Here is a 44375-nt window from a genome sequence, read left to right on the forward strand (position 1 = left end):
GCCCCACCAGGACGCGCCGGCCTGCTGGGCGAGCCCGGCGAACCAGCCCGGGTCGTTGGAGGAGAAGGTGCCGAGGTACTGCTTCGGGTTCGCCTGGTGGATCTTGCGGGCCGCCGCGGCGTAGTCGTCCCAGGTGGCCGGCGCCTTGAGGCCGAGCTTGTCGAAGACGTCGGAGCGGTAGAAGAACATCATCGGGCCGGAGTCCTGCGGCACGCCGTACACCGACTCGGACCCGAGCGTGACCGCGTTCCACACTGAGTCGGGGAACTTGGCCTTCAGGCCGCCGGCCTCCTTCGCGATGTCCGCGAGGGCGTTCGCCGAGACCAGCGTGGGCAGCTTCTGATATTCGGCCTGCATCACGTCCGGTGCGCCGCTGCCCGCCTTGATCGCGGTGAGCAGCTTGGTGACCGCCGGGTCGCCGCCGTCCTGCTTGTTGACCGTCACGTGGATGTCGGGGTGCGCGGCGTTCCAGCCCTCGACGACCTTGTCCATGTTGGGCGCCCAGCTCCAGTAGGTCAGCTCGACCTTCTCGCCGGGTTTCGCGGCCTGGTCGTCGCTGTCGCCGCCGTTGCTGCAGCTCGCTATCAGAAGCGCCGCGGCAAGCAGCACGAGAGTCTTCTTCATCGAAAGCTCCTCGATCGATGGGGGTCGAACAGGGCCTGTGACCGGTTACAGTGAGCCTCGCCATCGTGAATGTCAAGGGATTGCTTCCATGCGGTTAAAGGGCGGTATCGTGCGTGCCTGGTGGGCTGTGACCGGTTACAGTCCTCGTTCATCCATCGAGGAGCGCCCGTGACCGCACTCGTCGTCCGGCATCAACCCTGGACGTCGGAGCCGCGCCGCCCACCGATGAGCAACGAGGTGGACGCGCGGCCCGGTCTGTCGCTGACCAGCCGCTACCTGACGCGCGACGGGCACCCGGTCATCCCGGTCTCCGGCGAGATCCACTACAGCCGGGTGCCACGCCATCGCTGGGTCTCCCGGCTGCGGCAGATGCGCTCCGGCGGGGTCACGGTCATTTCCGCGTACGCCTTCTGGCTGCACCACGTCCCGGAACGTGGCCGGCCGCGCTTCGACGGGAATCGCGACGTGGGCGCGTTTCTGGACGCGTGTGCGGCCGAAGGGTTCGACGTGGTGCTGCGCATCGGTCCGTGGTGTCACGGCGAGACCCGCAATGGCGGCTTCCCGGATTGGGTTCAGGATTCCCCGGTACGCCACCGGACCGATGACCCGGCCTATCTGGCACTCGTCTCGGAATGGTTTTCGCAGCTCGCCGCGCAGGTTGCCGGGCGGTCGTTAGCAGGGCTGCAATTGGAGAACGAGCTCTACGATCAGCCGGGGCATCTGCTGACGTTGAAGCGGCTCGCCCGGGCGGCGGGATTATCGGCTCCACTGTGGACGGCGACGGCCTGGGGCGGGGCCGAGCTTCCGGCGGAGGAAGTGTTTCCGCTTTACGGCGGGTACGGCGACGGATTCTGGGTCGACGCGGACGCGCCCTGGGATCCGACGTTCCGCGAGCATTATTTCTTCTCGCACGTCTGGGACGACCCGGGCATCGGAGCCGATCTGCGGCGGTCGAATCCGGCGCGGCCGGCCCGGTCGCCGTCGCCGCTCTTTCCGCCCGCCACCTGCGAACTCGGCGGCGGCATGGCGACCGCGTACCACCGGCGACCGCGGCCTTCGGCGCTCGACGTGGCGGCCATCGCGCACGGCAAAATCGGCAACGGGTCGGCCTGGCAGGGCTATTACATGTACGCCGGGGGCACGAACCCGCCGGGCACGCAGGAATCGCACGCCTCCGGCTATCCGAACGACATGACACCGCTCGGCTATGACTTCCACGCCCCGATCGGGGAGGCCGGACTGCTGAGCGGGTCGCACGCGCTGTTACGTCAGCAGCATGCGTTCCTGGCCGCTTTCGGTCCGGCGCTGGCCGAGATGCCGTCGAGCCTGCCCGACCTACGCCCGTCCGGTGTGGAGGATGTCCGGACGCTGCGCTATGCGTTACGCAGCAATGGCGACAGCGGATTCCTGTTCATCTCCTGGCATCAGCCACACGTCCCGCTGCCGGACTATGCAGAAGCCCAATTTGCCGTACGCCTCGACGACCGTTCCGTCGTTCTGCCCGCCTCGCCGATGACGATTCCGGCGGGGACGCTCGCGCGGTGGCCGCTGGGGTGGGACGCGGGAGGCGTGCGCCTCGACTGGGTGACCGCGTCGGCGTTGACGGTGCTGCCGGGCGCCCGCACGACGCTGGTGTGCGTGGAGTCGGCGGGGATCCCGGTGTCGTATTCGGTCGGCGGGGTGGTGCACGAGGTCGAGGCGTCGACGGTCCCGGTGCGGGTGTCGGCGGACGCGGATCTGCTGGTCCTGCCGGCGTCGGTGGCGGATGCGGTGTGGGTCGACGTGGACCGCAGGCGGCTCTTTCTGTCGGCCGACGAGCTGACGTGGGACCCGGACGGGGTGGTGACGGCCCGGACGTCGTCGGCATATCCGGAGGTGCGGGTCTACGCCGCCGGCGGGTTCGTCGAGGTCCCGATGCGCCGCGCGGCCCCCTCGCTGGGGGCGGTCGCGGACGGGCGCGCCACCCTCGTGCGTCGTGCGGGTGGGGCGGTGCCGGTGGCGTACGGGAAATTTGACGGGCGGCAGTCGGCGCCCTCCGCGGCCGTCTTCGAGGAGCTCGCGGCGGTTTTCTCGCTCTCGCTGCCGCGGCTGCCCGACGATCTGGACGGATTTATCCGGATATCGTGGGCGGGGGATGTCGCGCAGCTGCGGGTCGACGGGCGCACGGTGACCGACCGGTTCTGGGATGGCTCGGACTGGGTGGTCAGCCTGCGCGACGCCGGCTACGCGCCCGGCTCGTCGCTCACGCTGCACGTGCTGCCGCTGGCCGCCGGCTCTCCGGTGTGGCTGCCCGAGGACGCCCGCGACCGCCTCCTCGGCAGCCTCGGCGAGCTCCTCGCCGTCGACGCGATCGAGCTGCTGGGTCTCGCCTCGTGGCCGGAGGCATAGCCCCCCACCTGCCGGGCGACCCGCAAGACGTTATCGGTGCGGCCGAGTTCAGCGGCGTGAGTCCGGCCTCAGTCTTTGTACCTGCCGGGCACGAATTTGTACTGTTCCGATCGTGGCGAGGCCGACGAAATTTGATCCGGATCTGACGGCTCGCTGCGTCTCGGGAGTGTGATCGGCGCCCCTTTCCTCCGCCCTTGTTCCGCCTCCTCCGGGCCCCGGGTCGGTCTCAATTCTGTACTCCCCGTTCCAGAAAGGTTCTGCCCCCATGCCTCTCGCGCTTCTGGCTCTCGCGATAGGAGCTTTCGGGATCGGGACGACCGAGTTCGTGGTCACGGGCCTGCTGCCCGACGTATCGCAGGACCTCGGCGTCTCCATTCCCACGGGCGGACTGCTCGTCACCGGATACGCGCTCGGCGTGATGTTCGGTGCGCCGCTGATGACCGTGCTCGGCACCAAGGTCTCCCGTAAACGGATGCTGACGCTGCTGATGGGCATCTTCATCGTCGGCAACCTGGTCTCCGCGTTCGCGCCGTCGTTCGCCGTGCTGCTGATCGGGCGGGTGGTCACCTCGCTCGCCCACGGCGCCTTCTTCGGCATCGGCTCGGTGGTCGCGGCCGACCTGGTCGCGCCGAACAAGAAGGCCGGCGCCATCGCGATGATGTTCACCGGTCTCACCGCCGCGAACATCGTCGGTGTCCCGCTGGGCACGCTGGTCGGACAGTCCGCGGGCTGGCGGGTGACCTTCGGCATCATCGCCGCGATCGGCGTCGTCGGCCTCGCGGGCGTCGCCCGGCTCGTGCCCGAGGTGTCCCGCCCGGCGAACGTGCACCTGCGGCACGAGGTGGCCGCCTTCAAGAACGCGCAGGTCCTGCTGGCCATGGGGATGACCGTGTTCGGGTTCGGCGGCGTGTTCGCGGCGATCACCTACATCGCGCCGATGATGACCCACGTCGCCGGCTACTCGGCGGGGTCGGTCACCTGGCTGCTGGTCCTGCTCGGCGCCGGGATGGTCGTCGGCAACCTGCTCGGCGGCAAGTTCGCCGACCGCGCGCTGATGCCGATGCTGTTCACCTCGCTGGGCGCCCTCGTCATCGTCCTGGCCCTGTTCACCGTCACCGCCCACCACAAGGCCGAGGCGGCGGTGACCATCGTCCTGATCGGAGCGCTCGGCTTCGCCACCGTCCCGCCCCTGCAGAAACAGGTCCTCGATCGGGCGCACTCGGCCCCGACGCTGGCCTCGGCGGTGAACGTCGGCGCCTTCAACCTGGGCAACGCCCTTGCCGCGTGGCTCGGCGGGCTCACCATCTCGGCCGGACTCGGCTACACCGCCCCGAGCTGGGTCGGCGCCATCATGGCCGGGATCGCCGTGCTGCTCGCCGTGGCGTCCGCGGTGCTGGAACGCGCCAAACGGTCGCCGGGTGCCGCCGCGATCCCGCCGGCGGTCGCCGTCAGCGCCGACTGAGCACTCTTTCGCGACCCGCCACGTGCGGCACTCTTTCGCGACCCGCCACGTGCGGCACTCTTTCGCGACCCGCCACGTGCGGCACTCTTTCGCGATTCGCCACGTGCAGCACTCTTTCGCGACCCGCCCCGTCACCACGCACCGACCAAGGAGAACCATCGTGAGCACCATCGCCGTCGCGCCCTTGAGCACCGCGGAAGCCGAGTCCCTCATCGCCGGGGCGACCCGTGCCGCCGCGGCCGCCGAGGTCCCGGTCAGCGTCGCCGTCCTGGACGTCAGCGGCCAGCTGCTGGCGTTCCGGCGCGACGACCAGGCCCGGCTGATCTCGGGGGAGACCAGCCGGGCCAAGGCCTACACGTCACTGCAGCTGAACGCGCCGACCGCCGACCTCGCCGAGGCGGTGCAGCCGGGGGGTCCGCTGCACTCGCTGCCCACCGCGCTGGACCGGCCGTTGCTGTTCGTCGGCGGCGGCCTGCCTGTGCACCGCGACGGCCAGCTCATCGGCGCGATCGGGGTCGGCGGCGGCACCCCGGACCAGGATCATTCCTTCGCCACCGCGGCGATCGCGGCGCGCGGATGAGGGTGCGCGGCTGAGAGGCGCGCGGTTGCGGGAGACGCGGTTCAACGGCGTGCTCCGAAGCCGCGCGCCGAAGCCGCGCCTCTAGGCGGCGAGGGCTTGCAGGCGCCGCAACCGGTCGGCCGTGTCGGAGCCGGGGGCGGCGCTCTGGAACGTGAAGTGCTGGCAGGGCTCGCCCGCGACCTCGAAGCTCTCGCCGACCAGCGTCAGCCGGCCGACCCGCGGATGGTTGTACTCGTGCACGCCGTACGCCCAGGCGCCGACCGGGTGCGCGGCCCACATGCGTACGAAATCGGGGCTCTTGATGCTCAGCTCACCGACCAGCTCGGCCAGCCGCGGGTCGTCCGGGTCGGTGACCGTCGCCACGCGCAGGGTCGCGGCATAGTTGCGGGCCTCGGCCTCCCAGTCGACGAACAGGTCGCGGACGTCCGGCTCAAGGAACATGCGCAGCACCAAGTTGACCGGCCGGCCGGACGGCAGCCCGAACAGCGCGTAGGCGAGCCGGTTGCCGGCCAGCAGATCCATGTAGCGCCCGGCGATCAGGGCCACCTTGTCGGTGGTGTCCTCGGCCAGCGCGACCAGCGAGTCGCGCACCGTCTCCGGCTCGGTGCGCCGGACCAGTGGCGTCGGCCAGGCCAGGCGGGCCAGATGCCGCCGGTCGGTCTCGTCCAGGCGCAGCGCGCCGGCGATCGCCTCCAGGACCGCGTCCGAGGCCTGCCGGCTCTCGCCCTGCTCCAGCCGGGTGTAGGTCTTCACGCTCACCCCGGCGAGCTGCGCCACCTCCTCGCGGCGCAGGCCGGGCACCCGGCGTTCCTTGCCGTACGTGGTCACGCCGGTCTCCTGCGGGGTCAGCGCGGCCCGTCGTGCGCGTAGAAAGTCCGCTAAGTCGTTCTTGTGCTGTTCCGACACGGAGCCATTGTGTCTCGTGATCACCGGCCCTGCCAGCCCACGCCGCGGGTACCCAGACCGGGGGAGTGGCAGGTCGATTCGCCCGGCGACAGTCTCGGTGCGTACTTCCCTTGAGCACTTGTCCCGAGAGGCGAACTGATGTCAAACGTTGTTGTCTTCGGCTACTCCGGCTTCGGCGGCGGACATATCACCGAGGAGCTGCTGGCGCGCGGCCACCGCGTGACCGGGGTTGCCCGGACGGCCACCACCGACGCCCGGCCGAACCTCACCACGCACGCGGGTTCGGTGCACGACGCCGCCTTCGTCGAGCGGATCACCCAGGACGCGGATGTGATCGTCGTCGCGCTGCCCGGGGCGCCGGACGGGCAGCCGGAGCTGGCGAGCGCGCTGCCCGCCCTGCTCGAGGCGGCCGCCCGCGCGGGTGCCCGGCTCGGCGTGGTCGGCGGCGGCGCGACCCTGCTGGCCTACGAAGGCGGCCCGGTCGTCCGCGACCTGCCCACGTTCCCGCCCGAGTACACCACCGAGGCGGACGCGCACCTGCGTGCCCTGGAGCTGCTGCGCGGCTACGACGGGGTCGCCGACTGGTTCTACTTCGCTCCGCCGGTGGGGTACGGGCCGTGGAACGCGGGGACGCGCACCGGGAACTACCGGCTCGGCGAGGAAGTGCTGATCAAGGTGCCGGGGACGGCGCGCGAGGGGTTCGACTCGAGCATCTCCGGCCCCGACTTCGCGGCCGGGTTCGCCGACGAGATCGACAACCCGAAGCACCACCGGGGTCAGCTGACGATCGGGTACTAGACGAGCGCTGCCGCCGCCCTGATGGGGCAAGCTGAGACCGCCGCGGCCGCCCGGTCGCGCGGCGGTCTCGGTGGCGGGGCGGGCGTCCTCGCTCCGTGTAACTGCCCAGCTGGTTCCGCCGGCCCGTGGTCCCCGTGCGAGGCGGCGTCGCCAGGCCCGGCCAGGTCCCAGCTCCCCACAGTGGGCGCCCCACCCGGGTGTGGGGAGTCGCGACGGCGGGGAGGCTGTGGTTCCCCACGCCGCGCCAGCCTCACCCGCGTGTGGGGAGTCGCGACGGCGGGGAGGCTGTGGTTCCCCACACCGCGGCCACCCACAGCCGGTGTGGGCACCTGTAACGGCCGGAACATCCCAGCTCCCCACAGCGACGGCCCTCTGGTCCGCCACGGAAGGCCAACGCCTCGGAGGGTGAGCGGCGCGAGAACCAGCTGAACAGTTCCGCTCTGTGTAACTGTTCAGCTGGTTCCGTCGGCCGGGAGCCCCCGTGCGAGGCGACGCCGCCAGGCCCGGGCAGGTCCCAGCTCCCCACAGTGGCCGCCCCACCCGGGCGTGGGGAGTCGCGACGCCGAGGAGGTGGCGGTTGCCCACACCACAGCCACCCCCACCCCCACCCCCGTGTGGGCAGTCGCGACGCCGGGAAGGTGGCGGTTGCCCACACTGCAGCCGCCCCCATCCAGGTGTGGGCAGTCGCGACGCCGAGGAGGTGGCGGTTGCCCACACCGCAGCCGCCCCCATCCAGGTGTGGGCAGTCGCGACGCCGAGGAGGTGGCGGTTGCCCACACCGCAGCCGCCCCCACCCAGGTGTGGGCACCCGCCACGACCGGAAGGTCCCGGCTCCCCACAGCGACGGTCCGCGCAGGTCCGCCGCGCAAGGTCAACTCATCGGAGCGTGAGCGGCGCGAGAACCAGCTGAACAGTTCCGCTCTGTGGGACATCGCGGTCACATCGTGGGCTTTTCGTGAACCTTGGAGAGTTGCGCCCACATACGAGCCATAACTCTCCAAGGTTCGCATCTGGACGGGAAAGCCAGCGGTGCGAAAGCTGCATTGCCGGACAAAAAGCTGCTCCACAATGGACGCGAATCTCACATCGCGGACGGCGGGTCCAGAACGTGGTCGCCGGTCTCAGTATGCGGCCGCGAGTCCCACGACATGGAAGCGCGGCGGGTCACTCGCTGAGCCCAGCGGCGCGGCGGCGCAGCCGGGCCACCCTGATAACCCGAAATATCGGATATGTCCGGCGAGGGTGGGCGCGGCGGTCAGTTGCTCGTCGAGGTCGACGTCGAGGTCGAGGTCGAGGTCGAGGTCGAGGTCGCGGGCGCGGGCGCTGCACGGCCTGGGCCGCGCCATATTGGAGATCTGCTGGTTCGGTGCGGCGCCGAGGCCATCGCGCATCGGCCGGACGGCAAACTACTCCGTGCGGGATGAGGCCGGAGCGCGCGCCAGGCTGTCCACTGGGAGATCACGACCCATCCCCCGGAAGGGCACTCGCATGTTCGACGACAACGGTTCGTTCCTGCTGGCGCTGTTCGAGTTCTTCGTGTTCGTCGCCTGGTTCATGTGCCTGTTCTGGGTCTTCGGCGACCTGTTCCGGAGCAAGGACATCGGCGGGGTGGCCAAGACACTCTGGACACTGTTCCTGATCATCCTGCCGATCCTGGGCATGCTGGTCTACCTGATCGCCCGCGGCGGCGGCATGGCCGAACGCGCGCTCGCCGCCCAGACCGACGCGCGGCGGCGGCAGGAGGCGTACATCAAGTCGGTGGCGCAGCCGAGCGGCGGCACCCCCACCGACGAGATCGCGTCCGCCAAGGAGCTGCTCGACTCCGGCGCCATCACGACCGCCGAGTTCGAGCAGCTCAAGGGCAAGGCCCTGGCCCATACGGCCTGAGCAGGTCAGTGGGCCTTGCCGAGCGCCACCGTGCTCTGCGTCCCGAACGCCGTGAAGAACCGGTCCCGGAACTCGTCCATCCGCCACAGCGGAGCGTCCGGGGCCGGCTTCAGGCCGTCCTGCCAGCTCCAGCCGGCGATCCGGTCCAGCACCCGCTTGTCGTGCGCGATGATCGTCACCGGCACGTCGTGGCTGGCGCCGTTGCCGCTGACCAGGGACACCGGCTGGTGGTCGCCGAACATGACCAGCACCAGGTTCGGATCGCCGTACGTGGTGGCCCAGGTGATGAAGTTGTCCACCGAGTAGGCGATGGACTTGGCGTACGCGGCCTGGGTCGCCGTGGCGTCCTGCCACAGGGTGCCGCGCGACGGGCCCTGCTTGGCCATCGGGCCGTAGACCGACCCGTCCCCGACGGCGGCCCAGTCCACGGTCTGCGGCAGCGGCGTCCACGGCTCGTGGCTGGAGGTGAACGTCAGCTCGGCCATCAGCGGGCCGGTCCGCTTGGCGTACACGTTCTGCTGGAATTGGCTCAGCAAATACTGGTCGGGCATCCGGGACCAGCCGAACCGCGGCCCCCGATAGGCGAGGTTCCGTGAGTCGTAGACGGTGTCGTACTTGTAGAAGCTCGCCTCCGGCCAGGCCGTGGTGTTGCCCGGTTCCATGCCGACGGTGTGCCAGCCCGCGTCGTGGAACGTGCTGGTCAAGGTGATCCGGTCGCCCGCGGTGACCTGGCGGTACCGCGGCTGGCTGTCGATCCACAGTCCGGTCTGGAACGTCGAATGCCCGAGCCAGCTGCCCCCGCCGTACGTGGACGAGGTCAGGAACCCGCTTTTGGCCGAGAACCCGGCGGCGGCCAGTTTCGCCTCGTCGGCTTTCAGCATCGGGGTGACGATCGCGGACATGCCCGGGTCCTCGAGCGACGATCGGCCGTAGCTCTCCACCACGCCGAGGATCACGTCCTTGCCCTTCAGGCCGGCGACCCGGTCGGCGGGCGCCACGCTGCGGAACGGGTCGTTGCGCGAGGCCTCGGCGAACTGCCGCTGGTCGCGGATCGCGGCGGGCACCTGCTTGGCGGTGGACTTCGCCAGCGCGGCCGCGGAGTCCGAGGCGACCGGGTTGTTCGGGAACAGGCTGACCCCGCTGAGCGCCAGCGCCAGCCACACCGCGCTCAGTGCCACCAGGGCCCGCCGGGTGGGTTGCGCGTGCCGGGCGGTGACGGTGGCGAGGCGTACGGCGGCAAGGGTTGCCAGACTCAGCACCGCCAGGGCCAGCAGGATCGCACCGGCGACCGCGAGATTCGCCTTGGTCTTGCCGTCGGTCTCGGTGAACGCGTTGTAGCCGTCCTTGAACAGGGTCACGTCCAGGACCGGGTTGAAGCGGCGGCCCAGCACCAGCAGGAAGCCCATGTTGGCGACCTTGAGGACCGCGATCACGCCGAAGCCGAACCCGAACAGCGCGGCCACCGGCTTACGCCAGCGACCGGGCAGGGCCAGGACCACCGCGCCGGCCACGATCAATTCCATCGGGACCCGCAGGTACGCCCCGGGGACCCACGCGCCGGTCTTGTGTCTCACCACGGTGTCCGGCACCACGAGCGCCAGGTAGAGCAGCACGAGCGACGCCACGGTCACGATCGTCCCGAGGACGGGGCGCAAGGTCATCGACTTCATCGGCAAGGCGGGTTTCCTTCGTTTCCGGTGGCGTGCCACGGAGAGATACGAAGCTGAACCGCGCAAGGTTCAGAAGGGCGAATACTTGGATCACCTTGTTGATTGCTTGGAGTCGCAAGTAATAAAGTCCTGCCCACCGCGTGCAGGGACGGAGACCCCCATGGCTTTGCTCGACGAGACCCGCTGGCACGACCTCATCCACGTCGACGGCGCCTGGCGCGCCGGGAGCGGCCCCGCCACCGACGTCATCGAGCCCGCCACGGGTGGCACGCTGGCCCGCTTCACCATGGCCACACCGGACGACGTCGCGGCCGCGGCCACCGCCGCGCGTGCGGCTCAGCGCGAGTGGGCGGCCACCCCGCATCCGGCGCGGGCCGCGGTCCTTCGCCGCGCGGCTCAACTGTGGGCCGAGCACGCCGAGGAGATCAGCTGGTGGAACGTGCGGGAGGTCGGCGCGATCCCGGGGATGGCCGGGTTCGCCGTGCACGTGGCCGAGCAGGAATGCTGGGAGGCCGCCGCGCTGCCCGCACGCCCGTACGGGGAACTGGTGCCCAGCGAGGAACCGCGACTGTCGATCGCACGCCGCTACCCGGTGGGGGTCGTCGGGGTCATCTCGCCGTTCAATGTGCCGATCATCCTGGGCATCCGGTCGGTGGCGCCGGCGCTGGCGCTGGGCAACGCGGTGCTGCTGAAGCCGGATCCGCGCACCGCGATCACCGGCGGGCTGGTGCTGGCCCGGATCTTCCAGGAGGCGGGCCTGCCGGACGGGCTGCTGCAGGTGCTGCCCGGCGGGGCCGACGTCGGGGAGGCGATGATCACCGATCCGTCGGTGAGCGTCATCTCGTTCACCGGGTCGACGGCGGCCGGGCGCCGCGTCGGGGAGCTGGCCGGCAAGCATCTCAAGCGGGCGCATCTGGAGCTGGGCGGGAATTCAGCGATGCTGGTGCTCGACGACGCGGACGTCGCGGCGGCGGTGAACCTCGCGGCCTGGGGCAGCTTCTTCCACCAGGGGCAGATCTGCATGACGACGGGCCGCCACCTGGTGCATTCCCGGATTTATGATGATTTCGTCACCTTGCTGTCCGACAAGGCGGCGAAGCTGCCCGTCGGTGACCCGGCGCGCGAGGAGGTCGCCCTGGGCCCGGTGATCGACGCGGCGCAACGCGACAAGATCCACGACATCGTCACGGCCAGTACGGCGTCGGGCGCGTCGGTGGCTGTCGGCGGCGAGTACGACAAGCTCTTCTACCAGCCGACCGTGCTGGCCGGGGTGACCACGTCGACGCCGGCCTTCGCCAAGGAGATCTTCGGCCCGGTGGCGCCGGTGGTGAAGTTCGACTCGGTCGACGAGGCGGTGGCGCTGGCGACCGCGTCCGAGTACGGGTTGTCGCTGGGCATCGTGACCGCCGACCCGATGCGCGGCATGGACCTGGCCGACCGCATCCCGACCGGCATCGCGCACATCAACGACCAGACGGTCAACGACGAGGCGAACGCCCCGTTCGGCGGGGTCGCGGCCTCGGGCACCGGCACCCGGTTCGGCGGTGCGCGGGCCAACATCGACGCGTTCACCGAGACGCGCTGGATCACGGTGCGCAGCAAGCCCGCCGCGTTCCCGTTCTAGGCCAGCCGCAACGTGCCGGTCGCGCTGACCACCGCGCGGCCGGACAGCACCGGGGTGGCGCCGTCGAGCCGGACCTCGAGCCGCGACGGGCGGCCGAGCCGGTGGCCCTGCAGGATCACGCTGGTCTCGCCCGCCAGGCCGTGCCGGTGCAGCAGGCCGGCGAGCGGGCCCGCGGCGGTGCCGGTCGCCGGGTCCTCGACGATCCCGGCGACCGGGTTGAAGAACCGGGCGTACGCGGTGACCTCGCCCCGCTCCACCGCGTACACGTAGCAGCCCTCACCGCCGGCGGCCAGCAGCAGGGCCCGTAACGCGGCGGTGTCGGGTGCCGCCGCGTCCACCGTCGCGCGGTCCCGCACGCCGACCAGCAGGTGCGCGGCTCCGGTGCCGACCACCTGCGGCGCCGGTGCCGCCACGACGTCGACGCCCAGCGCGGCGGCCAGCGGGACCAGCGGGACGGTGCTCCCGAACCGGGCCGGCTCCTGACGCATCGCGACCCGGTCGGCGGCGACGTCAACGGGCAGCACCACGTCGCCGAGCTGCTGATGCCACACGCCCAGCCGGTCCAGGCGGCCGTTGCCGGCCAGCCACCACCAGGCGCCCAGCGCGTTGTGCCCGGCACCGAACACCTCGACCCCGGCCGGCGTGAACGAGCGCAGCCGATGCGCGGCGCCGTCCATGGTCGGGGTGAGCAGGAAGGTGGTCTCGGACTGGTTGAACTCGCGGGCGATGCGCGCCATGACCGCGTCGTCGAGATGGTCGGCGTCGGGCACGACCGCCAAGGGGTTACCGGCCAGCGGCCGGTCCGAGAAGACATCCACCAACGCGAACGGCACCATGGTCATCCTGCGACCCTAGCCGCGCATCGTGCGGCCGTCAGTCGTTGCGGCGCAGGAAGGACCGCAGGGCCGCGACGTACGCCTCCTCTTCCTCCAGCATCGCGAAGTGGGCGCTGTCCGCGAATTCGACCCGTTCCGCATGCGGCAGTCCGGCGGCCAGGGTGTCGGTGCAGCGCACCTCGAACTCGTCGTACCGTCCACGCGTCAGCAGCACCGGCGTGGCGATCTCGCCCAGCCGCGGCGTCCGGTCCCAGGCAGCCAGGTTCCCGGTCACCACGAATTCGTTGGGACCGTTCATCGTCGCGTACACCTGATTGCCGTCGAGGTTGGCCAGACTGCGCAGCAGCGACGGGGCATAGGGTTGCCGCCGATACAGGAAATTGTCGTAGAAGACCCCCACGGCCGCCTCGTAATCCGGGGCGGTGTAATCGCCGCGCGCCTCAAATCCATCAAGCGTTTCCTGTACGTCGTTGGCGAGAAGCGACCGCAGACGGCGGGTCCCGGCGACGAACTCGGCGATACTGGCCGACGTACTCGCGAGCACCGCACTGGCAACGCCCCGCGGATGACGTAACAGGTATTCGATCGCGAGCCAGCCACCCCACGAATGCCCGTACAGGTGGAATCGGGTCAACCCCAGCGATTGCCGGACGGTGGCGAGCTCCTCGACGAATCGGTCCATCCTCCAGAGGGCGGGATCGCCGGGGCGGTCGGATAATCCACAACCGAGCTGATCGTAGAAGATCACCGGCCGGTCGTCGGCGAGGGCGCCGAGCGGCTCGAGATAGTCGTGCCCGCCACCCGGTCCGCCGTGCAGCAACAGCAGCGGAACGCCGCTCCCGGACCCGACGACATTGACCCACACCCGGCCGTCCGGCAATTCGATAAACCGTTCGCCTTCGTATGTGTTCGCTCCCACAAATGCTCCTGTTCCGTCGACGGGCGTAACGCGGCTTCGAGTTTGGAACCGGGCGAATGACGTACGCATCCGTCATGTGACGTAGGAAGGTGTATCTATCGCGTACAAGGCACGCCTGACTCGGGCGGGCGGGTGGGCGGAGGCCGCACCGGCGGGTCGGGGACAATAGGGGCATGACTATTGTCAAGATCAACGCCATCACGGTGCCGGCCGGCAGCGGCGACGAGCTGGCCCGGCGCTTCGCCGCCCGGGCCGGCGCCGTCGACGATCAGGACGGCTTCGAGGGCTTCGAGCTGCTCCGCCCGACCGACGAGCGGCCCACCTGGCTCGTGATCACCCGCTGGCGCGACGAGGAGTCCTTCCAGGCGTGGGTCAAGTCGCCGGCCTTCGCCCACGGGCACCGCTCGGCCGCCGAGCGCGCGGGCGAGGGCGCACCGCCCCCGGTCGGCGTGCACAGCGAGGTCTGGTCGTACGTCCCGGCCGGCGGCTCCGACCCGGCCCGCCCCTGACCGCGACCGCCGGCGCCCATGGTCGAGACTCCTCGTCGCGAAAGCCGATGAGTTTCGCCGACCTCCCCGGTCAGTATCGACATAGCCGATCAACCGGACCCGAGGAGCGATCATGACGGTCACCTACACGTTCGACGTCTTCAGCAGCCTCGACGGCTTCGGTGCCGCCAGCGCCAACTGGACCGGCTACTGGGGCAAGCAGGGCCCCGAGCTGCTCGACCGCCGCCTTTCCCTGTACGACCACGAGCAGCGCATGGTCTTCGGCGCCAACACGTTCCGGGCGTTCACGCGGATGCTGGCCGCCAGCACCGAGGAGTCCGAGGTCCGCGACCCGTGGGCCACCCGGATGTGCAACCTCCCGGCCACGGTCGTGTCGACCACCCTGAAGGCACCGCTCGACTGGCCGGACGCCACCGTCGTGAGCGGCGACGCCGTCGACGTCGTCGCCCGCCTCAAGGAGGAGTCCGACGTGCCGCTGCGCTCCCACGGCAGCCTGTCGATGAACCGCGCTCTGATGGCCGCCGGCCTGGTCGACATCGTCCAGGTGACCCTCTTCCCGGTGATCACCGGCGAGACCGGCCAGGACCCGATCTTCCAGGGCGCCGCCGACTTCGACCTCGAACTGCTCGAGACCCGCACCCTCGACGGCCGCACCCAGGAATTCACCTACCGGCCCACCCTGCACAAGTAACAGATATCGCACGTATGCCGCTCCTCACATTCGAATAACCGGTCCCATTTGGCCGGATGGCGTGATCCCATTTCGTGGACTTATCCTGACGGCTCGGTGGAATTAGATTTGCGCCTGATCACGGAGTCGCAAGAAAAGGGTTTCCACCGTGCGAAGAGTTCTTCGGGTCGTCGGTGCGGTGGCCGTCGCCGGATTGATCGCGGGTGCCTCGGCGTGTGCCTCGAGTGACACCCAGGCGGCGGACGGGTCACCATGCGGCTACAAGCTCGCCTTCTTCGGCGCGCTCAGCGGGTCCGCCGCCAACCTCGGCGTGAACATCGAGCAAGGCTACGAACTGGCCCTCGACCAGTACGCCCAGACGAACGGCAGCGACTGCGTCGAAGTGGCGAAGTTCGACTCGCGGGGGGACCCGGCGGTCGCCGCCGGGGTCGCGCACGACCTCGTCGAGGACAAGAAGATCATCGGCGTGGTCGGGCCGCTGTTCACCGGCGAGTCGGGGAGCGCCGATCCGATCTTCGACAAGGCCGGCGTGCCGACGATCACGCCGGGCGCGACCGGTGTGTCGCTGGCGACCAGCGGGTGGAGCACGTTCCACCGGGCGATCGCGAACGACGCCGCGCAGGGGCCGGCCGCCGCGAGCTACATCCAGACCACTCTCGGCGCCAAGAAGGTGTTCGTGGCCGACGACGGATCGCCGTACGGCACGAGCCTGTCCGCGCTGGTGAAGGCGAAGCTGGGGGCGCTGGTCGCCGGCACGGACGAGACCGCGGCCGACGGCGCGCAGACCGACTTCTCCACGCTGGTGCAGAAGGTCACCTCGAGCGGCGCGACCGTGCTGTTCTACGGCGGCTACTACGCGAACGCCGGTCTCATCCGCAAGCAGCTCACCGCCTCCGGCTGGACGGGCACGCTGGTGGGCGGCGACGCCCTCAACGACCCGGGCCTGTCGCGGGCGGCCGGCAACGCGGCGGCCGCGGGCACCGTCGCGGTCTGCCCCTGCTCGCCGCCGGAGGCCGCCGACAGCACGTTCGGCAACCAGTACCGGGCCAGGTGGGGCCACCCGGCCGGCACGTACTCGGACACCGCCTTCGACGCCACGCAGATCCTCCTCGAAGGCATCGCGGCCGGCGACACCACGCGGGAGAAGCTCAACGCCTACCTGTCGACGATCGACCACAAGGGCGTCTCGTACACCTATAAATTCACCCCGACCGGCGAGCTGGTCCCGAACCTGATCAAGATCTGGGCGTTCAAGTTCGACGGCTCGGGCGTCCCGCAGCCGGACCGCAAGATCGTGATTTCCTGACCTCAGCCCCGGTACGCCACGGCACCGAACTCGTCGACGTCCCGTCCGGCCGGAGCGTCCGGCCCGGGCCGCCACCGGGAACAGGGCACCAGTCCCGGTTCGACGACCTGCAGCCCGTCGAGGAACCGGGCCAGTTCCTCGGGCCGGCGCAGATGGTAGGCGAGCGGCGCGTTCGCGTTCCAGACGCCGATCGCCTCCTCGAACGCCGGCCCGTCGATCACGTTCGTGCCGTCGGCGGTGATCAGGTAGCTGCCCGGCGGCAACGCGCCCATCAGGTCCCGCACGATCGCGACGGCGTCGTCGAGGTCGCTCACGTGCCCGAGGATGTTCATCAGGATCAGCGCGGTGGGCTTCGACAGGTCCAGCGTCGTACGGCCCGCGGCGGCGACGATCGCGGCCGGGTCCCGCAGGTCGGCGTCGATGTATTCGGTGGCGCCCTCGCGCGTGCCGGTCAGCAGGGCACGGGCATGCTCCAGCACGAGCGGATCGTTGTCCACGTACGCGATGCGGGCCTCGGGAGCGACGGCCTGGGCCACCTGATGGGTGTGTTCGGCGGTGGGCATGCCGGTGCCGACGTCGAGGAACTGCCGGATGCCGGCCTCCCGCGCCAGGAACGTGACCGAGCGCTTGAGGAACGCGCGCGACGACCGGGCGACCACGGTGATGTCCGGGTACAGCGTGGCGAACCGGTCACCGACCTCCCGGTCGACCGCGAAGTTGTCCGTGCCGCCGAGCCAATAGTTCCAGACGCGGGCCGAATGCGGGACACCCGTGTCGAACCGGTCGGACATGAGAGGCTCCCGCCGTCGAATCGGTATCCACTATGGACTCTACCGTTCGCGGGCCCGAGGCGTACGGCTGATCGGAGCCATGATGAAAGCATGGGTAAGCGAATGCGGATCGGGCTCGCGGTGCTGCTGGTGGCGCTAGTCGGAGCGGGCACCTTCTGGTGGGGTCGATCGAGCGCCGCCTCGCCCGATCGGGGATACGCCGTGGGCCATGCCGACGGGCTACGTGAGGGTCGCGCCGAACAGGCCACGCTGAAACTGCCCGCGACGGGTCTTCACCACTCGTTACCAGGCCGGGGCGGCCGACGTCTTCAGCGGCTTCGACGGCGGTTGGGACATCAATTTCCCGTACGTCGTGATGCTGGCGCCCGGCGGAGCAGGTGTCACGTACCGCATCGATTCGCGGACGCGCCTGGAGCCGGGGGCGAGCTACTACCTCTGCCCGGACGGTCATACATTGTGCCGGGGCCGCGCTGACCCGTCACCAGCTCGCGCCGAAGGTGTCGCCGGACTTGCCCGGCTCCGCGGTCATGACCTGGGCCGCGGGGCGAGCGGCGGTCAGGCGAGAATCGGCGTCTTCGATCCGGGGTTCGTCGGCGTTATCGCGGAACTCGGCGGCGAGAGCCTCCCGATCCCGGACCTCGATCACCGTCGCCACGTCGTCTCCCCTTCGCCGCCTGTGGGTCGCGCCGTCTGTGGGCCGCGTCCGCCGTTGGGTCGCGCCGGTTTTGGGTCTTGCCGCCTTCGGGCCGCCTTCGGGCCGCCGTTGGGTCGCGCCACTCTCGGCGTTGCCGCCTCTGGGTCTTGCCGTCCTTGGGTCGGTTCCGCAGCCGGAAGCGCGCCTGGGTCAACTGGCGGTGGCCGGCACGGGTCGCAAGATGAGGGCCGGTGTCGCGGGTCGCGTGGGATAAGTGGTGCGGATAGTCGCTTGCGCCCACTTCATCCGGTCGGCCGCGGTCTCCGGGTGATCGCCGAACTCGCCGGCCATGTGCGCCGCGCAGCCGCGGATGCCCAGCTTGCGGAGCGTGCTCGTGACGACGTCCTGGACCTGGCCGGCCGAGGGCTGATCGGCCGGCTGCAGCCGCGAAGCGAACAGGGCTTCGGCGCGCAGGTTGTCGAACGTGGTGCGGGCCGCATGCCGGAGATGCTGCGTCTTCCTGGTCAAAGTCATCATCGTTCCGGCCTCGCTTCCTCGGTTACCACGCTGTGGGTGACTTTCTTCAACACTTATCGTTACCCTCGTCCCTCCGGCGCCCGATGTCGTCACGGCTAGCGCCCAACCTCGACTACCGGCCAGCAGGAATGCCTCTGACCAGCGCGCCGGCGCGGCGGCCGCCGAGACGGACATGCATCGGCCTCCCGTATCCCCGGGGTGACGAAGTTCCACCCATAAGCAGCGGGTTGTCGCCGGTCGACCGCTCGCCCGTCGCATGGCCTTCGCCCGGGTCTCCGGAATGGTCAGCGTCGGCCGGTCTTGCGATGTGCCCGACAGCGGGACCTTTGTCCGTTGTGCGGGACCCGCGACCGCATCGTGGTCGCCTGGTCCCGCGATGTGGGACGCGCGTCCACTGTAGAGAGTTTTTCATCCCGTCTTACGGCTTTTGCAACCGAGCTTTCGCCGATGTTCCGCAGACCTTGGATACCTATGGCTCGCATATGGGCGTAACTCTCCAAGGTCGCGTGAAAGCCCAGGATGCGGTCGGGATCCGCCACATAGTGGGATCGGTGCCGCGACTCGGGGCCAAATGGAGACGGACGCGACGGTGGTTTCGTCCAGGCACACCTACCGCCCGGGCGGCCTGTTTCCACTCCGCCATCGAGGGAGTGCCATGCCGGGCGACATTTCCGACTTGTCCGCCATCGAGGGAGTGCCATGGCGGGCGACATTTCCGACTTGCGACGGCGAGGGGGCGCCTCGGCCAGCTGGGCGGGGGACAACTCAGTGACGCCCGTCGGCGCGCGCCTCGGGCGGTGCGCCGTCCGGCCCGGCCAACTCCGGCCCGGCCAACTCCGGCCCGGCCAACTCCGGCCCGGCCAACTCCGGCCCAGGCGGCACTTTCCCTCGACCAATCACGGCATTTCGGATTTGTCGGACGGCGCCGGGCCGGCCTGTCCAACTCCGGCCCGCGTGGCGAGGCTTGGAGCCGCTGCGATGCCGAGGCTGGCGCCGCGCGCTGACGAGGGACGCGGCCACCGCGGACGTGTGCGCCTTGTTGGTCATCATCTCGGCAGCCGCTCGGTCGCCGGCATGAAGCCGCCACATCACACCGTGAGACCGCCCTGCCGCCACCGTGAATTAATGGGGCGACCACCCACCCCACCTCCCACTACGCTCACGCGAATGCGGGTGACCACCGAACGCCTCCACCTCCGCCCCCTCCGCGACGGCGACGAGACCGACCTGCTCGACTACCGGGGCCGGGACGACGTCAACCGCTACCTGGAGAGCGACCCCCTCACCGCCGACGCCGCCCCGGCTTTCGTCGCCGAGCGGACCGCCCTCACCCACCTCACCCGCGACGGCGACCGCATCCTGCTCGGCGTCGAGCTCGACGGTCGCCTGATCGGCGACGTGCGGCTCAAATCGTCCGGCACCCTGGCCGACCGGCAAGGCGAGATCGGCTGGGTCTTCCACCCGGGTTACGCCGGGCACGGCTATGCCACCGAGGCCGCCCGCGCCCTCGTCCGGCTCGGCTTCGACGAACTCAAGTTGCACCGCATCTGGGCCCAGCTCGACCCCCGCAACACCGCCTCCGCCCGGGTCTGCGAAAGGCTCGGGATGCGCCGCGAAGGGGTGCTGCGGGAGGAGTCCTGGTTCAAGGGGGAGTGGGCCGATCTCGCCGTCTACGCGCTGCTTGCCAGCGAATGGGCAGAGATGTAACAACAGCGATTCCTGGATCGGGTGGTTCTCGTGTGATCATGCACGCGCTGCCTGAGCCGAGGAGGAAGATGTGAGCGTGGCGTCGCTGGTGTCCGCTGTGCGGTCGCAGGTGCTGGGACTGCTCGCGCGCCGGTTGTCCGGTGCCGGGCCGTACCCGGGGCTGGCCATGCTGCCGGACAAGGTGCTCTGGCCGCTGCATCGCGACGGCCTCGACCCGGTCGCGGAGATGGCGCTCCGGGAACCGGTCAGCCGGATGTCGGTGCCGTTCGGCCTGCGGGTCTGGCTGGTCCGCGGCTACGAACCGGTCCGTGAGGTGCTGGGCAGCCTGGACGGCTACAGCAACGACTTCGCGAAGTTCGCCGGGCAGGTCGGCATCAACGTACGGCAGGATCCCGGTGGTCTGGGGTTCGCCGACCCGCCGGTGCACACCCGGCTGCGCAAGACGCTGACCCCGGAGTTCACCATGCGCCGCCTCGCCCGGCTGCAGCCGCGGATCGAGCAGATCGTGGCGGGTCAGCTCGACGAGATGGCGGCCAAGCGGCCGGATGTCGATCTCTGGCCGGACTTCGCGCTCGCCATCCCGGCCCTGACGATCTGCGAGCTGCTCGGTGTCCCGTACGAGGATCGGGAGTATTTCCAGAAGTTGAGCACCGCGCGCTTCGACATGGCCGGCGGCGCGGGGGTCTCGCTGGACGCCATCGGCGAGTCACTGTCGTACCTCGGCGGCCTGATCGAGGCGCAGCGGCGGGAACCGGGCGACGGGCTGCTCGGCTCGCTGATCCGCACGCACGGCGACGCCATCGACGATCGTGAGCTGGCGGGTCTCGCCGACGGGGTGCTGACCGGCGGGCTGGAGACGTCGGCGAGCATGCTGGCGCTGGGCGCGCTGATGCTGATGGACGACGACGCGATGGCCGCGGGGATGCGCAACGGCGAGCACGTCGACGAGACGGTCGACGAGATGCTGCGCTACCTCACCGTCGTGCAGGTGGCGTTCCCCCGGATGGCGACCCGCGACCAGCAGATCGCGGGCGTGGACATCAAGGCCGGCGACGTGGTGATCTGTTCGCTGAGCGGCGCGAACCGGGACGACCACTTCGGCGAGGCGACAGACCGGATAAATCCGGCACGAGGCAGAAGCCATCTCGCGTTCGGGTACGGCATGCACCGCTGCATCGGCGCCGAGCTGGCAAAGATGGAGCTGCGTACGGCGTACCCGGCGCTCGTTCGTCGTTTTCCGCGGATGCGCCCGGCCGTGGACCCGGAGAAGCTGAAGTTCCGCCGCGCCTCGATCGTGTTCGGCCTGGAATCGCTGCCGGTGAAGCTGTGAAAAAGGCCCGGCCCCCACGAGGGAGGCCGGGCCTTCACCGTTCAGCGCAGACGGACGTTGAACAACGGCGACGCCGCCAGCTTGCGGAACGCGGCCAGGCTCGACGGCGCGCTGTCGATGCTGATGTCACGGTCGCCGGTCGCGTCGTTCTTCGTGTCGAAGTAGACGATCGCCTTGATGTTCGGGCGCTTCGCCAGCTCCGGCAGCACGCTGTTGAACTGCTTGGACTTGTCGACGACCTTGCCCACCCGGTGGTAGGCGCCCCACTCGGCCACCATGAACGGCTTCGACGGGTGCTGCTTGGTCGCCCAGTCGTAGAAGCCGATGCCCTTGGGAGCCTTGCGGTCCAGCAGGTCGGCGAACACGCCCGCGTGGTAGTAGTTCTTCTCCGCGCTCACGTACGAGTCGATGCCGATCCAGTCGACGACGTCGTCACCCGGGTAGAGGTCCTTCCACCACGACTGCGCCATCCACTTCTCATTGCCCATGTACGCCACGACGCTGACCATGTTCGACAGGCCCTTGTCGCGCAGCCGCTTGATGACGTGGCGGAACGAGGCCGCGAAGTCCTTGGCGGTCATGCCCGAGCCGGCGGCCCGCACGTCGTCCTCGGGCTCGTGGTTGAGCACCAGGAAGAACTTCTCCGGGAACGTCGACTTGACCCGCGCGGCGAACGTGTCGATGCGCTTGTCGAGCTTGCCGGCCGCCACGTTGGCCCAGGTCGAGCCGTACTCGACGCGCCAGTTCAGCAGCAGCACGCGCGGCTTGGTCTTGTCCCGGGCCATCGTCATCTCGGCCTGGGTCGGGAAGACCTCGTCGCCCTTGTGATACGTGTGGAAGATCGTCGCGGTGCGACCGGAGAGCTTCTCCCAGTTCTTGTGCTCCTCGTCGCGCGGCTTACCGGTGAAGCCGCCGGCGGCGGCACCCCACAGCACGCCGCAGTTCGGCACCAGCTTCGCGTCGGTGACGCACTCGCCGCTCGTGGTGGCGGCGGGCGCGGCCTGCGCGGCAACCGGACCGGCCAGAGCCGCTCCGATCCCGGCGAGCACGGCGGCCAGCGAGTACACGGACTTGCGCAACATTCAATCTCCCCCGCGTTGTCCGGCCTCGTTGTCGGCCGGGCATGGGAAAGAGATTCCAGGGCGGCAGGTGCGTCGTCGGTGCCCGTCGCGGTGCCACCTGGTTGCGCGGAAAAGTCCCCCGGAAGATCGGTTCCGCCGGGGGCGGGTTGAGCCTTTCTAGAGGCTTTCTAGAGGCCGAAAACGTCGCCCAGGCCGGTGACCTCGATGGCCTTGCGGACCGGCGGGGAGGGCCTCTCCAGGGTGAAGGTGACCCCCTGCGCGGCGGCGCTGTTGCGGGCGCTGACCAAGGCCCCCAGCCCGTACGAGTCGATGAAGTCGAGGCCGCTCACGTCGATGCGCAGGAACCGGCAGCCCGGCTCGGCGGCCGCCCCGGCCAGGCTGTCGCGCACGTCGTCGGCGCGGTCGAGATCCACCTCGCCGGTGAGCGTCGCGACAACCAGGCCGTCCGGGTCGACCGGTTGGTACAGAATCGTGGCGTCTTTCGGCATCCGCCAGATGCTACCCGGCGGGCTCCAGCGCGCCCACGCCAAGATCAGCCCGCGCGGTTGGCCGCGCCCCCAAGATCAGCTTAGGTACGCCAGTGCCTGATGCACCGAGCGGACCGCGCTCGCGCCCTCACCGACCGCCGCGGCCACCCGCTTCATCGAGTTCGACCGCACGTCCCCGGCCGCGAACACCCCCGGCAGGCTGGTCTCGAACGGCAGCGGCGGCCGCCCGTCGAGGGTCCAGCGGTCGCCGAGCAGCACATCCGTCGGGATGAAGCCCTTCTCGTCCAGCGCGACGCCGGTCAGCCACTCGGTGGCCGGCTCCGCCCCGATGAAGCAGAAAAGCCCGAAACAGCCGCAAATCTCCCCGTCGCCGGACTGCCGCGACGTCAAGGTGACCTCCTCCAGCCGGTGCCCGCCGACCAGCCCGGTCACCTCGGTCGCCGTGCGCACCGCGATCCTGGGCTCCGCCACAATGCGATCCACCAGGTAGTTCGACATCGAAGCGCCCAGGTCCCCACCGCGTACGGCAAGAGTCACTTGATCGGCATGCCGGGACAGATAGATGGCCGCCTGGCCGGCCGAGTTCGCCCCACCCACCACCGTCACCGGGAGCCCGCGCACCGCCTGCGCCTCCAAATCGGTCGCCGCGTAGTAGATGCCCGACCCGACGAAATGCTTCCACCGGTTCAACGGCAGCTCACGGTACGCGGCGCCGGTCGCGACCACGACGGTACGGGTGGGGACCTCGGTGCCGTCGAGCAACGTGATGATGTGCAGGTCGTCCTCGGTACGCATCGACACCACCGGACACGGGCTGCCCAGATGCGCGCCGAACTTCAGCGCCTGTACCACCGCCCGGTCGGTGAGCTGCGCGCCGCTGAGCCCGAACGGGAAACCCAGGTAGTTCTCGATCCGCGAACTCGCCGCCGCCTGCCCGCCGGTCGCCACCGCGTCGATCAGCACGGTCTCCAGCCCCTCCGACGCCCCGTAGACCGCCGCGGCCAGGCCGGCCGGACCCGCGCCGACGATGGTGAGGTCGGCAACCCCTTTGGGCGTACGCCGATAGGTCAGACCAAGATGGTGACTCAGCACGCCGGTGCTGACCCGCGGCAGCGTTCTCGCCGGCATGATCGCGGCCGGCAGGTCGGCGGGCGACAGGTCCGCCGCCGCCATCGCCTTCTGCCCGTCCTCCGACTCCGGATCCAGCCACAGATGCGGCAGATACTGCCGGGTCAGGAACGTCTGCAACGCCAGACCCTCCCGGCTGCGCAGGTCGCCGACCACCTCCAGGTTGCGGCCCACCTCGTACATCAGCAGCTGCCGCCGCGCCAGGAACGACCGCAGCAGCTGATCGCTGAGCTCCGCGTCGCGCGCCATCAACTGCCGGAACGAGGCCATCGGGATCCGGTGCACGACCCCGTCCTGCGCCACCCGAGACGAGCCGATCCGGTTCTGCCCCGTCAGCAAGCTCATCTCCCCGACGAACTGCCCCGGCCCCGCCGTCAGAAACGCCGACCCGTCCTGCCGGACCACCTCGAGCAGGCCACTCTCCACCAGCAGCAGCTCCGGGTCCTCGTCACCCACCTCGAACAGCACATCACCCTCGTGCACCGCACCGGGCACCCCGTAGGCGATCGCCCGCGCGAACACCTCCGGCGTGAGCTTCCGGCTCGCAAGCGCGACAAGTTCATCCAGCTCATTGCCCAGTTCCGGGAACGAGCTGCGGCCAAGGTCAGGGAGAGATGTCACCACCGGCTGATGCTGACAGACCGGGCGACCTCGGTTCAATGACCCAGGACTCCATCCGCTAAGCTTTATCCCGTCGCGGACGTAGCGCAGCTGGTAGCGCATCACCTTGCCAAGGTGAGGGTCGCGGGTTCGAATCCCGTCGTCCGCTCGCGGCTGGGGCGGCCCTGTCTGCAGAAAGCGCAGACCTTGGGCCGCTCGCCTGTTTCCTGGGGGCCGAGCCCCCAGACCCCACGGTGCGGTGGTTGCGCATTCGCGTGAGGGTCGCGCTTGGTGCGTTGGGGCAGTTTGGGAATCGCTGACGCGGTTCGAATCGGGCTTGAGTGTTGCCGTGGTGTGGCGCGTCCCGCGCTGCGCGCGGTCGCGATGGGCGCGCTCGCCCGCTGCCGCGACTGCGTTCCCGCGTCCGTGGTCCGCTCGCGCCGACCGTGCTTTCCGTGCCCGCCGTCCCGCGCTCGTGACACCGGTCGCGGCGGCGGTGTTTCCGTCTCGCGCGTTTGCGGCGCCTGCGTTCCCGCGCTCGCGGAACCGGTGTTTGCCGTGCGCGCCGTCTCCCGCGTTTGCGGCGCCCGCGTTCCCACGCTCGTGACACCCGCCCGCGTCGCCCGCGCTTTCCCTTGCCGGCGTTTCCGCGTCCCTCCTTTCCGCGGTCGCGTCTCCCACGCCCACTCTTTCCGCGCCCGCGTCGCCCGCGCTTCCCTTGCCCGCGGCGCCCGCGCCTCCTTACCCGCGTTCCGCGCCCCTCCATTCCGCGCCCGCGTTTCCCGCGCCCGCGTTTCCCGCGCCCGCGTTTCCCGCGCCCGCGTTTCCCGCGCCCGCGTTTCCCGCGCCCCAGTTGCCCGCGCCGCGCCGGTTGGGGACGGGTGCGGCACGCCCTGTGCATCATGTCCGTCGGCGTGTGGCGGGCCACGGCACCCGCGCTCTCCGCGCTCGCTACGTCCGCTCCGCGGTGCGCCCGTCACGTCCGCGGTGCGCCCGTCACGTCCGCGGTGCGCCCGTCACGTCCGCGGTGCGCCCGTCACGTCCGCGGTGCGCCCGTCACGTCCGCGTCCGTGCCACGCCCGCCACGCCCGCGTCCGTGCCACGCCCGCCACGCCCGCGTCCGTGCCACGCCCGCCACGTCGCGCCGCTCCCGCCACGCCGCGCCGCGCCCGCCACGTCGCGCCACGCCACGCCACGCCACGTCGCGCCACGCCACGCCACGCCACGTCGCGCCACGCCACGCCACGCCACGTCGCGCCACGCCACGCCACGTCGCGCCACGCCACGCCACGTCGCGCCACGTCGCGCCGCTCCCGCCGCGTCCGCGCTGCGCCCGCGTTCCGGCGCCCGCGTTCTGCGCCTGTGCGCGGCGCCGCGGCTTTCGCGCGCGTTTCCCGCTTTCCGCGTGCTCTCCTTGCCCGCGCTTCCGGCGGCCTGGCTTCCCGCGGCGGGTCTCCCACGCCCGCGCGTTTCGCAGTTGGTGGGTCACGCGGTGGGTTCAGCTACTCGGAGACGTCGTGCGCCGTCGCCCGCCTTGCTCGCATATCCGATATTTCCGAGGAAAGTGCGATCGGCTGGGCCAGTGGTTCGGCGGGTGGCGGGCGGCGCTTCCATTATGTGGGACGAGCGGCCGGGTGCTGAGACTGGCGACCACGTCCTGGACTCGGCGTCCGCAGTGTGGGATTCGCGTCCATTGTGGAACGATATTTTGCCAGGTAATGCCGCATTCGTCCGGCTGTTTTCCGGGGCCGGATGTGAACCTTGGAGAGTTATGGCTCGTATGTGGGCGCAACTCTCCAAGGTTCGCAAGAATCCACGATGTGGCCGGGTTGCCCACATAATGGGACGGCCGACCTGCGGGCAGCTCGAGCCGCGGGCAGCTCGAGCCGCGGGCAGCTCGAGCCGCGGGCAGGTCGAGCCGTAGGCAGGTCGAGCCGTAGGCAGGTCGAGCCGTAGGCAGGTCGAGCCGTAGGCAGGTCGAGCCGTGGGCAGCTCGAGCCGTGGGCAGCTCGAGCCGTGGGCAGCTCGAGCCGTGGGCAGCTCGAGCCGTAGGCAGGTCGAGCCGTGGGCAGCTCGAGCCGTAGGCAGGTCGAGCCGTGGGCAGGTCGAGCCGTGGGCAGCTCGAGCCGTAGGCAGGTCGAGCCGTGGGCAGCTCGAGCCGTAGGCAGGTCGAGCCGTGGGCAGCTCGGCTCGCGAGTGGATCGGCTCGCGAGTGGATCGGCTCGCGAGTGGATCGGCTCGCGAGTGGATCGGCTCGCGGCCAGGACGATCTCCGGGCTGCCGCAGCCCGGGGTGCGCGTCAGGTTGGTCGAAGTGATCTCAGGCCGCCGTCCACGGGCGCAGCGCGAGCGGACCTCGACAGGAGTGAGTCTGGGCCGCGAGGTCGTGCAGGTCTACGTCGGCGGTCCAGAGGCGGCGGACAGGGGAGTGGCCGTCCCAAAGCCGTAAAAGTGACCTAACGGGCCTGCGGGTGCTGTCAGGGGGCGGGGGCTGCGTTTGCTGGGCGGCGGGCTGGTGGTTCTTGGGGGTGCTGGGTGGGCGGCGGGCTGGGGTTAGCCGGCCTCGTAGGAGTGGAGGAGGTGGCTTACTCGGGGGTGGGCCAGCAGGCGGGTGCGGAAGAAGTCGTTGACCAGGGCGGCTGCGGGGGCGCGGACGCGGGCCGCGGTGGCGGCCCAGTCGGCGTCGGTCTCGTCGGCGGCCAGGACGGAGGCGCGGAGCTGGCCCAGGGCGGCCAGCAGGCGGGTCTCGTCGGGGCCGGTCGTGGCGGCGGCCAAGGTTACCGCCAGCACGTCGAGTTGGCGCAGGACCAAGGTGCGGTCGATGCCGGAGGTTGGGTCCAGGGCGGCCGTTGCGGCCTCCAGCAGGCCGGACACCTGGTACAGGCCGGCGGACGGCTCGTCGAAGAGCTCGCGGACGTACGCCGCGGCCTCCAGCTCGTCGCCTAGGCGGAACAAGTTGTAGAGGCGTTTGGCCACCTTGCCGTAGCTGGGTTCGACGCTCAGATAGTGCCGGACCTCCTCGCGCATCGCCTGCTGGTAGGCCTCGCGAGCGCCGGGGCGGGCCAGCGGTTGCAGGCGGCGCACCAGAGGCAGGGCGGCGGGCTCGAGGTAGACCTCCTGCACCAGCGGGTCGATCGCGCCGTCGAACGAACGCACCACGCCGTCGGCGGCCTCCCAGCTCAGGTCGATGACGTTGCTGGCGATCGCGATGCGCTCGTGCGCAGGGTCGGCGATGATCCAGTACAGGTAGATCCAGCCGCCGCCGACCTCGGTGTCGTCCCATGTGTACGTGCGGGGGGAGCCGTCGGGGGCCGCGACGGTGAGACGGCCGGCGACGATCTCCGGCGTGGTCCACTCGATGGTGTGGCCGGCGGGCAAGGGTACGCCCTTGCGGACGACGGCTTCCGGGAAGGTGCCGAGGTCGGCTTCCAGCAACACGATGCCGGGTTCGGCGGTGGCCCGCAACGCCGTCGCTTTGAAAGCCGTACGGAATATGCGTTCGGCCTCCGCTCGGGAATCGGCGTGGATGTGCACCCGTTCGAAGAAGTCGCGGTCGCCGGGAAACAATTGGATCCGGCCCTGGGCGGCGCTGCCGGCGATGGCGATGGCCGACTCGATGCGCGGATGCGGTGCGAGCCGGACGTGCGGCACCATGCTCCGGAAATAGTCCAGGTCCGCCGGGTCGAAGTCGAGCAGGGAAACCGGGTCGCCGAAGACGCCGGTGTCCGGGTCGACCACGATGCGGGCGCCGTCCCGGTTCGCGGCGGCGGCCGCGTTCATCCACTGTCGAGCCTGCGCGACGTCGGCCTCGATGCCGGCGTTGCGGGCCACCTCATCAATTCCGTCGCTCATGACCGAAAGATAGGCCGGATTCACCGCGGCACCCTTTGTGACAGGGGACACCGGCATCCCGGTGAACGCGCTTTCCACAATGGAGCAGGACGGACACGCGGCATGTGATTTCCGCCGTTGGCCGACTTCATCACATTTCCGGGCAGGCAAAGCTCCGGCGCGCCCGCCACCGGATCCATATCATGGTCCGGACCGGGCACCCGGACTAAGTTGATTGAGTGAGCAGGGTCGCCGGTTGTTGTTTGAACGGGGCCCGGTAAGGACGCGTTTTGGTGGGTGTGTCTGACAGTGATCAAGAAGACGAACGCATGACCCCTCGACGGCTTGCCGACTCGTACGTCGCGGCGCTCGCCGAGCTGGACCCGGCCGTGGCCGTTCAGCTGGGCATCAACCCGGGCGACGACCGGCTGTCCGACCTGTCGCCGGCGGGGGCCGAGGCCGTCGCCGCTCTCGGGCGCCGCACGCTGGAGCAGCTCGATGCCATCGAGGCCGCCGCGGAGAACCAGGACGAAAGTGAGCAGCGCTGCGCCCGCCTGCTGCGCGAGCGGATCGGCGCCGAGCTGGTCGTCCACGACGCGGGCGAGGACCTGCGCGGCGCCGTGAACAGCTTGTCGTCGCCGCTGCACGTCCTCCGGCACACCTTCGTGCAGATGCCGAACGAGACCGAGGAGCAGTGGGGCGTGATCGCCCGCCGGCTCGGCCGGGTGCCGGAGGCGCTGGACGGCTACCGGGAATCGCTGGAGCTCGGGATCCAGCGCGGGCTGCTGGCGGCGCCACGGCAGGTCGGCGCGCTGCTCGCACAGGTGAAGGCCTGGGTGGAGGGGGACTGGTTCGCCGCCCTGGTGACCGCCGGGCCGGACTCCCTGCGCGCCCAGCTGGACGACGCCGCGACCACCGCCACCGCCGCGCTGGCCGGGCTGCGCGCCTGGATGGAGGACGTCTACGCCCGCGCGGCCGAGGGCACGCCGGACGCCGTCGGCCGGGACCGCTACCGGATCTGGGCGCGGTTGTGGAACGGCGCCGACTTCGACCTGGACGAGGCGTACGGCTGGGCCTGGAATGAATTTCACCAGCTCGACGCCGAGATGCGGGCGGAGGCGGAGAAGGTGCTCAGCGGCGCCACGCCGCTCGAGGCCGCCGAGTATCTCAAGACCGAGGGACCGGCCGTCGAGGGTGCCGAGCAGGCGCGCGAACACCTGCAGCAGCTGATGGACAAGACCATCAGCGACCTGCAGGGAACCCACTTCGACGTGGCCGAGCCGATCACCCACGTGCAGGCGATGATCGCGCCGGTCGGCAGCGCACCCGCGCCCTATTACACGCCGCCCACGCTCGACTTCTCCCGGCCCGGGCGCACGTGGCTGCCGGCCAGCAAGGAGGACCGCTACCCGCTGTGGTTCATCACGTCGGCCTGGTACCACGAGGGGGTGCCGGGCCACCACCTGCAGATCGCCCAGTGGCTCTATGTGGCCGGCAGCCTGTCCAACTACCAGGTCTCGCTGGGCGCGGTCTCGTCCAACGTCGAGGGCTGGGCGCTCTACGCGGAGCGGCTGATGGACGAGCTGGGCTACCACACGTCGGCGACCCGGCTGGGCTACCTGTCCGCGCAGATGCTGCGGCTGCAGCGCGTCATCGTGGACATCGGCATGCACCTGGAGCTCGACTTCCCGGCGAACTCGCCGTACCGGCCGGGTGAGCGGGTCACCCCGGAGGCGACCCGCGAGTTCATGGGCCGCTACAGCGGGCTCGACGACGAGTTGCTCGACGGCGAGGTGATCCGCTATCTGGGCATGCCGGGACAGGCGATCGGCTACAAGCTCGGCGAGCGCACCTGGCTGCGGGGCCGGGAGGCGGCGCGCGCCGCGCACGGGGACGCGTTCGACCTCAAGGCGTGGCACATGGCCGCGCTCTCGCAGGGGTCGCAGGGCCTCGACGACCTGTACGAGACCCTGGCGAACCTGTAACCGTCACTTCACGGCGCCCGCCACCAGGCCGGCCACGTAGTAACGCTGCAACAACAGATAGAGCACGATGCACGGTACGGCGGTCACCGCCACTCCGGCCTGCATGATGCCCCAGTTCAGGGTGCCGAGCTGGTTGGTGGCCAGCACGGTCAGGGTGACCGGCAAGGTGAACTTGGCCTCGTCGGTCACCAGGATCAGCGCCGCGAAGAACTCGTTCCAGGACGTGAAGAACGTGAACAGCGCGGTGCTGATCAGCCCGGGGATGGCGACCGGCAGCATCACCCGGGCCATCGCTTTGAGGTAGCCGCAGCCGTCGATCAGCGCGGCCTCCTCGATGCTGGCCGGCAGCGAGGCGAAGCTGTTGCGCATCAGGAAGATGCCGAACGGCAGCTGGAACGTGGTGTAGACGAGCGTCAGCCCGAGCAGGGTGTTGCCCAGGCCCAGGTCGTGCAGGATCGAGAACAACGGCGTGATGATCGCCTGGAACGGGATCATGAAGGTGGCCAGGATGACGAAGAACAGCAGGCCGCTGCCCCGGAACCGCAGCCGGGCGAAGCCGTAGCCGGCCAGGGTCGCGAGGGCGACGGTGAGCACGGTCGAGCCGGCCGCCACCACCACGCTGTTTAAAACGTGCTGCCATATGCCGAATTGTCCGGTGTTCCCTAACGAGCGGTAGTTGTCCACCGAGAACGTGTGCGGGTACAGCGTCGGCGGGTTGGACGTGGACTCGGCCGACGACTTCAGCGACTGCGACACCATCATGTAGATCGGGTACAGAACGACGAGCGAGACACACAGGCAGGCGATCCACCAGGCGGCGCGCGGCAGCGTACGGCGTACGTCGGCAAAGGTTTTCATGAATGGTCCGTCTTCCGCAGCAGGAGCATCTGCAACGCGCTGACCGCCGCCAGGGCCACCATGAGCATGGCGGAGAGCGCGGCGCCGTAACCGAGCTCGAAGTTGATGAACGACACGCGGTAGATCTGGTAGACCGCCGTGATCGTGCCGTTCGACGGGCCGCCGGCGGTCATGATGTAGAACTGGTCGAACGCCAGCAGCGACCCGGCCACCGAGAAGACCAACACCAGTGCCAGCGTCGGCCGCAGCAACGGCAGCGTGATGTGCCGGAAGGCCGCGAACCGGCCGGCGCCGTCGATGCGCGCCGCCTCGGTCAGCTCACCCGGGATCGACTGCAGACCGGACAGCAACAGGATCATCTGCATGCCGGTCACCTTCCAGGTCACCATGGCACTGACCAGCAGCAGCCCACTGGTGGCGGTGGCGAACCAGTTGGTATCCCTGCTGGTTAGACCAAAGTGGACGGCCAGGTCGGACAGCGGGCCCAGACTGGGCTGGGCCAGATAGAGCCAGAGGTACGCCGCCGCGGCGAACCCGATGACCACCGGCAGGAAGAACACGGACTGGAAGGCCCGGGCCGCCGTGCCGCGCCGGTTCACCAGGAACGCCAGCGCCAGCGCGGTGATCAGCAGCACCGGCGTGATGAGCAGTGTGTACTTGAGGGTGAACAAGACGGCGTTCAGCCATTGCTGGTCGTGGATCGCCCGGCGGTAGTTCGCGAGGCCCACGAACTTGTGGGCGCCCAGCAGCGGCCAGTCGTGCAGCGACATCCAGAACGTCATGACCAGCGGGATCAGGAAGAAGATCGTGACGACCACGACGGCGGGCGCCACCACGGCGACGCCGATGAGCTGGCGGCGCCGGCGGTTGGTGAGCCAGGGCCGGCGCGCCGGCGGCGAGACGTCCGCCACCGGCCGCGCCTTGGTCGAGACCGTCATGACGTGCCCTGGTCGATGATCTGCTGCGCCGCCTTCTGCGCGGTGGCCTGCGCGGCCGTGATGTCCCCGGTGCCGAAGACGCCCTGGTTGATCAGGCCGGCCCAGGGACCGTTGTTGTCGTTGATGATGCCGTTCTCGACGACGCTGTACGGGGTCTGCCCGGTGCCCATGGCGTCCCCGAGCGCCTGGTACCTCGGGTCCAGCGGCGCGTAGATCTTGTCGATCAGGTCGGTGCGGACCGGGACGATCGAGTTCTTCGCGAGGATCGTCTGCGCCGGCTCGTCGGTGGCCCACTTCACGAAGTCGTACGCCACGGCCTTGTTCTTGGCGCCCTTGGTGACCGCGATCTCGTCGCCGCCGGCGAAGCTCGCGGTGCCGCCGGTCTTCCCGACGATCGGCGTCACCCCGAAGTCGATCTTCTGGTCCGCGACCAGGGTCTGCACGAAGAAGGCGCCGAGGTTGACCATGCCAACCTTGCCGCTCTGGAACGCGGTCGGCTGCACGACGCCCGCGTCGGTCTTGGCGTTCGGCGGCATCAGGCCCTCCGTCCACATCTGACGGAGGAAGGTCAGCGTGTCGGTGACCTGCGGGCTGTCGAACATCGCGGTCTTGCCGTCGTCGGAGAGGATTTTCCCGCCGCTGGCCCAGACATGCGGCGCGGTCTCGAAGACGTTGCAGCCGCCGCACTGCCCGGCCATCGTGAAGCCGTAGTAATCCTTGCCCAGCTTGCGGATCGCGCGGGCGTCGGCCAGCATCTCGTCGAAGTTCGCCGGCGGCTTGTCCGGGTTCAGGCCCGCCTTCTTGAACAGATCCTTGTTGTAGAAGGTGACCGACGCCTCGGCGGTGAACGGCAACGCGTAGACCTTGCCGTCGTACTCGGCGAGTTTGCGGTGCGCCGGGCTCAGACCGTCCTTCCAGGACAGTTGGTTCTGCACGGCGGTGAGGTCGTCGAGCACGCCCTTGGACGCGAAGTACGGCAGGTAGACCAGGTCGATCGAGGCGATGTCCGGGCCGGAGCCGGAGGCGGCCGCGGTGCCGAACTTCTGCACGAAGTTGGCCGTCGGCACCACGGTCACGCTGACCTTGCCGTCGTGCGTCTTGTTGTACGCGTCGGCGAGCAGGTTGATGAACGCCTTCTCGCTGTCGCGCGCCCACAGCGTGGCGGTGCCGGTGGGTTTGTCGGTCGCGCTGGAGGTCGCGCCGGCGTCCGAGCATCCGGCGACGACGAGCACGGCGGCGGCTAAAGCGATGTATCTCCTGTTCATGGGGACCGCTTTCTGTCAGGGGATCGGTAACCAGACGCGCATCGCGCCGGGCCCTCGGTTCGCCCAGGAGTGGTAAGGAATCGCGGTGAAGGTGAGCGGTGTGTCGGTGTTTCCGGGGGCCAGGCCGTAGAGGGACGGTCCGGGCCGGCGCGCGAAACCCGTCAATCGCAGCCGTACGCCGTCACCCGGCTCGATGTCCGCCGCGGGGTCCAGCCGGAGCTGCTCGACGAGGACCCCGTCCGGCAGGTCGGCCTGCTCGACGCAGTAGACGACCGGCCCGCGCACGACGGCCACGCAGCCGCGCACCGCGTCGACCCGCTCGTCGGCGTGAACCAGGCGGGGCGTCATCGGCAGCGACAGCCGCACGACCGCGCCCGCGCCGCAGGACACCCGCAGATAGTCGCCCGGGGCCGGCGGCGCGACGATCTCGCCGCCGGCCACCGTGGCGGTGGCCCCGGCCGCCCAGGACGGCACCCGGATCGCGAGCGCGCCCGACCCGCTGACGGTGACCGCGATGTCGCCGTCGAAGGGATAGCCGGTCTCGACCGTGGCGGTCATCGACGGCCCGGCGTAGGTGCCGGCGCTCAACAGGTGCAGTTGCAGGCCCAGCGCGTCGGTGGTGGCCGCGTAGCCGTGCAGCGAGGCGAGCAGCCGCGCCAGGTTCGGCGGGCAGCAGGCGCAGCGGTACCAGCCCAGCCGCTCGGCCGGCGCGTCCTCACCCGAACCGTCGTGCCCGGTGCGCAACTGCAGCGGGTTGGAATAGAAGAACGCCGTCCCACTTTCCGAAGTGGACGCCGCGATCGTGTTGAGCAGCGCGCGTTCCATCTCCTCGGCGTACCTGGTGGCGCCGGTCGCGAGCAGCATCCGCCAGCTCCACTGCACCGCCGCGACCGATGCGCACGTCTCGGCGTACGCCCGGTCCGGCGGAAGTTCGTAGGGATCGCCGTACGCCTCGTCGCGGTGGCGTGAGCCGTGCCCGCCGGTCAGGTACAGCTTGGTGCCGAAAGCGCTGTCCCACAACGCTTCCATGGCGGTCAGCAGCGTCTCGTCGCCGTTCTCCAGATACAGGTCGGTCACGCCGGCGGCGAGGTAGAGCTGGCGTACGGCGTGCCCCAGCGCCTCGGTCGCCTCCCGTACCGGCAGGTGATCCTGGTAGTACACCGACCCGAAGCGGCCGGGCTCGAGCGTGCCGTGGCCGCGGCTCTCCACCTGCAGTTCGGCGGCGCGCAGGTAGGCCGGTTCGCCGGTCTCGCGATACAGCTCGACCAGGGCGGTCTCCACCTCGGGATGCCCGTCGATCGGCGGCGGGGTGCGCACCACCAGGTCGGCGAAGCGGCGGGCCACGGCCAGGAAACGGTCGTCGCCGCCGCCCCGGTGCAGCGCGACCGCGGCCTGCAGCAGGTGACCGGCGGAGTAGAGCTCGTGGGTGCGTTCCGGGCGCGCGAACGGCTGTTCGCCCTCGGTGCCCTGCACGTACGTGTTGAGGTAGCCGTCCGGCTGCTGGACGCTTTCGAGGAGGTCGGCGGTCTCGGTGAGCAGCTTGGACCAGCGGTCGGTGCCGCTGCGGCCGATCTCCCAGCCGATGGCCTCCACGGTCTTGTAGAGGTCCGAGTCGGCGAACCAGAAACCGCGGAAGTCCGCGTCGTTGCCGGCGTCGCCGAGGCGGCGGAAGTTGTCCAGCACGCCGCTGGTCTCCAGGTTCGTGACGCAGTGCGGGATGGTCGCCTCGGCGTTGCGCTCCTGCCAGGCGCCGAGGAACGAGCCGGGGTCGAAGCGGGCGGACGGCGCGGGATTCAGTCGGGCGGGCCGGCGCGGGGCGACCGGGCCGGTGGCGGCGGTACGTAGGTTCACGGGGAGGTGCCTCTCGACCAGGAAAACGTGGGGAAAACGTTTTCTTGACGCCAACTTAGGAGCGAGGCCGGGGCGGGTCAAGACTTGCACGGACACGAATGTGTAAAGCGCAGGTACGCGGGGGACTTGGTCGGAAAAGCCTTTCCGGAATATGCTGGGCCGACCCCAGAACCCCAGGACGGACGCCCATGAGTCAGCAAGCCGGCACCCGGCGCCGCGTCGGCATCGCGGACGTGGCCGCGCGGGCGGGCGTATCGCTCGGCACCGCCTCCAAGGCCCTCAACGGCCGTGGCACCCTGCGCGAGGAGACCCGGGCCCGGGTGCGCGCCGCCGCCGACGAGCTCGGTTTCGCCCCCAGCACCGTCGCGCGCAGCCTGTTGTCCGGGCGCACGTTCACGGTCGGGATCATCACGACCGACAGCTACGGCCGGTTCAGCATCCCGGTGATGCGCGGCGTCGAGGACTCGCTCGGCGTCGGCGAGATGATCGCGTTCCTCTGCGACAGCCGCGACGACCCGATCCGCGAGGCACACCACTTGCGGAAACTTCTGGAAAGGCAGGTCGACGGCATCATCGTCGCGGGCCGGCGCACCGACCCCCGGCCACCGCTGAGCGAGAATCTCCCGGTCCCCGTCGTGTACGCCTTCGCCCCGAGCAACGATCCGGAGGACTGCAGCGTGGTGAGCGACGAGCGCGGCGCCGCCCGCCTCGCGGTGGAGCACCTGGTGAAGACGGGCCGCCGCCGGATCGCGCACATCACCGGCCCGCAGTCACACGCCGCGGCCCGCGAGCGGGCGGCCGGTGCCGCCGACGCGCTCGCTGAGCTGGGCCTGGCGATGGCCGGCGAGCCGATGTTCGGCAGCTGGACCGAGACGTGGGGCCGGTTCGCGGCGGCGCAGTTGCTGCGCGGCCACCCGGACGTGGACGGCGTGTTCTGCGGCAGCGACGTGGTCGCGCGGGGCGTGACGGACGGGCTGCGCGAGGCCGGGGCCGCGCTGCCGATGCAGGTCGGCGTCGTCGGCATCGACAACTGGGAGGTCATCGCCGAGGCCGCGCGCCCGCCGCTGACCACGGTGGACCTGGGCCTGGAGCAGCTGGGCCACCGCGCCGGTGACCTGCTGCTGGCCGCGATCGACGGGCATCCGGCGCCGGGTGTGCACGTGGTCGAGGGCCACCTGGTGGTCCGCGAGTCCTAGGGCGCCGCCATGGATGGGCTCGCGGGTCGGGCCGGTCGGATGGGCTCGCGGGCCGGGGCGGTCAGACGTCGCGGCCGTTGCGGTCGAGGAACTCCATGCCGGGCAGCCCCCAGGACACGATGCGCTCCGGGGTGATCACGATGACCGGGTCGTCACCGTCGATCACGGTCGCGTGGCCGCGGACCTCGACGCCGCGCGGGTGCCACGGCGGGAGGACGTCGTCGATGACGATGGCGACGCGGGGGTCGCGGGCCAGGTCCTTCCACTTCTTGGTCAGCGGCAGGTCGGCGCCGCGGATCTCGAGCACGTCGGTGGCGCGGTTGTAGCCGAAACCTACCGGGGCGACGTGCAGGCTGCCCGTGCGGCCCACCGTGGCGATGCGCCCGAGCCGCCGTCCGTCCTCTTGCAGGAACTTGATCTCGTCATCGGTGAAGCTGCTCATCCTCGACCTCGTCCGTCGCGTCGTCTCGGGGGAATCCCGCACCCACCAGACGTGCCGGAGCAGCGAAAATTCACGAGACCGCGCGGCGGCTACCTGGTGACGGTGTAGCGCACGTGGGTCGCGTACGGGGAACTGTAGGTCTTGATGATGGTGAGGTCGACGTCGCGGGTGAAGCCCTCGAACAAACGTTTGCCGCCGCCCAGGATCACCGGGGCGGTGGAGATGACGAGCTCGTCGACCTTGCCCGCGGTCAGGGCCTGCCGGATGAGGTCGGCGCCGCCGCCGAGGGAGATGTCGCGGTCGCCGGCCGCCTCGGCCGCCTGGGTCAGCGCGGTGCCGAGGTCGGCGACGAAGCGGAACCCGGACTCCTTCGCCGGCTGGTCCTCGGTGCGGTGGGTGAGCACGAACAGCGTGCCGGGGAAGGGGTTGGTGCCGCCCCACGCGCCGGCCGCGTCGTACATGCCCCGGCCGACCACGCCGGCACCGAGCGTCGCGACCATCTCGTCGTAGAACTGCTTGTCCGGGCCGTGCATCGCGAAGTCGTGGCCGCCGTCGTAGGTCCACGGGCCGCCCATCACCCAGTAGTGCAGGCGCTCGCCGCCGCGGCCCAGGCCGAACTCGGGGCCGTCGTCCGGGCCGGTGACGTAGCCGTCGACGGATGTGGTGATGGATGCGATGACCTTGCCCATGGCTCCTCCTCGGTTGGATGTCACCGGTACAGACCGGGCCGGGGGCCGAAACTCATCGGTCGGCGGACGCGAGCGTCAGGGTGGCGCCGCTGAGCGTGTTGTACCACTGCGTGTTCGTGAAGTTCTTCTGGGTCTCCTCGCCGATGTAGAGATCCACGTGGTGGTCGCCGCCCGAGCCGGGCGTGAACTCGTCGCTGACCTCCCAGCTCGCCGCGGAGAGCCGGTCGCACATCGCGGCGGGCGGCGGGGACTTCTTGTTCGAGAGGTGGCCGCAGCCGGTGACGGTGAACGCGGTGCCCTGCGGCAGCACCGACGGATCGGCGGCCGCCGACACGTAGGGGACCAGCGTGCCGCCGCTCGCGTTGCGGGGCGCGGTGTCCAGCCAGTAGCCGACGTCGTAGCTCCAGTTCAGGTACCGGCCGTCGGTCAGCCGGCCGGAGCCCTGTTCCTTGACCGCCTTGACGAAGCTGCCCGGATATCGGCCCAGGCTGTCGGTGCCTTCGCTGCACTGCAGCTTGGTGCAGCCGGTGACGGACACCTTCTTGTCGGTGTGGAACCTCGCCACGGCGGTGTAGATGACGGCGAGCTCCCACCCGCCGGACGGGGGGTCGGGCGGCGCGGCGCTCTCCACTGTGGCCGGTGCGGCGGACGGCCCGGGCATCAGCTCGCCGGCCGTGGTGCTGCCGCAACCGGCCAGCGCCAGGACGGCCAGCAACACCGCGAAGCGGAAACGTTGATCGGCGTGAATCATCGCCCCGACTCTAGGCGATGCCTCGTGTCAAGGGTCCGGGCGCCACGGGGTCAGGCGGGGCCACCAGCCGGGGACGGCGCGGCGGTACGTCGTGTACTCGTCGCCGAACCGGCGGGTCAGGTCGGGCTGTTCGTGGCCGACGACGAACGCCACCATGGCGGCCGCCACGAACGCGGCGTAGACCAGCAGGACCGGGCGCCACAGCAGCAGGGCCTGGCCCAGGATGGTGGCGATGACCGCCAGGTACATCGGGTTGCGGACGTAGCGGTACAGGCCGCCGACGACCAGGTGCGCGGGCGGGGCGAGCGGCGCGGGCGTGCCGATGCCCTCGACCACGAAACGGGCGAAGGAGTGCACCAGCAACGTCGCCCCGGCCAGCAGGACGACGACGCCGACCAGGCGGGCCGGCAGCCAATGCGTGAGCGGGGCGCCCGGATGCCACCGGGTCAGGGCCCAGGGCAGCAGGCCGGCCACGGTGCCCGGGGCGAGGGCGAAGAAGAGCGCACTGCCGGCCGCGGCCCCACTGGTGCGCATGGATGCCATTGTGCCGCCGGAGCCGGTCCGTGTCTGCCCCGGACGCCGCGGATCAGGCCATTGACCAGCACTTGCGCGGGCGGGCCGCGCGGGCGTAGGAAGAGGACTGGTGGGCGGAGGCGTCGGATGGAGCCAGCAGAGGTCTTCCCGGGCCGGGATCCGCCGGTAGCGGCCGAGGTCCTGCACGCGAGCGAGCGCACGCGGGTCACCCGGCTGTTCCTCACCGGACGCACCGTGATCCGCAAGGAGCCGCTCGGGGCGGACGCGCCGCGCCGGCTGCGGCAGGAACGCGCGATGCTGCAGCGGCTGCGCGGGATTCCCGGGGTGGCGCACCTGGTCGAGGACCCGCTCTACCCGGGGGCCATCCTGCTCGACGACGTGGCCGGCACCAGCCTGGACCACGCGTCGACGCCGCTGGACGCTGGCGCCCTGATCCGGCTCGCGTCCGCATTGGCCGCGGCGGTGGCCGGACTGCACCACCGGCTGGTCATGCATCGCGACATCAGCCCGGCGAACGTGGTGATCGCCGCGGATGGCGAGCCGTGGCTCGTCGATTTCGCCCTGGCCACCCCCTTTGCGCAGATCCGGCCCGAGTTCACCCACCACGGCGACATCGTCGGGACCCTCGCCTACCTGGCGCCGGAGCAGACCGGGCGGACCGGCCGGCCGGTGGACCAGCGCGCCGACCTGTACGCGCTCGGCGCGACCCTGTACGAACTCGCCACCGGCACGCCGCCGTTCGGCTCCGGCGACCCGCTGCGCCTGACCCACGATCACCTGGCCCGGGTGCCCGCGCCGCCGGCCGAGCTCAACCCGGCACTGCCCGAGACGCTGTCCGGGATCATCCTGCATCTGCTGGAGAAAGAGCCGGACAACCGTTACCAGACCGCCGACGGTGTGGTCCACGACCTGCGGCGGCTGCGCGACGGCCGTTCCCAGGGCCGCATCGGGCAGCATGACGTCCCGCTGCGCCTGCTGCCGCCGTCGCGGCTGGTCGGCCGGGACGCCGAGGTGGGCGCGTTACAGGCGGCGTTCGACGACGCGCTGAGCGGGAGCTGCCGGGCCGTGCTGGTCGGCGGCGCGCCCGGCATCGGCAAGACCGCGCTGATCGACGAGCTGCGGCCCGTCGTGACGCGCGCCGGTGGCTGGTTCGTGGCCGGCAAGTTCGACCAGTACCGGCGCGACGTCGAGGCCAGCGGCGTCTACCAGGCGTTCCGGGCGCTGAGCCGGCTGCTGCTGGCCGAGCCGGAGGACCGGCTGGCCGCGGTCCGCGACCGGATCCGGGCGGCGCTGGGCCCGAACGCGGCTCTGATGGCCGCGGTGGTCCCCGAGTACGCCGTGCTGCTGGGCGTGCCGGCGGACCCGGGAGATCCGATGACCGCGCAGGTACGGGGTCAGCGCAACGGTGTCCAGATTCTGCGGGCGGTCGCGTCCCCACGGCGTCCGATGGTGTTGTTCCTGGACGACCTGCAATGGGCCGGCCGGACCCCGCTCGGCTTCATCGACCTGCTGCTCGACGAGGACCCGATCCCCGGGCTGCTGGTGGTGGCAGCGTTCCGGCGGCGGGACCCGGCCGGCGCGGATCCGCTGGCCACGTCGCTGAAACGCTGGCCGGACCGCGGCGGGGTGCGGCTGTTGCGGCTGGACACGCTGCCCGGCCCGGCCCGGACCGGCATGGTCGCCGAGATGCTGCACGCGGATCCGGCCGTGGTACGGGACCTGGCCGAGGTGATCGAGCCGTACACCGCCGGGAACCCGTACGAGATCGTGGAATTGCTCAACGGTCTGCGGCGCGACGGGGTGCTGACGGCGACGGACCGGGGCTGGCGCTGGGACGCGGCCACCGTACGGGCGCGGCTGGAGACCGGCCGGCTCGCGACACCCGTGGCGGTCCTGCCGAGCCGGACCCAGCAGCTGGTCGAGGCGATGGCGCTGCTCGGCGGGCGGTCCACGGTGAGCAGGCTGCGGGCCGCCACCGGCGAACCGGCCGACGTCGTGCGGCGGCTGCTCGCCCCGGCGCTGGCGGAGGGTGTGCTGGCCGCCGAGCCGGGCGCCGAGCCGGGCGCCGAGCCGGGCGCCGAGCCGGGCGCCGAGCAGGCGGTGCGGTTCCGGCACGACCGGATCCAGGAGTCGATCCTGCGCGGCATTCCCGGGCGCCGGCGACGCGACCTGCACCTGGCCATGGCCCGCCGGCTGGCCCGCTCGCCCGGACTCGCCGCGGACGCCGCCGAGCAGTACCTGCCGGTGACCGGCGCGATCGACGACCCGGCCGAACGGCGGCGGGTTGCCGCCCTGCTGCGCGACGCCGCCGGACACGCCCGGGCCACTGCGGACCACGTGCTGGTCAGTACCCTGCTCGGCGCCGCGCTGACGCTCGCCGACCCGGGCGACACCGGCACGCTCGTCGCGTTGCGCACCGGACGGCAGACCGCGCTCTACACGCTGGGGCGCCTGGACGAGGCGGACGAGGAATTCCGCGCCATCGAGGCCCTGCCCACCACCGCGGTGCAACGCGCCGAGCCGACCGCCGTCCAGGTGCACAGCCTGACGCACCGCAACCGGTTCGCCGACGCGGTCGCCCTCGGCGTCGCGTCCCTGCGTGACCTCGGCATCGCGGTCCCGGCGCACCCGTCCCCCGCCGAGGTCGAGCAGCAGATCGGCCATCTGTACGCCTGGCTGGAGCACACCGGCACGGACGGCGAGCTGACCCGGGCGGAGATCGACGATCCGGTCCTGCTGGCCGCGACCGCCATGATCGGCGCCCTCGTCCCGGCGGCCTTCTTCATCCCGGACGACTTCGCCTTGTTCCTGTGGCTGACCCTGCAGGCGCCGCGGATCTGGTCGGCGCACGGTCCGGCCCGGTCGCTGGTTGGTCCGGCCGGCGTGGCCGCCAACGCGGCGACGGTCAAGCGCGACGAGAACTACGCGGTCGGCTACCGCGCGATGCGGCGGGTGGTGGAAATCGGTGAGGCGCGCGGCTACGAGCCGGAAACCTCGTTGGTACGTGCGTCGTACGCCGGCATGGTCTGCTGGTTCGAACCGGTCGAGCACGCGGTCCGCGAGGCCCTGCAGGCCCGTGACGGACTGCTCGCCGGCGGCGACCTGGCGTGGGCCGGCTACACCTACCACACCGCCGTGGTCGGCATGCTCGAGTATGTCCCGACGCTGGCGGAATGGGTGGCCGAGATCGAGGCGGGGCTGGTCTTCGTCCGGCGGACCGGCAACGAGCAGACCGGCCAATGGCTGGATAGTTACCGCTGGCTGGCGGGGGTGCTCCGCGGCGGGGGCGGCGACGATGGGATGCCGGTGGACCGGCACGCCGACAACCCGTCGGCACTGCTGCACGCGCACATCAACCGCGCGGTTGCCGCCGCGATCCTTGGCGACGCGGCCGGCCTGGAACAACATTCGGCGGCGGCGATGCCGCTGGTCCCGGCCGCCCGCGGTCACTATCCGACGGCCCTGGCCCGGCTTCTTCGTGGCTTGGCGCTGGCCGGGCAGGCCCGTACCAGCGGTGTCACCGGATCGCTGGCCGAGTTGGACGAGGTGACCCGGTGGCTGGCCGCAAGGGCGGCGGACGCGCCGGACAACTTCCTGCACATGCTGCGCCTGATCGAGGCCGAACGGGCCTGGGCCGTCGGCGACTTCCGCGCCGCCGTGCTGGCCTTCGACGCCGCCCTACGCGAGGCAGCGGCGCACCGCCGGCCGTGGCATCGGGCGCTGATCACCGAACGCGCCGCCCGGTTCCACTTCGCGCACGGCGCCGAACACGCCGGACACGAACTGCTCGCCCGCGCCCGCGACGCCTACGCGGCCTGGGGCGCCGACGCGAAAGTCGCCCAGCTCGACTGGGCGTATCCGGCGCTGCGACCGGCCGAGACCCGCCGAGCACCGGTCACCACCGGCACCCTGGACCTGCTCGGGGTGCTGTCCGCGTCGCAGGCGCTGAGCTCGGAGACCAGCATCGAGCGTTTGCAAGCCCGGGTGGTCGAGGTGCTGAGCGCGATGACCGGCGCCACCGAGGTGCGGCTGCTGTTGTGGAACGACCAGCAGCAGGATTGGCTGACCGACACCGCCCCGATGTCGGTGCTGCGCTACGTGCAACGCGTGCGCGAACCGCTGGTCATCGACGACGCCACCCGCGACGACCGGTTCGCCCACGACCCGTATCTGGCCGGTGTCGCCGGCTGCTCGCTGCTGGCCCTGCCCGTGCTGAGCCGCGGCAACCTACGAGCGGTGCTGCTACTGGAGAACCGGCTGATCCGCGGCGCGTTTACCACCGAACGCCTCGACGCCGTCAAACTCATCGCCGCCCAACTGACCGTCTCGCTCGACAACGCCCAGCTCTACGCCGAACTCACCACCTCCCGCGCCCGCATCGTCGCGGCCGCCGACCAGACCCGCCGCCGCATCGAACGCGACCTGCACGATGGCGCCCAGCAACGCCTGGTCACCGTCGCCATGCTCGCCCGCATGGCCATACAGGCCGCCCCGCCGGGCAGCGACGACCTGACGGCACGACTGACCACCCTCGCCGCCGAAGCCGACCGGGCGACCGACGAGCTACGCGAGCTGGCCCACGGCATCCACCCCGCGGTCCTGGCCGAAGGCGGCCTGCGCCCGGCACTGCGCGCACTGGCCCGGCGGTCAGCCGTCCCGGTCTCGCTGGACCTACGCGTCGATGAGCGCCTCGGCGAACAGGTGGAGATCGCCGCCTACTTCACCGTCGCCGAAGCGCTCACGAACACCGCCAAACACGCCCACGCGCGCTCGGTCACCGTGATGGCGGCCGTCGAACAGGACGGCATGCTACGGGTACAGGTCAGCGACGACGGCCGCGGCGGCGCCGACATCACCCGCGGAACCGGGCTGCTCGGCCTCAAAGACCGCGTCGAGTCACTCGGCGGCCGGTTCTCCGTGCAAAGCGCCCCGGACGCCGGCAGCACCGTCCACGTTGAACTGCCGCTGCATCGCGATCCCGGGCAACGGCCGGCGGGGTGACGGCCGCGGGCGTCGCAGCCAACGGCCGGCGGGTGACGGCGGCGGGCGTCGCAGCTCGTCGGAGGGCCCTCGAAATTTTCGGGTCAGCGGTCCCGGCGCTGATCGGCTTCGCCGCTTGCGCCGTCCGGGCGTGTCGATTTGCCGACGGCGGTCGGGGTTGTTGCGTAGCCCGTGGCGGGGATCACCGGGTGGCGGCGGGGATCAGCGTGGCCGCCGGGATGCCCGTTGCTGCGTCTCGAAGCGGCGTGGTCAACGGGTGTCGGTCTGAGCCGCCTTACGACGCCCATGATGTTTAGCCGTTCAGCTGGCTTGGCCGCCGTGCCGCCGTAGCCGGCCCAGGCGTGGACAGCCGCAACGTCCAGCAGGACGCGGCTCCCCACGCCGGGTGGTGCCTTGTGGGTGTGGGGAGTTGTGGCGGCTGGGTGGGTGTGGCTGTTCACGGCGGGGGTGGTGCGTTGTGGGTGTGGGGAGTTGTGGCGGCTGGGTGGGTGTGGCTGTTCACGGCGGGGGTGGTGCCTTGTGGGTGTGGGGAGTTGTG

35 protein-coding genes, 1 tRNA gene and 1 pseudogene (1 of these 37 only partly in view) are annotated in these 44375 nt (G+C 70.7%); 15 read left to right on the forward strand and 22 right to left on the reverse strand.

The window, feature by feature from the left end:
• A protein-coding gene (locus HH310_RS26755; RefSeq protein WP_169178410.1) for an ABC transporter substrate-binding protein crosses the window boundary here: on the reverse strand, positions 1–624 show its 5' end (the start). It extends 669 nt beyond the left edge of the window; only the first 624 of its 1293 coding nucleotides appear in the window; it begins with the start codon at positions 622–624; its stop codon lies off the left edge, out of view.
• A 168-nt stretch (positions 625–792) separates the two neighbouring features.
• On the opposite strand from HH310_RS26755, the gene HH310_RS26760 reads away from it, so the two are divergent.
• The 3 genes from HH310_RS26760 to HH310_RS26770 all read left to right on the forward strand — a co-directional run bounded on the left by HH310_RS26760 (position 793) and on the right by HH310_RS26770 (position 5054).
• Positions 793–3012: a beta-galactosidase gene (locus HH310_RS26760; protein WP_312034337.1), complete on the forward strand. Its 2220-nt coding sequence runs from the start codon at positions 793–795 to the stop codon at positions 3010–3012.
• Positions 3013–3277: 265 nt separating this feature from the next.
• Positions 3278–4474, forward strand: a complete 1197-nt coding sequence (locus HH310_RS26765; protein ID WP_169178411.1) for an MFS transporter — start codon at positions 3278–3280, stop codon at positions 4472–4474.
• A gap of 160 nt (positions 4475–4634) precedes the next feature.
• The gene (locus HH310_RS26770; protein ID WP_169178412.1) at positions 4635–5054 is read left to right on the forward strand and encodes a heme-binding protein; all 420 of its coding nucleotides are present in this window, start codon (positions 4635–4637) and stop codon (positions 5052–5054) included.
• A gap of 81 nt (positions 5055–5135) precedes the next feature.
• On the opposite strand, the gene HH310_RS26775 is transcribed toward HH310_RS26770, so the two are convergent.
• Positions 5136–5960, reverse strand: coding sequence for a helix-turn-helix domain-containing protein (locus HH310_RS26775; RefSeq protein WP_169178413.1), 825 nt, complete (start codon positions 5958–5960; stop codon positions 5136–5138).
• Between the two features lie 138 nt (positions 5961–6098).
• Between HH310_RS26775 and HH310_RS26780 the strand changes: the two genes are divergently transcribed.
• Complete coding sequence (locus tag HH310_RS26780; RefSeq protein ID WP_169178414.1) at positions 6099–6758, forward strand: NAD(P)-dependent oxidoreductase; 660 nt, start codon at positions 6099–6101, stop codon at positions 6756–6758.
• Positions 6759–7879: 1121 nt separating this feature from the next.
• On the opposite strand, the gene HH310_RS26785 is transcribed toward HH310_RS26780, so the two are convergent.
• Entirely contained in the window at positions 7880–8149 is a 270-nt protein-coding gene (locus HH310_RS26785; protein WP_169178415.1) for a hypothetical protein, read from the reverse strand.
• Between the two features lie 97 nt (positions 8150–8246).
• Here HH310_RS26785 and HH310_RS26790 point away from each other — a divergent pair, with 97 nt between their 5' ends.
• Entirely contained in the window at positions 8247–8645 is a 399-nt protein-coding gene (locus HH310_RS26790; RefSeq protein WP_169178416.1) for an SHOCT domain-containing protein, read from the forward strand.
• A gap of 5 nt (positions 8646–8650) precedes the next feature.
• On the opposite strand, the gene HH310_RS26795 is transcribed toward HH310_RS26790, so the two are convergent.
• The gene (locus HH310_RS26795; protein WP_169178417.1) at positions 8651–10315 is read right to left on the reverse strand and encodes a sulfatase-like hydrolase/transferase; all 1665 of its coding nucleotides are present in this window, start codon (positions 10313–10315) and stop codon (positions 8651–8653) included.
• A 160-nt stretch (positions 10316–10475) separates the two neighbouring features.
• Here HH310_RS26795 and HH310_RS26800 point away from each other — a divergent pair, with 160 nt between their 5' ends.
• Positions 10476–11939 carry a benzaldehyde dehydrogenase gene (locus tag HH310_RS26800; RefSeq protein WP_169178418.1) on the forward strand — a complete coding sequence of 488 codons (1464 nt, stop codon included), beginning with the start codon at positions 10476–10478 and terminating at the stop codon, positions 11937–11939.
• Here the strand turns inward: HH310_RS26800 and HH310_RS26805 are convergent.
• Together HH310_RS26805 and HH310_RS26810 are read right to left on the reverse strand one after the other, a co-directional pair.
• A complete protein-coding gene (locus HH310_RS26805; RefSeq protein ID WP_169178419.1) occupies positions 11936–12781 on the reverse strand; it encodes a PhzF family phenazine biosynthesis protein in 846 nt (281 codons plus the stop codon). The genes HH310_RS26800 and HH310_RS26805 overlap by 4 nt on opposite strands.
• A 31-nt stretch (positions 12782–12812) precedes the next feature.
• The gene (locus tag HH310_RS26810) at positions 12813–13694 is read right to left on the reverse strand and encodes a proline iminopeptidase-family hydrolase (RefSeq protein WP_169178420.1); all 882 of its coding nucleotides are present in this window, start codon (positions 13692–13694) and stop codon (positions 12813–12815) included.
• A 173-nt stretch (positions 13695–13867) separates the two neighbouring features.
• On the opposite strand from HH310_RS26810, the gene HH310_RS26815 reads away from it, so the two are divergent.
• The 3 genes from HH310_RS26815 (at position 13868) to HH310_RS26825 (ending at position 16200) form a co-directional block, all read left to right on the forward strand.
• Positions 13868–14203: an antibiotic biosynthesis monooxygenase gene (locus HH310_RS26815; RefSeq protein ID WP_169178421.1), complete on the forward strand. Its 336-nt coding sequence runs from the start codon at positions 13868–13870 to the stop codon at positions 14201–14203.
• Between the two features lie 112 nt (positions 14204–14315).
• Positions 14316–14894, forward strand: coding sequence for a dihydrofolate reductase family protein (locus tag HH310_RS26820; protein ID WP_169178422.1), 579 nt, complete (start codon positions 14316–14318; stop codon positions 14892–14894).
• Positions 14895–15042: 148 nt separating this feature from the next.
• Positions 15043–16200, forward strand: a complete 1158-nt coding sequence (locus tag HH310_RS26825) for a branched-chain amino acid ABC transporter substrate-binding protein (protein WP_169178423.1) — start codon at positions 15043–15045, stop codon at positions 16198–16200.
• A gap of 2 nt (positions 16201–16202) precedes the next feature.
• Here HH310_RS26825 and HH310_RS26830 read toward each other — a convergent pair whose 3' ends face one another.
• From HH310_RS26830 to HH310_RS26840, 3 genes are all read right to left on the reverse strand, one after another.
• Complete coding sequence (locus tag HH310_RS26830) at positions 16203–16991, reverse strand: SAM-dependent methyltransferase (protein ID WP_169178424.1); 789 nt, start codon at positions 16989–16991, stop codon at positions 16203–16205.
• Positions 16992–17469: 478 nt separating this feature from the next.
• A complete protein-coding gene (locus HH310_RS26835; RefSeq protein WP_169178425.1) occupies positions 17470–17646 on the reverse strand; it encodes a hypothetical protein in 177 nt (58 codons plus the stop codon).
• Positions 17647–17835: 189 nt separating this feature from the next.
• Positions 17836–18153, reverse strand: a complete 318-nt coding sequence (locus HH310_RS26840) for a hypothetical protein (RefSeq protein ID WP_211192662.1) — start codon at positions 18151–18153, stop codon at positions 17836–17838.
• Positions 18154–19329: 1176 nt separating this feature from the next.
• Between HH310_RS26840 and HH310_RS26845 the strand changes: the two genes are divergently transcribed.
• A complete protein-coding gene (locus HH310_RS26845) occupies positions 19330–19869 on the forward strand; it encodes a GNAT family N-acetyltransferase (RefSeq protein WP_211192663.1) in 540 nt (179 codons plus the stop codon).
• 70 nt (positions 19870–19939) lie between these two features.
• Positions 19940–21199, forward strand: a complete 1260-nt coding sequence (locus HH310_RS26850; RefSeq protein WP_312034338.1) for a cytochrome P450 — start codon at positions 19940–19942, stop codon at positions 21197–21199.
• Positions 21200–21240: 41 nt separating this feature from the next.
• Here HH310_RS26850 and HH310_RS26855 read toward each other — a convergent pair whose 3' ends face one another.
• From HH310_RS26855 to HH310_RS26865, 3 genes are all read right to left on the reverse strand, one after another.
• Positions 21241–22281 carry a glycoside hydrolase family 26 protein gene (locus HH310_RS26855; RefSeq protein ID WP_169178427.1) on the reverse strand — a complete coding sequence of 347 codons (1041 nt, stop codon included), beginning with the start codon at positions 22279–22281 and terminating at the stop codon, positions 21241–21243.
• 167 nt (positions 22282–22448) lie between these two features.
• A complete protein-coding gene (locus HH310_RS26860; RefSeq protein ID WP_169178428.1) occupies positions 22449–22769 on the reverse strand; it encodes an STAS domain-containing protein in 321 nt (106 codons plus the stop codon).
• A 75-nt stretch (positions 22770–22844) separates the two neighbouring features.
• Positions 22845–24521: an FAD-dependent oxidoreductase gene (locus tag HH310_RS26865; RefSeq protein WP_169178429.1), complete on the reverse strand. Its 1677-nt coding sequence runs from the start codon at positions 24519–24521 to the stop codon at positions 22845–22847.
• 72 nt (positions 24522–24593) lie between these two features.
• Between HH310_RS26865 and HH310_RS26870 the strand changes: the two genes are divergently transcribed.
• A tRNA-Gly gene (locus HH310_RS26870) sits at positions 24594–24666 on the forward strand.
• 572 nt (positions 24667–25238) lie between these two features.
• On the opposite strand, the pseudogene HH310_RS45865 reads toward HH310_RS26870, so the two are convergent.
• Both HH310_RS45865 and HH310_RS26880 read right to left on the reverse strand, forming a co-directional pair.
• Positions 25239–25349, reverse strand: a pseudogene (locus HH310_RS45865) (hypothetical protein); the annotation flags it as partial.
• Between the two features lie 1700 nt (positions 25350–27049).
• Positions 27050–28348 (reverse strand): hypothetical protein, encoded by a 1299-nt coding sequence (locus tag HH310_RS26880; protein WP_169178430.1) that lies wholly within the window; start codon positions 28346–28348, stop codon positions 27050–27052.
• A 308-nt stretch (positions 28349–28656) separates the two neighbouring features.
• On the opposite strand from HH310_RS26880, the gene HH310_RS26885 reads away from it, so the two are divergent.
• Entirely contained in the window at positions 28657–30312 is a 1656-nt protein-coding gene (locus tag HH310_RS26885; protein WP_169178431.1) for a DUF885 domain-containing protein, read from the forward strand.
• A gap of 3 nt (positions 30313–30315) precedes the next feature.
• On the opposite strand, the gene HH310_RS26890 is transcribed toward HH310_RS26885, so the two are convergent.
• The 4 genes from HH310_RS26890 to HH310_RS26905 are packed head-to-tail and all read right to left on the reverse strand — an operon-like array spanning position 30316 to position 35224.
• Entirely contained in the window at positions 30316–31170 is an 855-nt protein-coding gene (locus HH310_RS26890) for a carbohydrate ABC transporter permease (RefSeq protein ID WP_169178432.1), read from the reverse strand.
• Positions 31167–32108: a carbohydrate ABC transporter permease gene (locus tag HH310_RS26895; protein WP_169178433.1), complete on the reverse strand. Its 942-nt coding sequence runs from the start codon at positions 32106–32108 to the stop codon at positions 31167–31169. Before HH310_RS26895 ends, HH310_RS26890 begins: the two co-directional genes overlap by 4 nt.
• Positions 32105–33373: a sugar ABC transporter substrate-binding protein gene (locus HH310_RS26900; protein WP_169178434.1), complete on the reverse strand. Its 1269-nt coding sequence runs from the start codon at positions 33371–33373 to the stop codon at positions 32105–32107. Before HH310_RS26900 ends, HH310_RS26895 begins: the two co-directional genes overlap by 4 nt.
• Before the next feature lie 15 nt (positions 33374–33388).
• Complete coding sequence (locus HH310_RS26905; RefSeq protein ID WP_312034340.1) at positions 33389–35224, reverse strand: beta-L-arabinofuranosidase domain-containing protein; 1836 nt, start codon at positions 35222–35224, stop codon at positions 33389–33391.
• Positions 35225–35412: 188 nt separating this feature from the next.
• On the opposite strand from HH310_RS26905, the gene HH310_RS26910 reads away from it, so the two are divergent.
• The gene (locus HH310_RS26910) at positions 35413–36420 is read left to right on the forward strand and encodes a LacI family DNA-binding transcriptional regulator (protein WP_169178435.1); all 1008 of its coding nucleotides are present in this window, start codon (positions 35413–35415) and stop codon (positions 36418–36420) included.
• A 61-nt stretch (positions 36421–36481) separates the two neighbouring features.
• On the opposite strand, the gene HH310_RS26915 is transcribed toward HH310_RS26910, so the two are convergent.
• From HH310_RS26915 to HH310_RS26930, 4 genes are all read right to left on the reverse strand, one after another.
• Entirely contained in the window at positions 36482–36862 is a 381-nt protein-coding gene (locus tag HH310_RS26915) for a PPOX class F420-dependent oxidoreductase (protein ID WP_169178436.1), read from the reverse strand.
• An 89-nt stretch (positions 36863–36951) separates the two neighbouring features.
• The gene (locus tag HH310_RS26920; RefSeq protein WP_169178437.1) at positions 36952–37551 is read right to left on the reverse strand and encodes a dihydrofolate reductase family protein; all 600 of its coding nucleotides are present in this window, start codon (positions 37549–37551) and stop codon (positions 36952–36954) included.
• Between the two features lie 52 nt (positions 37552–37603).
• Complete coding sequence (locus HH310_RS26925) at positions 37604–38302, reverse strand: hypothetical protein (RefSeq protein ID WP_211192664.1); 699 nt, start codon at positions 38300–38302, stop codon at positions 37604–37606.
• 27 nt (positions 38303–38329) lie between these two features.
• Positions 38330–38836 (reverse strand): isoprenylcysteine carboxylmethyltransferase family protein, encoded by a 507-nt coding sequence (locus HH310_RS26930; RefSeq protein ID WP_169178438.1) that lies wholly within the window; start codon positions 38834–38836, stop codon positions 38330–38332.
• A gap of 126 nt (positions 38837–38962) precedes the next feature.
• Here HH310_RS26930 and HH310_RS26935 point away from each other — a divergent pair, with 126 nt between their 5' ends.
• Entirely contained in the window at positions 38963–43837 is a 4875-nt protein-coding gene (locus HH310_RS26935; RefSeq protein ID WP_169178439.1) for an AAA family ATPase, read from the forward strand.
• The last annotated feature ends 538 nt before the right edge of the window (positions 43838–44375 follow it).

This window comes from Actinoplanes sp. TBRC 11911 (assembly GCF_012933445.1).
GTDB lineage: Bacteria > Actinomycetota > Actinomycetes > Mycobacteriales > Micromonosporaceae > Actinoplanes.

Coding starts and splice junctions, on each gene's coding strand:
- HH310_RS26765 (WP_169178411.1), top strand. CDS start 3,278: ATGCCTCTCGCGCTTCTGGCTCTCGCGATAGGAGCTTTCGGGATCGGG.
- HH310_RS26780 (WP_169178414.1), top strand. CDS start 6,099: ATGTCAAACGTTGTTGTCTTCGGCTACTCCGGCTTCGGCGGCGGACAT.
- HH310_RS26785 (WP_169178415.1), bottom strand. CDS start 8,149: ATGCGCGATGGCCTCGGCGCCGCACCGAACCAGCAGATCTCCAATATG.
- HH310_RS26790 (WP_169178416.1), top strand. CDS start 8,247: ATGTTCGACGACAACGGTTCGTTCCTGCTGGCGCTGTTCGAGTTCTTC.
- HH310_RS26795 (WP_169178417.1), bottom strand. CDS start 10,315: ATGAAGTCGATGACCTTGCGCCCCGTCCTCGGGACGATCGTGACCGTG.
- HH310_RS26800 (WP_169178418.1), top strand. CDS start 10,476: ATGGCTTTGCTCGACGAGACCCGCTGGCACGACCTCATCCACGTCGAC.
- HH310_RS26805 (WP_169178419.1), bottom strand. CDS start 12,781: ATGACCATGGTGCCGTTCGCGTTGGTGGATGTCTTCTCGGACCGGCCG.
- HH310_RS26815 (WP_169178421.1), top strand. CDS start 13,868: ATGACTATTGTCAAGATCAACGCCATCACGGTGCCGGCCGGCAGCGGC.
- HH310_RS26820 (WP_169178422.1), top strand. CDS start 14,316: ATGACGGTCACCTACACGTTCGACGTCTTCAGCAGCCTCGACGGCTTC.
- HH310_RS26830 (WP_169178424.1), bottom strand. CDS start 16,991: ATGTCCGACCGGTTCGACACGGGTGTCCCGCATTCGGCCCGCGTCTGG.
- HH310_RS26845 (WP_211192663.1), top strand. CDS start 19,330: ATGCGGGTGACCACCGAACGCCTCCACCTCCGCCCCCTCCGCGACGGC.
- HH310_RS26855 (WP_169178427.1), bottom strand. CDS start 22,281: ATGTTGCGCAAGTCCGTGTACTCGCTGGCCGCCGTGCTCGCCGGGATC.
- HH310_RS26860 (WP_169178428.1), bottom strand. CDS start 22,769: ATGCCGAAAGACGCCACGATTCTGTACCAACCGGTCGACCCGGACGGC.
- HH310_RS26880 (WP_169178430.1), bottom strand. CDS start 28,348: ATGAGCGACGGAATTGATGAGGTGGCCCGCAACGCCGGCATCGAGGCC.
- HH310_RS26885 (WP_169178431.1), top strand. CDS start 28,657: ATGACCCCTCGACGGCTTGCCGACTCGTACGTCGCGGCGCTCGCCGAG.
- HH310_RS26890 (WP_169178432.1), bottom strand. CDS start 31,170: ATGAAAACCTTTGCCGACGTACGCCGTACGCTGCCGCGCGCCGCCTGG.
- HH310_RS26895 (WP_169178433.1), bottom strand. CDS start 32,108: ATGACGGTCTCGACCAAGGCGCGGCCGGTGGCGGACGTCTCGCCGCCG.
- HH310_RS26900 (WP_169178434.1), bottom strand. CDS start 33,373: ATGAACAGGAGATACATCGCTTTAGCCGCCGCCGTGCTCGTCGTCGCC.
- HH310_RS26910 (WP_169178435.1), top strand. CDS start 35,413: ATGAGTCAGCAAGCCGGCACCCGGCGCCGCGTCGGCATCGCGGACGTG.
- HH310_RS26915 (WP_169178436.1), bottom strand. CDS start 36,862: ATGAGCAGCTTCACCGATGACGAGATCAAGTTCCTGCAAGAGGACGGA.
- HH310_RS26920 (WP_169178437.1), bottom strand. CDS start 37,551: ATGGGCAAGGTCATCGCATCCATCACCACATCCGTCGACGGCTACGTC.
- HH310_RS26925 (WP_211192664.1), bottom strand. CDS start 38,302: ATGATTCACGCCGATCAACGTTTCCGCTTCGCGGTGTTGCTGGCCGTC.
- HH310_RS26930 (WP_169178438.1), bottom strand. CDS start 38,836: ATGCGCACCAGTGGGGCCGCGGCCGGCAGTGCGCTCTTCTTCGCCCTC.
- HH310_RS26935 (WP_169178439.1), top strand. CDS start 38,963: ATGGAGCCAGCAGAGGTCTTCCCGGGCCGGGATCCGCCGGTAGCGGCC.